Genomic DNA, 54,075 nt, shown 5'->3' with positions numbered 1-54,075 from the left:
AAGAAGGAAGAAAAGGGCGACGATCTGCAGGAATTGAAGGCGCAGATTGCGGCCATGCAGCGCAAGCTGGACACGATGTCCTGACGGGTGGTGGCTGTCGTTGATGGTCGTCGCTGCGCCTGAGATTAGCCGAACCGACCCATCCCTTCGTCATCCTCGGACAGGTTTTGACCGAGACCGATACTTACTTACGGTGGAAATTTGAGGCCGAACAGTTCCGGTGTCGCTTATGGTGCCGATTTGAAGAAGACCGAGGCCGCCGAAAGGCGGCTTTTGGCGTTTCGCGACAGATTAGGCTGTCGAGGCTGCGGACGGGAAGCGCTCCAGCTCCTGCACCGCCTGACCGGCCTTCAACCGCATCGACCGGTTGAAGGCCGGTTCAAGGGCCGCCCCAAAGTCCCACCCTCGAAACTCCCGGCCCGGCCGAGCAACAAAGCTCCGAGAGGCGCGTCCTCACCGATTGTGGGCCGTCTACCCTCCTGAATTCGATTCGGATAGGTGACCTCTTCACCCGTCACCGGATCACGTCCGGGCTAATATTTGGCCGACAAATCGACGCGCCTCGTCTTCAATGGCCATAACGGTGCCCGACCGGCGCGTGGATGCAAAATCGAGCCCGGCAAAATAGATTCCGGGAATCGGGGCAACGCCGTCTTCGTGAACCGGCTGGCCTCGCTTGTCGAGAACACCGGGTACATCGATCCAACTGAAATCGCCCTGGAAGCCGGTGCACCAGACAATCGCTGAAATGTTCCGCTCTACGAGATCGAGCGACAGAATGGGGCGCTGGGGTAGGCGCGGAGCGACTGCCTCCGCCTCCTCCTCAACGGGTGCGGGGGCATCGAGACCGCTGCGTTCGATAAACTCATCGATACGTTTTTTGAATTGCGCGGAAATCTCGTCGCCGAACCGAATATTCCCAACAAGGTCGTCGGCGAAGACAGGCTGGCCGTTCTCCACGCCGAGAAATCGTCCGAGCAGCATGACGCCTTGGGCGCTGAGAGATTGCAGACTTATCGTGTGCAAAGCGCCAATCAGGGGCCTGCTGGCAACGCGACCGGAGGGATCGACGAAATCCTTGCGCGGCGCATCGACCAATCCGGTCTTCACCATCCATACGACAATGTCGCGCCCGCGATAGCATCGCGGCAGGCGGCCAATATGGCCCGTCGCAAGATAGGTCTCCCTGCCTGCCAGAATCAAATCTTCGGCGATTTGACTGCCAGACTGCGCACTGCCGATGACAAGGATAGCTCCGGCGGGAAGGTCGTCGGCACTACGGTAGTCAGAGGCATCGAGCTGTACTGGGCCATCCGTCAACGCGGAGGCGGAAACTGGTCGACGCGGACGGTTCAAGCTGCCGCTGGCGACAACCACGTTTTTCGCCCGCCACGTCTGCTCCGGCGTCACAATGTGAAAGAGCCCGTCACTTGATTTCAGTTTTGTGACCGAGATGCCGTTACGAACCGGGAGTTGGTAGCGCCGCGCATAGTCTTCAAGGAGAGTCGCAAACTCTATATGCGTCATAAATCCTTCTGGGTCCGGGCCATCGTAACGATCGCCCGGCATCACGCTGTACATGTTGGGAAGATTGAAGTGGAACGAGTCCCAACGCTGGGTCCGCCAGGTTTCGCCGATTCGCCCGCGTTCAAGGACGCAATGCCGCGTATCGGATTGGGCAAGCATATAACTGACGCCGAGGCCGGCCCATCCAGCGCCCACAACCACGGCATCCAGAACGCCCATTTCGTTCATGGCCGCCCCCAATGGCCATCGTTCATCTCGTCACCATCCTTCCGACAGCCCCTCGCACGCGCTGGGCGCGCGGTAACCGACCGCGGGCCAGCCCGCGATGCGCGGCGACCTGTCTCCTGCTTGGACGAGCTTGCCCCGACGCCTCGCATGCGAATACTCCACAAAATGTAGTATCTTGCGTTGATACGCTGACAGAAGGAGCGGGCCGTTGAGAAGTTACGGGCAGTTCTGTCCCATTTCCAAAGCCGCCGAGATATTCTGCGAGCGCTGGACGCCATTGATCCTGCGCGACCTCGGTAAGGGCGTTTCGCGCTTCTCTGAACTTCAACGCGGTGTTGCGCGGGCGTCTCCGACCCTCCTTTCCAAGCGCCTCAAACAACTGGAGGCGGAGGGACTTGTTGAGCGGCGCCTACCGGAATCAGGGCGCGGTTGGACTTACCACCTCACGGCGCCGGGCCAAGATCTGATGCCGCTGGTGCACGCGCTCGGCGTCTGGGGTCAACGGTGGTCTCGCCGAGAGCTAATGGATCATGAACTCGATGCTGGTCTGCTTCTCTGGGCAATTGAAAGGGGCGCGCATCCGGATGCCTTCGGAGCACGGCGTTCGGTCGTGAAGCTTACGTTCCGCGAGCGACCGGCTCGCTGGCGCCACTACTGGTTTGTCGGCGAGAATGGCGCGACGCAGCTCTGCATCACTGATCCTGCGTTTGATGTCGATCTCTACCTAACCACGACCTTGCGCGACATGATCTACGTCTGGCGCGGTGATCTTCCACTTCACGCCGCGCTCAGCCAAAGCAGGATCGAAGCGATCGGCAGCGCCCGAGCAAGATCGGCCCTGCCACGTTGGCTTGCCAGGTCCAAGTTTGCCGACGTGAAGTCCGAGCGAGTAGAGAGGCGTGTCGCAAAGAGTCCCAAGGCGGCCTAAGCAGCATTGCGTTGGCGGGCCAAGGCGTCTGCACTTTGCCGATGCGATGATCTCGGGCAAAGCCTCCAATATGGCGATGCCGCCCTGCCATTGCCTGTTCCGTTTCTATGTCTCGGAGGGCCGGCTCTCCTGCCAGCTTTACCAACGCTCGGCCGATATCTTCCTCGGCGTGCCATTCAACATCGCTTCCTATGCCTTGCTCACCATGATGGTGGCGCAGGTGACCGGGCTGAAGCCCGGCGATTTCGTCCACACACTGGGCGACGCGCATCTTTATTCGAACCATTTCGAGCAGGCGCGCGAGCAGATGCTGCGCACGCCCAAAAACCTTGCCGACGATGTGGATCAATCCGGAGGTGAAAGACCTCTTCGCCTTCCGCTTCGAGGATTTCCGGCTTGAGAACTATTTCGCGGATGCGAGCATCAAGGCGCCGATCGCCGTCTAGAGTCCCCGATAGCGCGGCAGCCACACGCTCCGCCCCAGGATGACGACCTCAAACGCGTTCCGGCTGATCTCCAAGGTCATCATCCCGCGCCAATTGGTCCGTCATAGCGGGCGCGGGGCCTGATCAGCCTGTTGCTTGTCACCTGCTCGACGGCATGCGCGGTCCAGCCGACACTGCGGCCGAGCGCGAACAGGCGGAACGGGGCGTCGGCGGGCAGGCGCAGGCCGCGCGTCATCGCGGCCAGCGCGAAATCGATGTTCGGATGCAGCCCGGTCGCGGCAAGAACCGCCTTGCGCAGTTGCAACAGGCCGTCATCGATCCTGAAATCGGAAAACAGCCCCTCGGCGCGCGGATCGCCTTCGGGGTAGAGCGGGTGGCCGAAGCCCGGCAGCGGCCGGTCGTGGGCGAGCCAACGGGCGATCGCCTCGTCAGCACCCAGCCGCTCGGCGTCCTCGACCAGCGCGATCGCCGCCGCGCCCGCGCCGCCATGGCGCGGGCCGCTCAGCGTCGCGAGACCGGCGAGCAGGCAGGCGGCGACCGGCGCGCCGGTGGAAGCCGCGACGCGGGCGGCGAAGGTCGAAGCGTTGAGCTCGTGATCGGCGAGCAGCACCAGCGCCTTGCGGATGAGTTTTGCCCCCGTGGCGTCCACCGACCAGCCCTGCGCCAACCTGTCATGCACCGGCTCCGATCCCGGCGTGGCGCCGAGCGCTGTGGCCAGCGCGCTGGTGGCGGCGGCGCCGTCCTGCTGCAGCATGGCCGGCCTGCGGCCGAGCGAAGGCCAGCCTTCGGCAGCCAGCGCCGATAGCCTGGCAAATGCCGTTGGCGTGCCGCTTTGCCGGGCAGCCGAGGGGGTCAGCGAAGCGAACGACACCGGACGGTCGGAAGCCCACAGCAGTTCGGCGGTCTCCTCGAGCGTCGCCGTCGCCGAAAGCTCCACCGCGTCCCTGCCGCGATAGACGAGGCGGCCATGCAGCACCGTCGAGATGGAGGTGGCGATCGCCGGCTCGCCCCAGGCGATGGCGCTTTCGGCGATCGCCTGCGGGCTCCTTCCGCGGTTGCGGCGCGTGGCGAGCGCTGCGATGTCGTCGGCGCGGTACTGGCTGCGGCGCGGGTCGGCGTCGTCCGGCTTCATGCCGATGCGGCCGCGGCTGACATAGGCATAAAGCGTCTGCGGCCGGACGTTCAGCCGCTCCAACGCTTGCTCCCGCGACAGCCATTCCGTCATTTGCCGCCTTACATTGATTATCTTGATCAAGATTGATGCATTGATTGCGCAGCATTAATTGCAATGCACAAAAGGTCAAGGAGACGATCATGGCGAATGGGCTCGATGATGTTGTGGCGGCCGACACGGTGCTTTCCGACGTCGACGGTGTAGGCGGGCACCTGACCATCCGCGGCCATTCGCTGATGGAGCTCGCCGGCCATTGGCGCTACGCGCAGGTGGTCCGGCTGTTGTTCGACGGCTTCTTCGACGACCTTCCCAGCGATGCCGAGCTGGCGAAGGCGATCGGCAAGGCGCGGGTGGAAGTATTTGATCGTGTGAAACCGATGCTTGCGCAGCTGGCGCCGCTCGATGTCTATAGCGGCATGCGGGCCGGCATGGCCGTCCTGTCGGACGGTGACGGGCTTGCCGACGCGCTGCGGCTGATCGCGGCACCGGCGGTGCTCACGCCGGCGCTGCTGCGCCTCGGCCGGGGCGAGACGCCGATCGCTCCCGACGAAAATGCCGATCATGCCGGCGACATGCTGCGGATGCTTGCCGCCACCGCCTCGCCGGCGCTTGCCAAGGCGCTGGACAGCTATCTGGTGACGGTCTGCGACCACGGCCTCAATGCATCGACCTTCGCGACCCGCGTGGTGGCTTCTACCCAGGCCGGCCTGACCTCGGCGGTCCTGGCCGGGCTCGGCGCGCTGAAAGGGCCGCTGCATGGCGGCGCGCCCGGGCCGGTGATTGAGATGCTGGATGCCATCGAGGCGAGCGGCGACGCCACCGCATGGCTGCGCAACGAGATCGCGCATGGCCGGCGCATCATGGGTTTCGGCCACCGCATTTATCGTGTGCGCGATCCGCGCGCCGACGCGCTGAAGGCCGTCGTGCGGCAGCTCGGTTCCCGCAACGAGGCCGGCAGCCGGCTGGCCTTCGCCGAGACGGTGGAGCAGGCGGCGCTCGAAGTGCTTCGCATCGCCAAGCCGCAACGCTCGATCCAGACCAATGTCGAGTTCTACACCGCGCTTCTCCTGGAAGCGGTCGGCTTCCCGGAAGAGGCATTCTCCAACGTCTTTGCCGCCGGCCGCGTCGCCGGCTGGATCGCCCACGCCCGCGAACAGCAGGCGACCGGACGGCTGATTAGGCCGCAGTCGCACTATGTCGGGCCGGTGCCGGATCTCGTCGCCTGAGGGTAGTTCCTCGCCCCACTTCGTCTACGGCATGCACACATTTCCAAGCGGCTGGCCTTTGGCGATAGCGTGTATGGCAGCTTGGCGCATGCATTGGCTAATGTAGCGCTGATCGACCCCCACTCCGTCTCGGCTTCGCCGAGCCACCTCTCCCCCGATCGACGGGGTAGAGGAAAGGCGCCAAGCTTTTTGCCGTCAATGCTCGTCCAGCAACGCTCCCTTCCTTTCCCTCCGGAGGGGGGAAAGGTGGCGCTGCGAAGCAGCGACGGATTGGGGGAACCACGTGGCAATCAAGCCTCAGGTCTGATCAGTCACGCCAGTCACAGCATGCTGTAGCCCACTTCGTGGGGCGAGGAAAATCCATGATCACGCTTGTGTGTTCGTGTTCTTGCCTTGGTCCGCCCTTATATGCTGCACTGCAACATAGGCTGACTGCGCCGGCTCCGACCAAATGACGCGGCGGTAGGCCGGCGCATCGAGACAAGGAACGCCATGGCGAAGAACGGCAAGGCGGAGGAAAAGAAGAAGATCAACATTGCCCTCCAGGGCGGCGGCTCACACGGCGCCTTTTCCTGGGGCGTGCTCGACCGGCTGCTGGAGGATGGGCGGCTGGAGATCGCGGCGGTGTCCGGCACCAGCGCCGGCGCCATGAACGCGGTGGCGCTGGCCGACGGGTTTGTCCGGGGCGGCGTGGAAGGCGCGCGAAAAAAGCTCGATGATTTCTGGCGGGCGGTGGCCTCGAAGGGCCGTTTCAGCCCGGTGCAGCGCATGCCCTGGGACGTGGTCTGGGGCAACTGGTCGATCGAGAACACACCCGGCTATGTCTTCTTCGACACGATGTCGCGGGTGTTCTCGCCCTATGTCGCCAATCCGCTCGGCCTCAACCCGCTACGCGATGTGGTCGAGAAGGAGATCGATTTCGACAACGTGCGCGCCTGCAAGTCGATGGAACTGTTCATCTCGGCGACCAATGTCGAAACCGGGCAACTGCGCGTCTTCTCCGACGGCGAGATCGACCTCGACACGGTGATGGCCTCGGCCTGCCTGCCGCAGCTGTTCCAGGCGGTCGAGATCAAGGGCGTGCCCTATTGGGATGGCGGCTATGGCGGCAATCCGGCGCTCTATCCGTTCTTCAAGACGGCGGCGACGGAGGACGTGCTCCTGGTGCAGATCAATCCTGTGGTGCGCGAAGGCACGCCGAAGAGCGCCAACGAGATCCAGAACCGCATCGACGAGATCACCTTCAACGCCGGGCTACTGCGCGAATTCCGCTCGATCGCCTTCGTCAAGGAACTGATCGCGGCCGGGCGCCTGCCGCATGGCGAATATCGCGACATCCGCATGCACCGCATCGATGCCGACGAGGCCTTCAAGGACCTGTCCGCCTCGTCCAAGGTCAATGCCGAATGGGCTTTCATCGCCTATCTGCGCGACCTCGGCCGCAGCGCCGCAAGCGACTGGCTGGAAGAAAATTACGACGCCGTCGGCCAGCGGGCCACGCTCGATCTCTCGGGCGAGCTCGACGATGGCTTCAAACCGCTGCGCGGCCCGGCGCCGGGCCGTCGCGTCAAGGAATTCCTCGCCGCGCGCATCAAGCCGGAATCCGCGCGGCGCCGCGCCTGATTGCCCAGGCCGTGAGCTCGTAAAGCCGAGATTGGTTGGATGGCGGCCCGTTCCTTCGAACGGAAGAGAAAGGCCGCTTTCCCGTCGCGCTATTTTAGAGGCAAAAAGAGTTCAGTGACGATCTCGGGCACCGACATCTCCGGAAGAAAGGACAGCCGCCGCTGGCAATAGATCGGGAAGTCGCGTGCTTCCTCGCCGCTGGCCGGAAGCCAGTCGCGATAAAGATAAAGCGCGGCCGGCTCCAGATTGTTGGTGTTGCCGGGGTAGCGCAGCACGGCGCAGCGTCCGCCGGGGATCACGCCAGCCTTCATCTGCTCGTCGCCCGCGTCGATCGGCCGGTCGGTGCCGACACAAATGTCCATGCTGTAATCGGCCGCGACAGCGGGACATCTTTCGGACCGGAAGACGTTGAAGGTCGGGCTCGTTTCGGGCGACAGGCCGGCTGCCTTGCGCCAGGCGATGAACCGCTGGATTGTGTCGCCGAGCGTCGCCCGGTCCCCGCGATGTTCCATGATCGCCACCGGGGTGGGCGGCACGTCGCGGATCATCACGTCTTCCGGTGTAAAGATTATCTGCATGAGCTTTCTCCTCGCGTTGTCGAGCGGCCCGAAGGCCATCAGCCACGAACCCCAGTCGGGAGATCTCCGGAACGACGACGGCGATTGCCCGCACCGTTGCCGGAAGGCGCGGGCGAAGGCATCCGGTGCGTCGTAACCGGCATCCATCGCTATATCGGTGACGCTTTCGGCATCCGCGCAGCCCAGCCGGCATGAAGCGCGCTTCATGCGGGCGAGCTGGACATAGCGATGCACGGACAGCCCGAAGGTCGCCGTGAACTGCCGGTGGAAATGATATTTCGAGTAGGCCGCGACGCCGCTCAGCACGTCCAAGTCCAGATCGTCGTCCAGATGCCGGTCTATGTGATCCAGCACCCTCCGCATCCGGGCATGGTGGTTTTGAACTGCCGCCTTCATCGTTCCATTCTCCGTGGCAGCGTCAGCTAAACCGCGCGGACATGAGGCGCTCGACCGATCTTGCGGTTCTGTCGCGAGCCGCCCACCGCCGCCAAGGACCGTTGCACGCCAATTCATGCATGAATGGCGAAAAGGGCTGTTTGCGGACCGGTGGCTTTCCTATGTCGATGACGGGTGCCAAACGGGATATCCGGATCGCTTGGATCGAGGCAAATGCTGGATTCGGGTGCTTGGCCGATGTAGCTTACCTGTACGTAAAGGGGAGGTAAGCGATGCTGCAGACCGGACGGAACGCTCTCGGGGTCAGGTTTGAAGCGCAGTGCAGGGCCTCCGAGAAGGAGCCGTTCCCGACGCTGGCGGCGCGCAAGGACCGGCTGAACCGCCTTCTGGCGCTCACCGAAAAGCATGAAGCCGAGATATGTGCTGCGATCGACAGCGATTTTTCGGCACGCTCGGCTGAGGAAACGCGGCTTGCAGAGCTGTTCGTCGTGCGCGCCGGCATCAGGCATGCGCTGTCGCATCTCGGCACCTGGATGCGCGAGCGGCGCGTCGCCACCAGCCTGCCGTTCCTGCCGGGACGCAACCGCCTCTTGCCGCAACCGCTCGGCGTCGTCGGCATCGTCTCGCCCTGGAACTATCCGTTCCAGCTCGCCGTTGCGCCGGCGACCGCGGCACTCGCTGCCGGCAACCGCGTTATGATCAAGCCGTCGGAACTGACGCCGCAGTTTTCGGACCTGCTTGCCAGCCTGGTCGAAAAATATTTCGCCGCCGACGAGGTCAGCGTGATGGTCGGCGACGCGGAGGTCGGCAAGGCATTCGTGTCCCTGCCGTTCGATCACCTGCTGTTCACGGGCTCGACGGCCGTCGGCCGCCAGGTTGCGCTCGCCGCCGCCGCCAATCTGACGCCGGTGACGCTCGAGCTCGGCGGCAAGTCGCCGGCGATCTTCGATCCCTCCTGCGATCTCGACGCGGCGGTCGCCAGCGTCGCCTATGGCAAGCTGCTCAACGCCGGCCAGACCTGCATCGCGCCGGACTATCTGATGGTCCCGCAAGGCCAGGGCACGGCGATCGCGGCCAAGTTCGCGGCGGCAATCGCAAAGCTCTATCCGCGCCTTGGCGACAATCGCGACTATACGGCGATCGTCAGCGAGCGGCATCACCGGCGGCTCGGCGACATGGTCGCGGAGGCGCGCGACAGTGGCGCCGACATCACCGAGATCAATCCTGCGAACGAGAAGCTCGGCGTCACTGACCGCAAGATGGCGCCCGTGCTGGTGCGCAATGCCGGCGAGACTCTGCGGCTGATGCGCGAGGAGATCTTCGGGCCGGTGCTGCCGATCGTCGAATATGGCACGGTGGACGAGGCCATCGAACATGTGAACCGGGGCGAGCGTCCGCTGGCGCTCTACTGGTTCGGCAGCGACAGCGCCAATCGCCAGAGGGTCATGCGGGAAACCGTGGCCGGCGGCGTCACGGTCAATGATTGCATGCTGCATCTGGTGCAGGAGCGGCAGCCCTTCGGCGGCGTCGGCGAGAGCGGCACCGGCGCCTATCACGGCGAATGGGGGTTTCGCACCTTCAGCAAGGAAAAACCGATCTTCATCCAGTCGAAGCTCAGCGCCGGTGGCCTGCTGCGCCCGCCCTATGGCAAGACCTTCGAGCGTCTCTTCCGGCTGCTGAATCTCATCACTTGACAGCTTCAGCCGGGAAATGGCGGGCGTGACTGCGCTCCAGCCGGGCGACTGTCGCTGCATGTGTAAGATTTTTCGCATCATGCTGACGGCTGCTGCCAGTAACCCTGGGGAAACCTGTCACCGCGCCTGCAAAAGCGGCAGCCGGCTGGCAGAAAAGCTTGCATTTGTCGAGGCACAGCGTTCCACGCCGCAACGTTCCGGCAACTTTTCCGGCTATATTGCGCCGCAACTTTCAGGTAGAAGCGGCGCTTCGCCGTTCACGGCAAATTGAACTGGGCCCCGCGCGCACCCATATCGGCCGCGCGCCCGAAGTCGGAAGCGCCGACCTCGCCAGGTCCTGCAACGGAAAAGTGACGATGCCGAAAATCAGGTTTCACAAGCTTGCAGCCATTGTCGTGCTCATCGGATTCGCGGCCTGGATGGGGACGGGCGAGTTTTCCTCCGTCGGCAGCGCCGCCGACAAGTCCGTTGCCGCCAACAAGCAGGCTGACGCCGGCAAGCCGGCGCAGCCTGAAGCCGGGAAGCCGGACATCACCAAGCCGAACGAGGCGCAAGCCGAGCCCAAGGCTGCGCCGCGCACCGTCGCGGTGGTGACGCCGCCGCGCAAGACCTTTGCGCGCGCCATCCGCATTTCCGGGCTGACTGAGGCCGACAAGCGCGCGGTTCTTGCAACCCGCGTCAATGGCGTCATCGAAAAGCTGCCGGTCAAGCAGGGCGATCACGTCAAGACCGGCGACCTCGTGCTGATGCTCGCAGCCGAGGAGAAGATCTCCAATGTCGACAACGCCAAGCAGTTGCTGGTGCAGCGCAAGGCCGAGCTCGATGCCGCCGAGCGGCTGGCCAAGACCGGCAACCTGCCCAAGCTGCAGCTCGACACCGCCCGCTCCAACCTGACGCTTGCGCAATCGCAGCTCGACACCGCGCAGGCGGAGCTCGACCGCAACGAGGTCAAGGCGCCGTTCGACGGCGTCATCGACCGCATCCCGGTGGAGCTAGGCAGCTCGGTGATGCAGGGCGGCGAGGTGGCGACGATCCTGAAGCTCGATCCGGTGATCGCGCGCGGCGAGATCAGCGAGCGCGACCTGCGCTACGTCAAGATCGGCGACGAGGCCGACGTGCGCCTGGTCAACGACCAGAAGGTCACCGGCACCGTGCGCTACATCAGCCGCGATGCCTCGGCGCAGACCCGTACCTTCCGCGTCGAGGTGGCGATCCCCAATGGCGACGGTTCGATCCCCGCCGGCATGACGGCCGAGATCACGCTCAGCGCCGAGCCGACCAATGCGGTCATGCTGCCACGCTCGGTGGTGACGCTGGGCGACAAGGGCGACCTCGGCATCCGCGCCGTCGGCAAGGACGACAAGGTGGCGTTCTTCCCGATCGATCTCGTCGACGACACGCCGCACGGCCTGGTGCTGGGCGGCATCCCGCAGGATGCGCGCATCATCGTCGCCGGCCAGGAATTGGTGAAGGAAGGCGACCTGGTGAAGCCCGTCGAGGCGGACCAGGCGACCATCAGCAAGCTGATCGGCGAAGCCACCGCCGGCACGCAGTAAAGCACGACGCGGCGCGCGCCGGGCCACCCCGGCGATGGCAGTCCGCAGCCCCCGAAGCATAACAGGCCGAAGTCATGGATATCGTCAGACTCGCCATCAACAACGCTCGCCTCACCATATCGGCGCTGCTGTTCCTGCTCGTCGCGGGCTGGGTCGCCTACCAGTCCACGCCGAAGGAAGCAGAGCCCGACGTTCCGATTCCGATGATGTATGTCAGTCTGATCTATCAGGGCATCTCGCCGGAGGATTCCGAGCGGCTGCTGCTGAGGCCGATGGAGAGCAAGCTCAAGAGCCTCAAGGGGCTCAAGGAGATGCGCTCGGCCGCCTTCCAGGGCGGCGGCTACGTGCTGGTCGAGTTCCAGCCGCAGACCGACCTCGCGACGGCGCTGCAGGACACGCGCAGCAAGGTGCAGGACGCCAAGGCCGACCTGCCGCAGGCGGCCGAGGAGCCGACCGTCAACGAGGTCAACGTCTCGGAATTCCCGGTCCTCGTCGTCACGCTTTCCGGCGATGTGCCGGAACGCGTGCTGACGTCCGCCGCGCGCGAGCTGCGCGACCGCATCGAGGAAGTGCCCGGCGTGCTCGAAGGCTCGCTGCAGGGGGCGCGCGACGACCTCGTCGAGGTCGTCGTCGATCCGGTGAAGCTCTCTTCCTACGGTCTGCAGCTCGACCAGGTGATCCAGGGTGTCGCCTCCTCCAACAGCCTGGTTGCCGCCGGCAATCTCGAAGGCTCGGAAGGCAAATACGCGGTCAAGGTGCCGTCGCTGATCGAGACGCCGGAGGATGTCGCCAACCTGCCGGTCGTGGCCACGCCGAACGCGGTCGTCCAGGCCAAAGACATCGCCACGGTTCGCTCGACCTTCAAGGATGCCGAAACGGTCACTCGCCTCGATGGCAGGCCGGCCATCGCCATCGAGGTGAAGAAGCGCATCGGCGCCAATCTGATCGACACGCTGACCCATGTCAGGGAAGTGTCGGACAATTTCATCAAGACGATGCCCGAGGGCATGCACGTCACCTACACGCAGGACAAGTCGGTCTTCGTCAACCAGCTGCTCGGCGATCTGCAGAACCATGTGATGATCGCCGTCATCCTGGTCTTCATCGTCATCCTCTACGCGCTGTCGGGTCGAGCCTCGCTGCTCATCGGCCTAGCCATCCCGTCGTCCTTCCTGATGGGCATCCTGCTGCTCGCCATGATGGGCTACACGATCAACATGATCGTGCTGTTCAGCCTGATCCTGGCGGTCGGCATGCTGGTCGACGACGCCATCATCGTCACCGAATTCGCCGAACGGCGCATGAGCGAGGGCATGCCGAAGGCAGACGCCTTCGCGCTCGCCGCCAAGCGCATGGCCGGCCCGGTCATCGCGGCGACGATGACGCGCATCGCCGCCTTCTCGCCGCTGCTGTTCTGGCCGGGCATCATCGGCGACTTCATGAAGTACATGCCGATCACGCTGATCGTGACGCTGTCGGCCTCGATGCTCTACGCGCTGGTCTTCGCACCGACTTTGGGCGCGATCTTCGCCAAGGCGCCTGAGCATCACGAGGAGGGCAACCGCGACGGCTGGTACATGGCGGTCGTCAAGCAGGCGGTGCGCTTCCCGATCACCGTCATCCTGCTCACTGTCGGACTTCTGGTCGGCGTCGGCTTCGCCTATTCGAAATATGGTGCCGGCGTCGAGTTCTTCCCCAGCGTTGAGCCGGACTACGGCCTGCTCTATGTGCATGCGCGCGGCAATCTTTCGCTGGCCGAAATGGACGCGGCGACGAAGACGGCGGAGAACCGCCTGCTCGGCTGGCCCGGCGTGAAGTCGGTCTACACGCGCGTCGGCAAGACGCAGGGCGGCGGCCAGGACATCCCGGAAGACGTGGTCGGCGTCATCCAGTACGAATTCGTCGACTGGCGCGAGCGCAAGTCCGCCAACCAGATCCTCGACGACCTGCGCGGCGTGATGGCCGGCATTCCCGGCGTCGACGTCGAAGTGCGCGTGCCGGAAGCCGGCCCGCCGACCGGCAAGCCGATCCAGATCCGGCTGTCGGCCGTCGACCCGGCGGGGCTCGACGACAAGGCGCGCGCGGTCGCGGCACGCATCGCCAAGATACCCAACGTCATCGACATTTCGGACGGCCTGCCGCCGCCCGGCGTCGACTGGGCGATCGAGGTCGACCGCGCCAAGGCGGCGCAATACGGCATCAGCCCGACTTCGGTCGGCACGGTGGTGCAACTGGTGACCAACGGCCTCAAGCTGTCGGAATATAGGCCGGCCGGCGCCGACGACGCGGTCGACATCCGGCTCCGCCTGCCCGAGGACCGGCGTACGCTGTCGACGCTCGACGAGCTCCGCGTGCAGACCTCGCAAGGGTCGGTGCCGATCTCCAACTTCGTCGTGCGCAAGCCGGAGCCGACCGTCGGCATCCTGAACCGCATCGACGGCGCACGCACCGTGGTGGTGCAGGCCAATGTCAGCGCTGGCGCGCAGGTCGCGGCGGTGCAGGAGCAGGTGACCAAGGCCGTTACCGACATGAATCTCGGCAGCGGCATCCGCTGGAAGCTCGCCGGCTCCAACGAGGACAGCGCGGAGGCCAGCGCCTTCCTCGGCAAGGCCTTTGGTGCCGCGATCTTCCTGATCTTCCTGGTGCTGCTGGCGCAGTTCAACAAGTTCACCAGCGTGTGGCTGGTGCTGTCCTGCGTGGTCATGGCGACGATCGGCGTTTTCCTCGGATTGCTGTTGACGGGCGAGGCCTTCGGCATCGTCATGTCGGGCATCGGCGTCATCGCGCTCGCCGGCGTGGTGGTGAACAACAATATCGTGCTCATCGACACCTATGACCGGCTGCGCGAGGAAGGCTGGGACAAGATGGACGCGGTGCTGCAGACCTGCCGCGAGCGCGCCCGTCCGGTGGTGCTGACGGCGGTATCGGCAATCCTCGGCGTGCTGCCGATCGCCTTCGGCCTCGGGCTCGAAATCTTTCATCACGAGACGACGATCAACGCGCCATCGACGCAATGGTGGATTTCGCTGTCCTCGGCGATCGTCTTCGGCCTGTCCTTCGCCACGCTGCTGACCTTGGTGGTGACGCCCTCGATGCTGATGGTGTTCACCCGCGCCAAGGTGAAGCCCGGCCAGCGGCGCCACTGGCTCAGCCGCCTGTTCCGGCGCGGCAAGGGCCAGGTCTCGACCGACGAGCCGGCCGGCGAGGCCGGCGCGGGGCCGGCGGAGGCCTTCCCGAAAGCCGCGGAATAGAGCGCTTTCCAAGCCTAAAGCGCGTCGCGCTGAAGCGGATTCAGGCGACGCGCTTTCATGCATGTCGTTGTCGCAAAACCGCTGCACACTTTTGCGCGACATGCATTAGAGACAAAAGCCGCCCGGGAACAACCGAGCGGCTTTTTGCATTGTGCCCTCAAGTTCAACCAGACGGCGAGGGTTTCTCATGACGATCGGCACAATTCTCGTAATAATCCTAATCCTGATCCTGATCGGCGCCGTGCCGGCCTGGCCGCATTCGCGATCCTGGGGCTATGGGCCGTCCGGCATCGTCGGCGTCGTCCTGGTCGTGCTGCTGATCCTTGTGCTCATGGGCAGGATCTGATCAGGCAGCCCGGCGAGCGGGTTCGGCGGCGATGCCGATATCCCGCAGCGCTTCTTTCACCGCTTCGTCGAGCGGGGTGTGTGGGATTTCGCCGATCACCTCTTCCAGCTGCGTCGAGACCAGCCGGTGCGCTTCGAAGCGCAGATAGGACATCGAGACGATCTCGCGCCACATGGCCACGAACGGGCTGCCGGCGCGCAGCACCCACCAAGGCATGAAGGAGAGCTTCAGCTTGCGGCCGAGCGCCTTCTCGGACGCAGCCTTCATATCGAAGTCGGTGATGGCGTGGCCGGGGAAATTGATGGCTTCGTAGAAGCCGAGCTTGTCGAGATTGCGCGCCAGGCCGACGAAGCCGACGGCGAAGTCCGGCAGGTAGGCCCATTCATGCGTAAGGTCGGTTGGGCCGGGCGCGGTATAGACGCCTTTGTTCATCTTGGTGGCGACGACGAGGTCGAACCAGGAGCCTGAGCCGGTGCCGCCGAAGAAATCGCCCGCGCGCAGGACAATGGTGCGCACCCGGCCGGCTTCGGCCTCGTCGCGGAACAGCGCTTCCATGGCGCAGCGGATGCGGCCCTTTTCGGTGGTCGGATGGAACGGCGTCGCTTCCGTGATCACCTGCGGCATCGGCGAGCCGTAATTGTAGACGGTGCCGGGGAAGAGATGCAGCGCGCCGTTTTCGCGGCAGGCGGCCATGACGTTTTCGGCCATCGGCATGCATTTGCCCCAGTCGGTGTAGATCGGATTCAGGCCGTTGAAGATGATGTCGACGCCTTCCGTTGCGCGGATCAGGGATTGGCGGTCGAGCGCATCGCCGGCAACGGCGATAGCGACGCCCTTCAGTTCCGCCGGCACCTTGCCGGTGCGGGTGACGGCGCGGACGTCGAAGCCGGCGTCGATGAAAGCCTTGCCGACCACGCGGCCGAGCCGGCCATTGGCGCCGAGGATTGCGATCTTGGTCATCTGTTCTCTCCGTTGTTTGTGTTTCGCCCAGCTAATCTGATGCCCTCACAGGCGAATTGAAATTGACTGAGATCGGCGATCTGTTATTCAAAAATGAATGAAAGAATTCGACTGGAACCTGATCAAGAGCTTCGTCGCCGTCGCCGAGACCGGCAGTCTGTCGGGCGCCGCGCGCAGGCTTGCGGCCAGCCAGCCGACGCTCGGCCGCCACATAACCGAGCTGGAGGCAGCGCTTGGCGTCATCCTGTTCCGGCGTGGGCGGCGCGGCTATGAGCTGACCGAGGCGGGCAGCACGCTCTACGAGCGCGGCCGGGCGGTCAGCGAGCAGGCCAATGCCTTTTCGCTGTTGGCGCTAGGCTCCGTCGAGGCGATCGAGGGCACCGTGCGCATCGCCGCCTCGGAGGTGGTCGCTGCCTTTGTGCTGCCGCAGATGATGGCCCGTCTTGGCGAGGAGGAACCGGGCATCGAGGTCGAGATCGTCGCCTCGAACCAGGTCGAGAACCTTTTGCGCCGCGATGCCGACATCGCCATCCGCATGGTCCGGCCGGCGCAGAACGAATTGGTGGCGCGCAAGGTCGCCGACATTCCACTGTGCTTATGTGCGGCAAGCGCCTATCTCGACCGGCGTGGCCGGCCCGAAACACCCGCCGGACTTGCCGAGCACGCCTTGGTCGGCTTCGACCGTAGCGACGAGATCATTCGCGGCTTCACCGCGTTCGGCATTCCGGTCGGCCGCAGCCATTTCCGGTTCAGGACCGACAACCAGATCGCGCTGTGGGAAGCGGTGCGGACCGGCAACGGCATCGGCATCGGCCAGGAGCCGCTGGCCGACCGCGATCCGAACCTGGAAAAGCTGTTGCCCGATGTACCGCTGCCGGTTCTGCCTGTGTGGCTCGCCATGCATCGCGACGTGCGCACCAGCATGCGCATCCGCCGCGTGGCAGACTTCCTGCATGAAGAATTAAAACGCTATTCGGCAGGAACAGGCTCGGGCGCGAACTCGGCCCGGTGAGCGAGCCCGGCCATCAAGAGCACGATGACCAGCAGCCCGGACAGTGCGACGAAGATCGGCCCGAAGCTCGAATGTTCGGCGACGAAGCCGATCGCCGACGGTGCCACCAGGATGCCGGAATAGCCCATGGTTGTGACGACGCTCATGCCTGTGCCCGACGACATGCCCTCCTGGTTGCCGCCGGCCGAAAAGAGGATCGGCACCATGTTGGCGATGCCGAAGCCGCAGAAGGCGAAAGCGGCAATGGCGAGGTAAGGCGAGGGCGAGAGACCGGCGACCAGCATGCCGGTGGCGGCGACCAGCGCCGAGCCGCGCAAGGTCGCCACCGCGCCGAAGCGGTTGCGCACGCCATCGCCCAGGAAACGCATCAGCGCCATGACTCCGGAAAAGGCGGCATAGGCGAGGCCGGCGACCGCGAGATCGGCGCCCAGCTCCTGATGCAGGAAGAGCGCCGCCCAGTCGAGCACCGCGCCTTCCGAAATCATGGTGAGCAGCGCCATCAGCCCGACGAGGTAGACGGCCGTGTGCCGCGGCAGCGTGAATTTCTGGTGCTCGACGGCCTGCGGCTTGTCGTCCGCGACCAGATAGCGAATGGCGAAGGCGATGACGGCAAAGGCGATCGCCGTCACCACGACGGCATGGGGAAGATACCCGTAGTTCTGGATCGAATAGCCGCCGAGCGCGCCGCCGGCGAAGCCGCCAAGGCTCCAGAAGCCATGCGAGGACGACATGATCGCCCGGGAGAGCCTTCTTTCCACCACCACGGCGTTGGAGTTCATCGCGACATCCATGCCGCCGATCGAGCCGCCGAAGACGAGCATGGCAATGGCCGCCAGGGGAACGTTGGGCGCGAGCGCCACGATCAGCAGGCCGAAGCTGCCGCAGATGCCGAACCAACGCGTCACGGAGCGCGAGCCATGCCTGGAAATGAGATGGCCGCACCAGGTCATGGCAATCACGGCGCCGACGCCGAACAGGAGGATCAGCAGGCCGAGCGTGAATCTCGTGATGTCGAGTCGGGTGAGGAACACGGGGATCTGCGGCGCCCAGCTGCCGGTCAAGAAACCATTGGCGAGGAAAATGCCGGCGACGGCCCAGCGGCCGCGCGTCGCGGCCTGCATCGTGGTTTGCACGCTCATGGTCTGAAATCCGCAAAGGGGTTCGTGCGGCAAATTAGATCGATTCAATCGGCAGTCAAGAACCGCGTTCGGGAAGTGCTTGGACCAAGCGAGCGACCGATGCCGTTTTCGTTCGTGGCGGGCTGCCGCCGTGGAGATTAGCCGAAACGCCCCTCCGTTCGTCATCCAGGGTCTGCGCGCGTCGCTTCGCTCCTCACTCCGCCCTAGAATGACGAAGCCGCGAAAGCGTTCGGCATCGTTAGTGATCCTTAGGCCGCCGCGTCTCGAATTCAGCCTTCTTGGCTTCCGACGCGTCGGTCTGGTTGAGCGCCTGCCATTCGGCATAGGGCATGCCGTAGATGATCTCGCGCGCAGCGTCCTTGGAGAGCGCCACGCCCTCGGCCTCGGCGGCCTCGCGATACCAGTTGGACAGGCAGTTGCGGCAGAAGCCGGCGAGATTCATCAGGTCGATGTTCTGGACATCGCCGCGTTCGCGCAGATGCGTCACCAGCCGGCGGAAGGCGGCTGCCTCGAAGTCGCGTTTCTGATCGTCGTTGAGTTCGGTCATTGAGGAACTCCTGGACTGTCGGTCTCATCACGTACATGTCTGGCCCGACGGCCTTTCATGCGGGTCCGGTGCGCGAGCCGAACATTTTCACCTCATGTATATCGGGACGCCGGTCGATGGCGTCAACGATCGGTGCCAGGCGCTCGGCCCAGGCGACAGCGCCGGCACGGTCGGCGATCAGGTCCTGGCGGATCTCGATCAGCACGTGGGCGTAGCCGTTGACGATGGCGTGGCGGAACATGGTGTCACCGCGCAGCGCGCCGTCATAGGGTTCGTTGTCGCCGATGACGAGGGACTCGTCCTTAGCCAGCATGTCGATCATCGGCCGCGCCACGCGGTCGTCGCGATCCCACAGGACGCCGACATGCCAGGGGCGGACAAAACCCTGCATCACCGGCGTGAAGGAATGCACGGAGAAGATGAACGGCGCCTTGCCCGAGGCGTGCGCGACGGAGGCGATCATCGCGCCGACGGCGTCGTGGTAGGGCCGGTAGAAGCGGTCGAGCCGCCGCTCGCGTTCCTCCCGGGCAATCGGATAGTTTCCCGGCACCACGGTCCCGTCATAGAGCTGACGGATCATGGTCGGGTCGTCCTCGCCCCGGTTGGGGTCGATCAGCAGCCGCGAGAAGCCGGCAAGCACGGCAGGCACATCGAGCACCGCGGCAAGCTCGCGCGTCACCGTCTCGACGCCGATGTCATAGGCGATGTGACGATCGAATTCGGATGCCGGCAACCCGAGGCTGCCATATTCGTCGGGAAGATCGCGGCGGGCGTGATCGGCCAGAAGCACGACGCCTTTCTTGCGGTCGCCCTCGACAATGTCGAATGGCGTGAAAACTGTGGATCGGGTCATCGGCTGAAAAGGGGATGGCGGCTGCGATGTGCTATCGTCATTCCACGAAGAGGACGCCGGCGCAATGCCGTTGTTTGGCCAAGGTTTCTGCAAAAAATCCCCGACGGGTGGAGAATTCGCGCGACGGGCCCTTCTAAATCGATTGGAATTGAACAAAACGGCGCGTTGACATGCGACCTGAGTTTGCTGAAAAGGGGCTTCGAGAGATGCAAATGTGGTTCGCAAGGGGATCTGCGATGGGTTTTGCCGGCCGGTTGCGCAAGCGCCTGGTCGTGCCGTTGCTGATCATCGGCGCGGGATTTTTCGCGATAGCCGCGACCTCGCCGGCCCGGGCCGACTTCCGCGTTTGCAACGCAACGCAAAATCTGGTGGGCGTCGGCATCGGCTATCGCGCCAAGGCCGGCTGGATCACCGAGGGCTGGTGGCACATCGAAGGATCGACCTGCAAGACGCTGATCGAAGGTCCGCTGTCATCAAGGTTTTACTATCTTTATGCAGAAGACGCCGAACGCGGCGGGCGCTGGGACGGCCCGATCAACATGTGCGTCGCCGAAAAAGAGTTCAAGATCGCCGGCGTGAATGATTGCGTCGCCCGGGGCTTCCAGCGCGCCGGATTTCAGGAATATGACACGGGCGAGCAGGCCAGCTGGATGGTCCAGCTGACCGACGAGCCCGCAACGGGAGGCGCGCCAACAGCGGCCCCCGCTCCGGGAACAAACAGTCAATGAGACGTAACCGCAAGGTCAAGATCCTCGCCACCATCGGTCCAGCTTCCTCATCCGAGGAGATGCTGAAAAAGCTTTTCGAAGCGGGCGCCGATGTCTTCCGCATCAATATGAGCCATACCGACCACGAGCTGATGCGCACGCTGGTCGGCCGCATCCGCGCCGTCGAGGAGGCCGTCGGCCGACCGATCGGCATCCTCGCCGACCTGCAGGGCCCGAAGCTCAGGGTCGGCAAGTTCGCCAACGTCAAGGAAGCGCTGACTCCAGGGCAGACATTCACGCTCGACGACAATCCCGAACCCGGCACGTCGAAGCGGGTGTACCTGCCGCATCCGGAAATCCTGAGCTCGGTCGAGACCGGTCACCGACTTTTGATCGACGACGGCAAGCTGGAGTTGAAGGCGGTCAAGAGTGACGGCAAGTCGATCACCTGCACGGTTGTCGCCGGCTCGGGAATTTCCGACAAGAAGGGCGTCAGCTTGCCCGACACCGACCTGCCGGTCGGCGCGCTGACCGAGAAGGACCGCGCCGATCTCGATGCGGTGCTCGCCACCGGCGTCGACTGGGTGGCGTTGTCCTTCGTGCAGCGGCCGGAGGATTTGGCGGAGGCCCGCAACATCGCGCGCGGCCGCGCGCTGATCATGGCTAAGATCGAGAAGCCGCAGGCCGTCGCGCGGCTCCCCGAAATCATCGAGCTCTCCGACGCGCTGATGGTTGCCCGCGGCGATCTCGGCGTCGAGATGCCGATCGAAGCGGTGCCCGGCATCCAGAAGCAGATCACGCGCGCGGCGCGCCGCGCCGGCAAGCCGGTGGTGATCGCCACGCAGATGCTGGAATCGATGATCACCGCGCCCGTGCCGACCCGTGCCGAGGTCTCCGACGTGTCGATCGCCGTCTTCGAAGGCGCGGACGCGATCATGCTTTCGGCCGAATCCGCGGCCGGCGCCTATCCGGTCGAAGCGGTCGCCATGATGAACCGCATCGCCACCAAGGTCGAAGCCGACCCGACTTACGCCGGCATCATCAACGCGCAGCGCTCGGAGCCCGAGGCCACCGGGGCCGACGCCATTTCGCTGGCCGCGCGCGAGATCGCCGAGACGCTGAAACTGTCGGCGATCATCTCCTACACCGCATCGGGCACCACTGGGCTCCGCGCCGCGCGCGAACGCCCGCAGGTGCCGATCGTGGCGCTGTCGCCGATCCTCAATACGGCGCGTCGCCTGTCGCTGCTGTGGGGCACGCATTGCGTCGTCTCGCCAGATGCCACCGACCTCGACGACATGGTCGACAGGGCCTGCCGGATCGCGCTGGAAGAAGGCTTCGGCAAGCCGGGCGACCGGGTGATCATCACGGCCGGCGTGCCGCTCAGGACGCCCGGTTCGACCAATATGCTGCGGATAGCGTATCTGGGATCGGACGCGCATTAGGTATGCCGATATACAGGTCAGGCCGGCCTGCAAGTAGCGGCTACCTGCGCTTCCGGTGCTCACGTACTTAAAGTACGCTCCGCTCCGGTTCTCGGAAGCCACTACTTTCGACTCGGCCTGACCTGAATCTCGACTCACCTAACCGTCTCCGCCGTGGCATTCAGGAGCTAATTTCCCAAAAATCAGGTCGGCGCGAGCTCGGCGTCGGGCACTTTGATGTCGGGGCATTTGCCGTCGTTATAGGCATCGCCGGCGATCCGGCCTTCCACCGTTCTTGCCATTGCCTGCAAGTCTACTGGCGCACCGGCAACCTTCTCGATCGCGCCGACCACGAGGTCGGACGCGATCCAGTCCGGCTTGTGGCCGAGATTGTGGACCCAGACCAGCTCGGCGCCGGGAATGTCGCGTTCCAGGCCGATGGAGTGGATCGTCGCGTAAACCACCTTGTCGCGATCGCCCGAGATGACGACCGTCGGCGCCTTGATCTCGGTATAATGCGGCGAGGCGGAGCGTGCATAGTCGTAGAGCTGGGCGACATCGCGGGCGTTGGCGCGGAAGGCGGACGGCCGCAGCACCAGCGGGATCGAGGTGTTGTCGATATAGAAGTCCGGCAGTTTGTTGGGCGAGAAGACGCAAGCCGTCGCATTGCCGATCCGCAGCATACCGGCCGGATAAGCGAGCGTTTCGGAAAACAGCCAGCCAATCGCCGGCATGGCGGTGAGCTTGTAGTACCAGGCGGTCGCGCCGCCCGGCCAGGGGTGCGTGGCGGGAGCCAGGAAGACGAGGCCGAGCGTTTTGTCCGGATGCTGGCGGGCGAAGGCCGTGGTGATCGCGCCGCCGAAGGAATGGGCGACGATGACCGCTTTTGCGATGCCGAGGCGGTCCAGCAGCGCGGCAATGGTGTCCGCCTGCGCGACAAGCGTTTCATTATCGCCACGCTCCGACCAGCCGAAGCCCGGTCGGTCGAGAAACAGCATTTCAGCGCGACCCTCGAGCAGGGGCTTCAGCGGCAGCATCTGGTCTTTCAGATTGGCGCTGGCGCCATGGATGAAGACGACCGGCGGCAGATCGGCGCCGGCCGGCGCCGGGAAATGGACGTAGTGGATGCGCGCGCCATTGATCTCGGCGAACCCGCCAACGGGTGGATTGCGGCGCTCGATCGACCAGACGCCGGCGCGGGTGATTCCGGCGAGGGCAAGGAAGAGCGCGACGAGGAAGAGGAGGGCGGCGCAGATGAGGTTCATGCGGGGAGATACGGAAGGAGGGCAGTAGGCAGTAGGCAGTAGGCAGTAGGGCAGTAGGGCAGTAGGCAGTAGGCAGTAGGCAGTAGGCAGTAGGCTGCTGTCTTTCCCTACTGCCTACTGCCCAATTCCTATTGCCTAGATACCCTCGCCGGCCAGCTCTTCCGAGAGCGTCGAGACCTGGTTCTGGGCGCTGCGCATCATGGGGTAGATGGTGAGCACCCTCTGCCAGGCCTCGAGCGCCGACTGCTTGTGGCCGGTCTCGGCCATGATCTGCGCCAGCCCTGAGAGCGCGCCGAAATGGCGCGGCTCGAGCTGCAAGGTGCGGTCGATGTCGGCCATCGACTTCCCGTAATTCTTCATCATGAAATGAACGGTGGCGCGCCGGTTCCAGCCTTCGGCATAATCGGGCTGCAGGGTCACCACCTGGTCGAGGAGGTCGAGCGCGACGTCGAACTTCTGGTCTTCCGTCGCCTTTTGCGCCCACTGCATCATCAGGTCTATCGAGGCGCTGCCGGACTGGTTCCACTCGTTCCAGATACGGCCGGCGATGCGCTCGGCCGCCTTTTCGTTGCGCTCTCGCTTCAGCTCGGTGAAGAGCTGGTCGAGGCGACCCTGCTTGGTCGGAGCGGCCGGCGGTGGCGTGGCGGCGGGTGGCGCGGCATCTGGAGGCAGCGCGCCTGGCACCGTTTCTGCCCCTGCAGGCAAAGCTGTGCCGGACAGCAAAAGGGCGGCGAGAAATGCAAAACGAATCCGCATCGCCGGAATCTAATCCCGGGCGGCGGATCGTCAAAGTGATTTTAGCGTGAGGGGGCCGGCGAACCAGCACTCGACATCAGCGGCGCGGCGTGGTCGCGCCGCGCGCAGCAAGTCTCAGCCCTGGCGCGCCTTGTAGCGCGGAGCGGTCTTGTTGATGATGTAGATGCGTCCCTTGCGGCGAACCAGCTGGTTGTCGCGGTGACGCGCCTTGAGCGCCTTGAGCGAATTCTTGATCTTCATGGTCTTGCCTGTTCGGTCAGGGCCCGTCCCGGGCCGAATTTTAAAGGCGCGCCCGGAAAAAGCGCGCCTTTGAACTTGCGTGGCTCATAAACGAGGAGCCTTGCCCGTGTCAACCACGTGACGATGTCCGAATGCCACAAGTGGCGCGGCATATCAAATATTCGCCATCCGGCGACGCGCCATTGCGCGACTCAAGGCCGACTGGAATGGTGATCCAGGCCCAAGCGACTGGAGATTCCCCATGCGCCGTCTCTTTCTGCCCGCCTGTCTGGTCCTGCTTGCGACCGCCCCGGCCGCCTTTGCCGAGGATTGCGACCGCAACGACGACAGCCAGTCGATGCTGAACATTTGCGCCGATGCCGACTACCAGGCCGCCGATGCCAAGCTCAACGCCGCGTATAAGGGTCTTGTCGGCGACAATGACCAGAAGGCCAACAAATTGCTGCAGACGGCGCAACGCGCCTGGATCGCCTTTCGCGACGCCGAATGCGCCTATTCGACCGCCGACAGCGAGGGCGGCTCCATCCAGCCGATGGAAGTTTCGGAGTGCCTGACGGAGCTGACCAACCAGCGCATAAAGCAGCTCACGTCCGACGCCAACTGCAAGCTGAGCGATCCGAGCTGCGCCGGCTCGGATGGGAGCGACGGCAACCAGGACATGCAATAGGGCGCGAGCTTAGCCCGGGCGTCGAATCCGCGTGAAATGGCCCATCTTGCGGCCGGGGCGTGACTCGGCCTTGCCATAGAGATGCAGCATCAGGTCGGGCTCGGCGAGCAGCGCCGGCACCTTCAGCATATCGTCGCCGATCAGGTTTTCCATCACGCAGTCGAAATGCCGGGCGGGCGAGGCAAGCGGCAGGCCGGCGACGGCGCGAATATGCTGCTCGAACTGCGAGACGACGCAGGCGGCCTCCGTCCAGTGGCCGGAATTGTGCACTCGCGGCGCCAGCTCGTTGGCCAGAAGCGAGCCGTCGGCAAGCACGAAGAACTCGACGCCGATGACGCCGACATAGTCGAGCGCGGACAGGATTTTCGCGGCTGCGTCCTTGGCGGCGGCGGCCGTTTGCGGGCGGATGGCGGCCGGCAAGGTCGAGCTGCGCAATATGCCTTCGCGGTGGACGTTTTCGGCCGGATCGAAGGCGGCGATGGTTCCGTCGAGGCCTCGCGCGGCGATCACCGAAATCTCGCGCTCGAAAGCCACGAGTGATTCCAGGATCAGCGGCACATTGCCCATTGCCTCGCAGACCCCGGCAAAGCCCGCCGTTTCCATGTTGCGGAAGACGCGCTGGCCCTTGCCGTCATAGCCCATGCGGCGGGTCTTGAGCACGCCGCTGCCGTCGAACGCCTTCAGGGCCTCGGTCCGTTGGTCGTCATTGTCGACCAGGCGGAATGCCGCCGTCGGAATGCCGATGCCGTTGAGGAAGCTCTTCTCGGTGGCGCGATCCTGCGCGACTTCGAGCGCGCGTGCCGGTGGATAGACCGGGACCTTTGCCGCCAGCGTTTCGGCGGCGGCGACCGGGACGTTCTCGAATTCATAGGTGACGACGGCGCTGGCGGCGGCCAGTTCGGCGAGCCCTGCCGGATCGTCATAGGCGGCGACGATCTGCCGGTTGGCGACCTGCGCGGCCGGGCAGTCGGGCTGGGGCTCCAACACGACGATATGGTAGCCGAGGCGCGCTGCGGCCATCGCCAGCATGCGGCCGAGCTGGCCGCCGCCGATGATGCCGATGGCCGATCCAGGAGCCAGGCTCACGGCGCGTCCGTCGGCTCAGTGGCGACCTTGGCGGTTTGCGCCGAGCGCCAAGCATCGAGCCGGGCGGCGAGCTTGTCGTCGCTGAGCGCCAGCACGGCGGCCGCGAGAAGTGCCGCATTGGCGGCGCCCGCCTTGCCGATCGCCAGCGTGCCGACCGGGATGCCGGCCGGCATCTGCACGATGGAAAGCAGCGAGTCCTGGCCCGAAAGCGCCTTGGACTCAACCGGAACGCCGAAGACCGGCAGCGGCGTCATCGCCGCCGTCATGCCCGGCAGATGCGCCGCTCCGCCGGCGCCGGCGATGATCACCTTGTAGCCGGCGGCCTTGGCGCCCTTGGCGAACTCATAGAGACGGTCCGGGGTGCGGTGCGCCGAGACGATCAGCCGCTTGTGCGGGATGCCCAGCGCCTCTAGCGTCTCCGCCGCCTGGCGCATCGTCGCCCAGTCGGACTGGCTGCCCATGATGATGGCGACGTCGGCACGCTGATCGGTCAAGGTGTGGCTCCGCGGCGGCAAAGGCGCGCCTTAGCGGAATTCGCCGACAGCCGCAAGGATGTGGTGAATACGCTCTCTCGCTGCCCGCACGTTCCGCGGCCTCCTGGGCGCGCGCCCAGCATTCGTCCCTAAGCGATGATGTCGGGAATGATGCGGTCTTCCAGCGCCGACAGCCGGTCTTTCAACATCAGCTTCTTCTTCTTCATGCGCTGGATCTGAAGCGGGTCGCAGCCCGTGGCGATCATCGCGTTGATGGCGGCGTCGAAATCGGCGTGTTCTTGTTTGAGCCGGGAATATTCGAGGCGTATTTCAGCCTGTTCCTGTTCGGACATTATCTACCGTCTGCGTGTGCATCGCCCAATCGGGCTGTTTGGGCGGGGCCGTGACTTGCGGGTTTGTGACCGGCGCGCAGCCCTTATCACATTTCACTTTGTCGTGGAATGCTACCACGTGGCATTCGACATCGAGATCGGTTGGTGGCAAACTGTCATGGTGCCGTCACAGTCGCAACCTGCGGTGGAGGCGCCCGCGACGGCTGCAATCGAGGAAACCATGAAAGGGAGAACCAATCATGTCTCTTGCATCCCATCTTGATGAGTTGCAGCGGAAACACGGTGACATCGAGCGTGAGCTCACCGATGCGATGAACCATCCTTCGGTGGACGACCTCGAAATCGTGAATCTCAAGCGACGCAAGCTGGCAATCAAGGACGAGATTGAAAAGCTGAAGGGGGGCCCGACGACACACTGAACATGCCCTAGGCAACATCACCGCACCCGTTGCGGTGCCAACCTACCGGTGGCAAGATATGCCGCCGGCTTGTTGGTTTTTACTCAATCACCAGACCGTTTTAGTGTAGATCTTGCAGCCCGAGGGTTTTTATATGAGCCCTGCGGCCGTTGATCGCGGTCACCGATTTGCAGGCCTTGGCTGCCGCTTGCCATTGACAAGCCATCTTTGCTCCGCCACCTCATGCCCGGAACTCCCAGATGAAGGCGGCCGGCATGACCGGATATTTTTCTTCTCCCTTCCCGCGGCGCCAGTCGGTCGGCGTATCGGTCGGCGGCGTGATGGTCGGCGGCGGCGCGCCGGTTGTCGTGCAGTCGATGACCAACACCGACACCGCCGATATCGACCAGACCGTCGCCCAGGTTGCGGCGCTGCACCGTGCCGGCTCGGAAATCGTGCGCATCACGGTCGACCGCGACGAGAGCGCGGCGGCGGTTCCGCGCATCCATGAGCGGCTGCTGAGGCTCGGCATCGACGTGCCGCTGGTCGGCGACTTCCATTATATCGGCCACAAGCTGCTCGCCGATCATCCGGCTTGCGCCGAGGCGCTGGCCAAATACCGCATCAATCCCGGCAATGTCGGCTTCAAGGACAAGAGGGACCGCCAGTTCGCCGCGATCGTCGAGATGGCGATCAAACACGACAAGCCGGTGCGCATCGGCGTCAACTGGGGCTCGCTCGACCAGGAGCTTTTGACCCGGCTGATGGACGACAACCAGGCGAAGGGCTCGCCGCTCACCGCGCAGGAAGTCACGCGCGAGGCGATCGTGCAGTCGGCGATCCTGTCGGCCGAGATGGCCGAAGAGATCGGGCTCGGTCGCGACAAGATCATCCTGTCGGCCAAGGTCAGCGGCGTGCAGGATTTGATCGCCGTCTACACCGAACTCGCCACCCGCTCCGACCATGCGCTGCATCTGGGTCTCACCGAAGCCGGCATGGGCACCAAGGGAATCGTCGCCTCTTCGGCCGCCATGGGCATCCTGCTGCAGCAGGGCATCGGCGACACGATCCGCATCTCGCTGACGCCGGAGCCGAATGGCGACCGCACCCGCGAGGTACAGGTCTCGCAGGAATTGCTGCAGACCATGGGCTTCCGGCAATTCGTGCCGATCGTCGCAGCCTGCCCCGGCTGCGGGCGCACGACGTCAACCGTGTTCCAGGAACTTGCCCAGAGCATCCAGGCCGATATCCGCAAGAACATGCCGGTGTGGCGCGAAAAATATCCCGGCGTCGAGAATCTCAAAGTCGCGGTGATGGGCTGCATCGTCAACGGTCCCGGCGAATCCAAGCATGCCGATATCGGCATCTCGCTGCCCGGCACCGGGGAGACGCCGACGGCGCCCGTCTTCATCGACGGCAAGAAGGCGGCGACGCTGCGCGGCCCGTCCATCGCGCAGGATTTCGAGAAGATGGTCGGCGACTATATCGAGCGGCGCTACGGACACGGCAAAGCAGCGGCCGAGTAGGCCGATGCCGCTTTTGCCGCGCGCGACGCTGATCTTGATCTGCGCGCTGATCCTTTCCGGTCAGGCATTCGCCGACCCACCGCAGTCGCGGTCCGCCGCCAAACGACTGATCAACCGTGTCTGCGATCTGATCGAAGCCCAGGCCCAGCAGAACGGCCTGCCCAAGGATTTCTTCGCCCGGCTGATCTGGAAGGAAAGCCGCTTCGATCCGAACGCGGTGAGCCCGGTCGGCGCCGAAGGCATAGCGCAATTCATGCCGGGCACCGCCAAGATGCGCGGGCTCGCCGATCCCTTCGACATCGGGCAGGCCATCCCGGCCTCGGCGAAATATCTCGCCGAGATGAAGGTCAGCTACGGCAATCTCGGGCTCGCGGCGGCGGCTTACAATGCCGGCGAGAACCGTGTGTCACGCTGGCTGAGTTCGGGCGGCTTCCTGCCGATGGAGACGGAAAGCTATGTCTTCGATGTCATGGGCGAGCCCGTCGACAAGTTCTCGGACAAATCCTATGCCGGCACCGTCCAGCCGCTCGACCCGAAGATGAGCTTCGCGGTTGCCTGCCGCAGGCTGCCGGTGATCATGTCGCGGACCGTCGCCATGGCCTCGATCAACGTGAAGCCGTGGGGCGTGCAGGTGGCGGGCAATTTCCGCCGCTCGGCGGCGATAGGCCAGTGGCTGAGGGTCAGGGGCCGCTTCCCCGCTTTGCTCGCCAGCCATGACCCGGTGGTGAGCCGGGTGCGCACGCCGATCGGCCGGCGCGGCATCTATGCGGTCAGGATCGGCGCCGACTCGCGCGGCGAGGCCAACGGTATCTGCAACAAGCTGCAAAGCGTCGGCGGCGCCTGCGTGGTGTTGCGTAACCGGTGACTGGTACCACGAAGTTGGACGTGCTGGCGCGAAGGAACTCGGCGGTAGCCGATGGCTGCCTGTACCCACCTGCTGCTCAAGCCGTCTTCGCCGCCACAGTCTCGCTGAGCCATGTGCCGATCTTGGCGCCGAGGCGGTCGGGCGAGACCGGCTTCGGCAGATAGTCGTTCATGCCGGCCTCGATGCATTTTTCACGGTCGCCCTTGAGCGCATGCGCGGTGACGCCGATGATCGGCGTGTGATCGCCGTTCTGCTGTTCGATCGCACGGATGGCGCGGGTCGCCTCATAGCCGTTCATCTCCGGCATGGAGACGTCCATCAGCACCAGGCGCGGGCGCAGCGAGCGGTACATCTCGACCGCGGTGCGGCCATTGCCGGCGATGCGGTAGCTGAGACCGAAACCGTTGAGGATCTGGCCGAAGACCAGCTGGTTCACGTCATTGTCTTCGGCGATCAGGATGTCGATCGGGCCGCTCGGCGCTGCCGTCGATTCCGGCGCGGCCGGGACCGGAACGGCCGGGCCGCGGATGACGGTGAAGGCCGGCGGAGCCGCCTGGGCCGCAGCCGGCTCGCGCACGAAATGCGCCTTGGCGCCTTGCGTGCGCGCCTTCTGGATAGCGGAGATCACGGTGCCCAGCAGCACCGCCGAACGCGCCGGCTTGGTGAGATGCGCGACGATGCCGAAATCGATCACCATCCTGCCGAAATCGACCTGGTCGACCGAGGTCAGCAGCACGACCGGGATGGAGGAGAGGCGGGTGTCGGCGGCGATGGCTCTGGCGACATCGGCGCCGTTCATGCCGGGCATCTGGTAATCGAGGATAATGCAGTCGACCGAGGCGCCGAGCTGGCAGGCACGGTCGAGGAAAGCGAGGCCGACGGCGCCGCTTTCGGCGGCCGCGCAGTCGAAGCTCCAGCTTCTGAGCTGTTCCAGCAGGATCTCGCGGTTGACCGGATTGTCGTCGATGACCAGCACCCTTGCGCCGGTGACGTCGACGGGTACCAAATCGTCGCGCGACTGCTGGTCGTGCGCCGGCAGCGGCACGGCGAACCAGAACACGGAACCGCGGCCGATCTCGCTTTCGACGCCGATCTTGCCGCCCATCAGGTCGACAAGCCGCGCGCCGATCGCCAGGCCCAGGCCGGTGCCTTCATGGCGGCGGGTCGACGAGCCGTCGACCTGGGCGAATTTCTCGAACACGCTTTGCAGCTTTTCGGCCGGAATGCCGATGCCGGTGTCCTCGACGCGGACCTTGAGCTGGACCACGCCGTCAACGACATCGCCGCCGACATCGACCAGGACATGGCCCTTCTCGGTGAACTTCACGGCGTTGCCAAGCAGGTTGGTGACGATCTGGCGGAAGCGCCCGGCATCGCCGACGACGAAGGCCGGCAGGCGCGGGTCGACGCGCACGATGAGCTCGAGGTTCTTTTCGGCGACGCGCGCCGACACCAGCGTCGCCACATCCTCGACCGCTTCCGCCAGGCGGAAGGGGGCGGGGTCGAGCGTCAGCTGGCCGGCATTGATCTTCGAGAAATCGAGGATGTCGTTGATGATGGTCAGCAGCGCGTTGCCGGATTTGACGATGACGTCGGTGAAGGTCTTCTGGCGCGGCGTCAGCTCCGTCTTGGCGAGCAGTTCGGCCATGCCGAGCACGCCGTTCATCGGCGTACGGATCTCATGGCTCATATTGGCGAGGAATTCGGACTTGGCGCGATCGGCGGCCTCGGCCTTGAACAAAGATGCGGCGGTCTCGGCGAAAGCGCGGCGGATCGCATTCTCCATCGGCCGGAAGATCAGAGCCGCGGCGACGGCAAGGACGGCGAACAAAAGGCCGCTCGCCCATAACAGCAGCCGGTCGCTGGAAGCGTCGGCCAGATGCCGCTCGTCGTCGAGCGCGGTGCGTACGCGCACCAGCATCGGCTGGGCGAAGAGATCGTTCTGGTTGCGGATCTCGCGGTAGCTCCATTCGTCGACCTTCTGGGCCACCGACATCAGGTTGAAGTTGCGCACCATGTCGCGCGCCGACCAGAACAGGTCTCCGTTCACCGCTGCGGATTCGAGCGCGTCGGCGGTGTCCTTCGACAGGCGCGGCCGGATCGTCGCCAACTGGCCGTTCAGCGTCTCGATCTCGCCCATCAGGCGTTCGGAATGGCCGCGCGCGGCGGCGGTCAGCGCATCGCGTGTCTCGCTGCGCCAGGCGGTGCCGGTCGTCTCGGCGAAATTGGTGGCGTTGCGCAGGTCGCGGGCGAAGATGACGAAATTGCCGCTGAGGGCATCGACCTCGTGACGGTACGAATTCACACGGTTGAGCGCGAACATGACGGCGGCCGAGGCCAGCGCGAAGATCAGCAGTCCCGAAATGTAGCGGATCCGGATCGACCGGAGGAAGGAAGAATATTCCGGCATGCGCAACCCCAACACATACGCACAATTTTAATGGTCGGGATTACGCTTGATTTACATTAAGATTTCGTTGGTGGGGCAAGATCGCCTGCGTTGACGGATCAAGTCGGGCGGGTCGCTCTGCAAGCGGCCCGCCTTGCTCAAATCAGACCCTATCCTTGGCGCGGTAGGTGTCGGGAAGAACGAAGACTTCGTCGGCGCGGCCGTAGCCGCCGTCGCGGACTTCCTCGATCAGCACCATGGTATAAGGGCGCACGCCTTCGCCGAAATAGTCGACGAACATCTGCGTGGTCTTGTGAATGAGCTCTTCCTTCTGCGCCTTTGTCAGGGCGGCTTCGGGCGTCTTGAAGTTGGCAAAGGGCATTTTTAGGGTCCTTTCGGGTTGGTTGGTCTAAAGCGATGGGTGGAGAAGATCGGCAAGACCGATGCGCTCAAGAAGCTGCGCCCGGACGCGGTCGGCGACGCCGTTGACGATGGTCGCCCCGTCATCCGAAGGATCGACATGGACGCGGAACGGCCGGCGGCCATGCGGCATCGCGAGGAGATCGACGATGGCCTCAGCGACTTTCGAGGGATCGGCATCGACCGGCTCCAGCCCGGCAAGGCCCTTCAACGCCTGGTCGTCGACGCCAGCATAAGGTCCCGACCAATAGGCGTCCGCGCGCCCGGTGTCGGCCGGCTTGCCGGAATGGGCGAAATGCTCCGTGCCTTTGGTGAACGCGCCCGGCACGACGACGGTCGTCTCGATGCCGAAACGGGCAAGCTCCAGCGCGTAGCTCTGCGCCAGCGCGTCCATGCCCGCCTTGGCGGCGAAGTAGGGCGCCAGGAATGGCGGCGTGCCGCCGCGCGTGCTGCTCGACCCGACCCAGATCATCAGAGCCCGGCCGAGCCCGCGCATGTGTGGAAGCACAGCCCGGTTGACGCGCTGGGTGCCCAGCACATTGACGTCATAGAGCGCCGCCAACTGCTCCGGCGTGAAGGCTTCAGTCGGTCCGAACACCATATGGCCGGCATTGTGGATGACGACGTCGATGCGGCCGGCTTCCGCGAGGATGGTTTCGACCGCCGCCTCGATCGACGCTTCGGACAGCACGTCGAGCGCGATGGCGCGGATCGCCAGTTTCTCCTCGCGCGCCAGCCTTTCGACTTCGGCCACGGCTGTGCCGCCGCGCGCCCGCGGATCGCGCATCGAGGCATAGACCCGGTGACCCGCCCTGGCGAGCGCCTCGGCCGTCATGGCGCCGAAGCCGCTCGATGCGCCGGTGATGAGTATCGTCTGCTGCATGATCGTGTATCTCCCTGGCGCAATTGCGGACACAAACCGCTGAGCGCTTATGCTGGAATTGCTTCAGATGGCGCCGCCATTGGCGCGGATGACCTGGCCGTTGACCCATTGGCTGTCGGGACCGGCGAGGAAGGCGACGAGCCCGGCGATGTCGTCGGGCTGGCCGAGGCGGCCGAGCGGGATGAGTTTCGTTATCGCTTCGATCTGCGCGGCGCTCTTGCCGTCGGTGAAGAGTTCCGTGTCGACCGGACCGGGCGCGACTGCGTTGACCGTGATGCGGCGCGGGCCGAGTTCCTTGGCCAGGATATGCGTCATGGCTTCGACGCCAGCCTTGGTCGCGGCATAGACGCCGTAAGCGGGCTGGTAGAAGCCGACGACGCTTGAAGAAAAGTTGATGATGCGTCCGCCATCCTTCAGGCGCCTTGCAGCTTCGCGCATGCCGCGGAACGGGCCGCCGAGATTGATGGCGACCTGGCGCTCGAACGCCGCGTCGTCGGTGTCCGCGACCGGCGAGAGCCTCATCATGCCGGCGTTGTTGACGAGGATGTCGATCCCACCGAAGGCCTTTTCCGCCGCATCGAACAAAGCGACCATGCCGGCCGGGTCGCCGATATCGGCCTGGACGGCCAGGGCAGTGCCGCCGGCGGCCTCGATGGCGGAAACCACCTCATCGGCGGCATCCTTGCCGCGCGCATAATTGACGATGACGGCGATGCCGTCCCGGGCGAGTCGCTTGGCGATTGCCGCGCCGATGCCTCTCGAGGCGCCGGTCACGATCGCTGTTCTTGTTTTCTGCATGATCGATCTCCGTTCGTTGTTGTGGGGCGGATATAGACCGCCGCGCCAACCGGATAATCAGCCCTCCATTGACAGCAGTATTCGGATTAGGCGAACAATCGAGGCATGGATCGACTCGACGGGATGCGGCTCTTCGTTCGCGTGGTGGAGCGGCGCAGTTTCACAGCCGCGGCGGCCGATCTCGGCCTGCCGCGCTCGACCGCAACCGAAGCGGTGAAGCAGTTGGAAGACCATCTTGGCGCGAGGCTGCTGGACCGGACCACCCGCCACGTCGCCACGACACTCGATGGCCAGGCCTATTACGAGCGCTGCCTGTCGATCCTGGGCGAGGTGGAGGACGCCGAGGCCGGCTTCCGCAGCGCCGAACCGCGCGGCCTGCTGCGCATCGATGCGCATCCGCTGCTCACGCAGAGGTTCCTGCTGCCACAATTGCCCGCGTTCCTCGACCGCTATCCCGAAATCGATCTGCAAATCGGCCAGGGCGACCGGCTGGTCGACCTGGTGCGCGAAGGCGTCGATTGCGTCATTCGCGCCGGCGAGCTGCAGGACAGCGGCATGATCATGCGGCGGCTGGCGATGATCGGTGAAATCACCTGCGCCAGCCCGAGCTATCTGAAGCGGCACGGCGTGCCGGCATCACCGGAAGCGCTGGAGGGCCATCAGGCCGTCGGTTTCGTCTCCTCACGCACAGGCGAGGTGCTGCCGCTGGAATTCACGATCGGCGCAAACGTGCGTCAGGTCACGCTGCCGGGCCGGGTTCGGGTCAACAATTCCGACACCGCGGCCGACCTGGCGCGGCTGGGTTTTGGGCTTCTGCAGGCGCCACGCTATCGGCTGGAAAAAGATATCGCGGACGGCACGCTGGTCGAGGTTTTGGGGGATTTTCCGCCGACGCCGACGCCGCTGTCGGCGCTCTACCCGCAGAACCGGCAGCTCGCGCCGCGGCTGCGGGTCTTCCTGGAATGGGCATCGCGCATTTTCGCCGAGGCAAGGCTGTGAGGATCATCGGCCGGGGCCGGCAGCCGACGGCGCGACTGTCCTGTCGATGCAACTCCCCTTGCGGATGGGAAGACAAGGCAATCCTTCAGGCCGCCAGCGAATAGCCCAGATCGCGCAGCGGCAGCCGGCGCACACGCTCGCCGGTAGCGGCGAAGATCGCGTTGCCGAGCGCCGGCGCCAGCGCCGGGAAAGCGGGCTCGCCCATGCCGGTCGGCGGATTGTCCGACTGGATGAAATAGGCATCGATCGTCATCGGTGCGAATGGCATGCGCAGGATCGGATAGGCGTTGTAGTTCTGTTCCCGGATACGGCCATTCTCGATGTTGATCTTGAGCCCCATCGCGGTCGAGAGAGCGTCGGTGGACGCGCCTTGCGCCTGGGCTTCGGAGCCCGCCATGTCGATGATCGGGCCGACGTCGAGCACAACCACGATACGGTTTATTCTGATCCGCTTGTCGGTATCGACGCCAAGCTCGACGGCCTGCGCGACATGGCCGGCATGCGAATAGCACCAGGCAAGTCCGAGCCCGCTGCGCTTGGCGAACGTCTTTCCCCAGCCAGCTTTCTGCGCGCACATCCTGATGACGTCGGTCGCCCGCCTGGGGCTGAAATTGACGCTCTGGTCCTTGGGCGCCAGTTCGGGCACGTCGCGGTTGACCGCGTCGAGCAGGAACTCGACATGGTCGCGCCCCGAGGCGAGCGACAATTCGTGCATGAAGCTCTGCGCGGCGAAGACCTGCGCATTGTCGCCCGGCGCGCGCCAGGCGCCGGTCGGGATTTTTAGGGGAAACATCGTCTTTGCGCGGCTCAGGTTGGGCGCCTTGATGGAATATCTGAGATTGTCGGTCAGGTTGGCGCCCGAGGCCTCTTTCTTGCCGTCGGCGGTGAAGGTGATGAAGTGTTCGCGCCAGGCGTCGAGCCTGCCGCCGCTGTCGATCGCGCCCTTGAACTGGTGGTAGCCGGCGGGCCGGTAGAAGTCGTGGGCGAAATCGTCCTCGCGGGTCCATTGCAGCTTGACCGGCGCGTTGACCTTCAGCGCGATCGCCGCCGCCTCGCAAGCATAGTCGTTGACCAGCCGCCGTCCGAAACCGCCGCCGACGCGGGTCTGGTGCATGACGACCTTTTCAGGCGGAATGCCGGCAACCTTGCCGATCAGCGGCAGGCCACGATCCGGCTGCTGGGTCGGCACCCACAGTTCCATGATGCCGTCATGCCAGTGCGCCGTGGTGTTCATCGGCTCCAGTGGCACATGGGCGGCGAAGGGATATTCGTAATAGGCCTCGACGGTCTTGGCGGCATTGGCGAAGGACTTGTCCACGTCGCCGACATTGTCGTCGGTCTTCGGCGGGAAATTGTTCGCGAGCCTTTGCGCATCGGCCGAGAAGCGCGAGGAGGAGTCGTTCGACGCTTCGCTGAGGTCCCAGTCGACCTCGAGCTTGTCCTTGGCCTGGAAGGCGCTCCAGGTGTCCCTGGCGACGATGGCGACGCCTGGCATCACCTCGACCGCCAGGCCCGTGCCCTCGACCGCGAAGGCGTCGAGCACGCCGGGTTGACGCTTGATCTCGTCGACGTTGAAGGATTTCACCTTGCCGCCTGCCGCCGGGCATTTGGCATAGGTGGCATAGACCATCCCGGGACGCTGGACATCGATGCCGAACAGCGGCTTGCCGGTGACCACCTTGGGGTCATCGACGCCGCGAAAGCGCTTGCCTATCAGCCGGTACTCGGCGCGGGTCTTCAGCTTCAGGCCCTTCGGATCGGGCACCGGCATTTTCGCCGCCGCTGCCGCCAACGAGCCATAGGTTGCGGACCGGCCGCTGGCGGCGTGCGTCAGCATCGAGGCCTGCGCCGTGATCTGCGAGGCGTCCACGCTCCATGCCTGAGCCGCGGCGGCAACCAGCATCGCCTTGGCACCCGCACCGGCCTGGCGCAACTGGTTCCAGGCGCGCGGGATCGAGGTCGAACCGCCCGCGCCCTGGCTGCCATAAACCTTGGGATTGATGTCCGCCTGCTCCATGACGACATGGTTCCAATCGGCGTCGAGTTCGTCGGCGATGATCACGCCGAACGACGTCTTGATGCCCTGGCCGATTTCCGGGCATTTCGAATAGATGGTGACCGTGTTGTCCGGCGCGATGCGGATGAAAGCATTCATCGCCTGGTCCTTGGCGGCCGCTGCGTCGCCGTCGACCGCTCCGGCCGCGAATGCCACGTCGCCGATATGGAAGCCCAGCACCAGTCCCGCGACACTTGCCCCGGTCAGCTTGAAGAAGGTGCGCCGCCCCATCGTCATTGCCGCCTTGGCGGCGCTGACCGAATGGATCTCGTCGAGCAGGGCAGAGAGATAGGCGTCGGACTGGGCGAAATGCGTTTCAGCCATTGGGAGCCTCTTTCGATTGCTGCGCCGCCTGCTCTTTGAGCACGGCCACGTCCTTGGCCGTCAGATGCGCGCCCTTGGCGCCGAAGCGGGCGGTGACGTAATTGGCGACGGCAGCGATGTCGTCGTCGGAATAGCCCTCGCCGAAGGCCGGCATGAAGATCCTGCCGTCGGCGGTCTTGCGGCTGACGCCGTTGATCACGGTCTGCGCGACATTGGTGGCGCTGGGATCGTTCACCGCGCGCACGCCGGTCAGCGTGGCAAAGCCGGTCACCGGGCTGACGCCGGTCCAGTCGTGGCATGAGGCGCAGGCGCCGGCGAAGATCTTTTCGCCGCGCGCATTGGCGTCGGCCACCACGCCTTCCTTATAGGAGGCCGGTGCTGCCGTGGTGACGGTGCGGGGCAGGTCGCTGGCATGGGCCGGAATGCTGCGCAGATAGGCGACTAACGCATGCGTATCGTCCGGCACCAGATAGCTCAGGCTGTCGTCGGCGGCCTCGCCCATCGGGCCTGCGGCGCCGCCATGACCATTGGCATGGCCGGTGGAGAGATAGGCATAGAGGTCGTCGTCGCTCCAGTCGCCGATGCCGGAATTCTTGTCGCCGGTGATGTTGTAAGCGCGCCAGCCGGCGGTCAGCGCGCCCGAGAACTTGCCGTGATTGTCGAGCCCGTAGGCGAGGTTGCGCGGCGTGTGGCATTCGCCGCAATGGCCCATCGCCTCGGCGAGATAGGCGCCCCGGTTCCATTGCGGGCTCTGGCCGGTGTTGGGGCGGAAGCGCCGGTCGGGATTGAACGCCACGTTCCAGAGCGCGATCAGGCCGCGCTGGTTGAAGGGCCACGACAGCTGGTTCGGCTTCGCCGGTGCGTTCACCGGCGCCAGCGTGAACAGATACGCCTTGATGGCGAGAGCGTCGGCATCCGTCATCAGGGCGTAGGGGGCATAGGGCATGGCAGGGTAGAGTTTTTCGCCGTCGGCGCGAACGCCCCGATGCACCGCCGCCAAAAACTGGGAGTCGCTGTAATTGCCGATGCCGGTTTGCTTGTCCGGCGTGATGTTGGTGGAATAGATGGTGCCGAACGGCATGTTGAAGGCGAAGCCGCCGGTGAAGGGCGCGCCGCCCGGTGCGGTGTGACAGGCCTGGCAGTCGGCGGCATGGGTGAGATACGCGCCGCGCTTTACCAGATCGGCGCTGGCAAGTTCGGCCGGAACGCCGGTGACGGTGGCGTCATGATAATCCGCCAGGGCCACGGTCGAGCCGCCGGCAAACGCAAGCGGGTTGCGGCCAAGGACAAGCCAGCCGGCGAAGCCAAGCCCGGCGACGACAATGATCGCGATGAGGATGCCAGCGGCTCGCTTCATGGGTCAGGCCGATTTGGCGGCGGCGTTCTTGATGGCGCCGCGGATGCGGATATAGGTCCCGCAGCGGCACAGATTGCCGGCCATCGCCGCATCGATGTCGGCGTCGTCGGGTTGCGGGTTTGCGTCGAGCAGCGCCGTCGCCGACATGATCTGGCCGGCCTGACAATAGCCGCATTGCGGCACCGCGGCTTCCATCCAGGCCTGCTGAACCTTGGCGCCGTTGGGCGTGCTGCCGATCCCCTCGATGGTAACGACGGCGCGGGTGCCGACGTCGCCTACGGAGAGCTGGCACGACCGCACCGGCTTGCCGCCGACATGCACGGTGCAGACGCCGCACTGCGCGACACCGCAGCCATATTTGGTGCCGACCAGGTTGAGATGGTCGCGCAGCACCCATAGAAGCGGCATGTCTTCCGGCACATCGACGTCGCGCGATTGTCCGTTGATTGTAAGAGTGAGCACCGCACCCTCCCTGATCGGAATGAAGTCCACGCAGCGGCGGAACGTCTTCGCCAAAGGGTAGGGGACCGGAGCCCGGCAGGTAGGGATCCGCCGGATCACATTTAAGGCATCGCCGGCCCAACTGATCCGGGCAAAAGAGTGTCTATCGGGAAGTTAGAGGCGGCGGCTTCGACGGCCGCACGGCTGACGTTGAAACCTGCCGGAGCCGTTCGATGCGCGATCCTGAGCCAGCAAACCGGCCGCTCTCAGCTGCTCCGCGTCGCGACGAATGTCGCGGCGGCTTTCAGCAATTCCGCCTGCTCGCCATAGGGCTCGAGCAACGCATGCGCTTGGTCGATAAGGCCGTGGAGCTGGCCGCGCGCCCAGTCGGCTCCGTGCAGCGCGGCAAGCGTTGCCTTGCCGGCGGCGGTGTCCTTGTTCGTCGCCTTGCCCATCTGCTTTGCGTCGGCAGTCAGGTCGAGCAGGTCGTCGGCGAGCTGGAAGGCAAGGCCGATCGCCGAGCCGAACTCCGCCAGCCTCTCGCGGTCGGCTGGCGGCGCGCCGGCGACGATCGCGCCGGCCTCGCAGGCGAAGCGGATCAGCGCGCCGGTCTTCATCGCCTGCAGCGTGATGATGCCCGACTCGTCCGGCCGTTCGCGCTCGGCTTCGAGATCCAGCATCTGGCCGCCGACCATGCCGCCGGCGCCGGCCGCGCGGGCAAGTGCTAGAACGAGGGTGGCGCGGCGCTCGGCCGACAGCGCGGTCGCTTCGTCGGCGATGATATCGAAGGCCAAAGTCAGCAGCGCGTCGCCGGCAAGGATCGCGGTCGCCTCGTCGAAGGCCTTGTGCACCGTCGGCTGGCCGCGCCGCAGATCATCGTCGTCCATGGCCGGCAGGTCGTCATGGATCAGCGAATAGCAATGCACGCATTCCAGCGCCGCCGCGACACGGAGTGCGGCCTCGCTCTCGGTCGAAAACAGCGCGGCGCTTTCCAGGACCAGAAAAGGCCGCAGCCGCTTGCCGCCGTTGAGCACGCCGTGGCGCATCGCCGCCATCAGGCGCTCAGGCCGCGCGATCTCACTGGTGAGCGGACGCGCGTCGAGGATCCGCCGCAGCTCGGTCTCGACCGCGGCGGCACGCATGAAAAGCGTGGATTCGAAGGCGATCTGGTCGTCTTTGCTCATGGCCGGAGCGGTAGCCGACACTCAGACATTGCGCAAGCAGGCTCGCGCCTTTATGCCGGAGGAGGCGAGGCACGGGTGGGGCGGCTTGACGGAACCGATCGTCGAATATGAAAGCGAAGGGCTGGACATGGCGCGACGTCGGCGCCTGAACCGCGCCGGTCTCAAGCGGCTTGGCCGGCGTTGCCTGATCGTCGCCATCGTTTTGGCGGCCATCCCGGTCGTGCTCACCTTCCTCTACCTGCCGCCCTTCGTGCATCCGGTCTCGACGCTGATGCTGAAGGACCTCGTGACTTTTTCCGGCTACGACCGGCGCTGGGTGTCGATCGACGACGTGGCGCCGGTGCTGGCGCATTCGGTGATCATGTCGGAGGACGGGCAGTTCTGCTTCCACCGCGGCGTCGACCTCGGCGAATTGCGCGGCGTGGTCGACGACGCGCTGGCCGGCGAGGCGACGCGCGGAGCCTCCACCATCACCATGCAGACGGTGAAGAACCTTTTCCTGTGGTCGCGGCCATTGGGCAGCGTGCGCAAGGTCGTCGAGCTGCCGCTGGCCGTCTATTTCGACGCGGTAATGTCGAAGCGGCGGATCATGGAAATCTATCTCAACATCGCCGAATGGGGGCCGGGCATCTACGGCATCGAGGCAGCCGCCCAACACCATTTCGGCGTCTCGGCCAAGCAGTTGTCGCGAAGGCAGGCGGCGCTGCTGGCCGTCAGCCTGCCCAACCCGATCGCGCGCAATCCCGCCAAGCCGGGGCCGGGCCTGCGGCGGCTGGCCTCGCTGATCGAGCGGCGCGCGAGCAGGTCGGGTGCGTATGTGGGCTGCCTGGATTAGAGCGTGATCCCGAAAGGTGGGAACCGGTTTCGGGAAGATCACGCTCCCAACGAAGACTTGGATCATGACGGCGTTTCAACGAAACGGCGTCCCGATCCAAGCGAAGCGCCGCCGGCTCAAAAAAATTCGCGGCCAGCGCTGGCCAAAACGGCGCAAGGCGTGTATAGGCACCCGACTTTCTCAGATTATGGCCTCGATGCGGCCCTTTCGCGAGGGTTGCCGGGGCATTTTGACCATGTAGTGGAGCATATCCATGGCCGTTCCAAAAAGAAAAACCTCTCCGTCGAAGCGCGGCATGCGCCGCTCGGCCGACGCGCTCAAGGCCCCGACCTATGTCGAGGACAAGAATTCCGGCGAAATGCGCCGCCCGCACCATATCGACCTGAAGACCGGCATGTATCGCGGCCGCCAGGTTCTGGAGCCGAAGGAAAGCTGAGAAGCTTCCAAGGTTCATGACGTTTCAAAAGACCGGCCCGTGGCCGGTCTTTTTGTTTTGGCGACCTCATGGGCGCGGCGGCCGACCCGAAATCGGCACGACCTGACTTCGCGCCCGCGCCGCCCTGAGCCGTCTCCTGTCTATTTCAAGCGCTAAGGGTCGTTCGCGCGTGAGATGATGACGCGATGTCAGCCAACCGGCTGACATCGTTATTTCATTAGGTCTTAGAGCGTGTTCGCCACCGCCGGTGAAAACCCTTGACGGCGCGCCTGCGGCGGATTTTACAAAAGGGTGCCCCCATTGGAGTCGCCCAGATGTTCGGTGCCATCCCGCTGCTGATCGTGCCCTTCGTCCTCTACAATCTCGGCCTGCTCGGATTGTTCGGCGGCGGCGACGATCCGTGGATGATCGAGATGTTCTCCTTCCGCATGATGTCGGGCGGCGTGTTCTCGATGACGCTCGGCGACCTGATGGTGCTGATCGGGCTGATCTTCCTGTTCATCGAGATCTCGAAATCGGTGCGCACGACCAATGCCTCGATCCTGGACCATCTTTTGTCGACGCTGGTCTTCATCGCCTTCCTGGTCGAATTCCTGCTGGTGAAGGGCGCGGCGCACTCCGTCTTCTTCACGCTGATGATCATCGCGCTGTTCGACGTGCTGGCCGGCTTCTCGGTGTCGATGCGGTCGGCGAGCCGGGATATCAATTTGAACTAGGGATACAGCGCGGAAGCATGACTTCGTGATTGGCGGAACACGTTGATCGGATCGTCATTCTATGGTCTGCGCCGCGTCGCTTCGCTCCTGCTTCGCCCTGGAATGACGAACCTCTTCGCCGCGTCTCAACCTGCCGCAGCCTCAGCCTTTCGCGCGACAACCGCCTCGTAGGCAGCGCGCAGTTGCTGGCGCACGGTGGGCGTGCCCGGCGGCGCCTTCGAAGGCATGCCCAGATGCTCGTGGCGCAGTTCGTCCATGAATCGCTCCCATAGCGGCGGGCCGCCTTTTTCGAGCAGCTCGGCGCGGATCGACAATTCTTCCGTAACCGGCAGCCAGACGCGTCCCCAGGCGCCGAGCTGCGCCATGATCGGCACCAGCGTGATCGCCATCTCGGTCAGGCTGTAGATCGCCTTCTGCTTGTGACTGGGGTCGTCGGCCTTGGTCAGAAGCCCGAGCTGCATCAGCCGCTTCAGCCGGTCGGCCAGGATGTTGGAGGCGATCCGTTCGATCGAGCCGTTGAGCAACTCGCGGAAATGGCGTTTTCCGCCGAAGATCATGTCGCGCAGGATGATCAGGCTCCACCTGTCGCCGAACACTTCGAGCGACAGATTGATCGGGCAGCCGGACCGACGGTCGATGCTCATGGCAGTCTCCAGAAAAACCAGTTGCATTATGATATCGGTTTCATTATCGTGCAACTGATTGCAAAATGCAATCGGATTGGAGGAGCAGATGACCACCGCAGCGCAGCGCCCCGACATCATTTCGGAGACCTTCGGCAGTTCGAAGGATCCGACGATCCTTTTGATCATGGGCGCCATGGCCTCGATGTCGTGGTGGCCCGAAGCCTTCTGCCGGCAACTTGCCGGGCGCGGCCGCTTTGTCATCCGCTACGACAACCGCGATACCGGCCTGTCGACCAAATATCCGCCGGGCGCGCCGCCTTATACGTTCGAGGACATGGTGGACGATGCCATGCGCGTGCTCGACGACCATGGCATCGCCAGGGCGCATGTCGCCGGCATGTCGATGGGCGGCATGCTCGCGCAGAGCGTCGCGCTGAAATATCCCGAACGCGTCGGCGCGCTCACTGTGATCTCTTCTTCGCCGCTCGGCGTCGACACATCCGGCCTGCCCGGGACGACCGAGGCCTATAAGGAACATTCGGCCCAAGGCGCCGATATCGACTGGTCGAACAGGGATCAGGTGCTCGACTTCATGGTCAAGGACGCCCGCGCGATTGCCAGCACGCGCCATCCGTTCGACGAGGAACGGACGCGCGCGATGATCGAGGCGGACTACGATCGCTCCGGCGGTCTCGCCAGCGCGACCAACCATTTCCTGCTCAAGGGCGGCGGCCCGCAACGGACGGTGCGGGATCTTCGCGCGCCGCTGCTCGTCATCCACGGCAGCGCCGACCCGCTCTTCCCGATCGAGCATGGCGAAGCGCTGGCCAAGGCCGTTCGCGGCGCAAGGCTGGTCAAAATCAAAGGCGGCGGCCATGAATTGCACCGCAACGACTGGCCTCAAATCGTCGAAGCTATCGCCGCTCACGGGTAGGGCTGACAAGAAGCCGCCTTGACTCAAGCCGCCCGGGACAATAGTGAAGTAATCACTTCAGTATTGTCCAATGGCCGAACGCGAAAAGAGAGCCGGAATGTCCCTGACGCTGCATTTCCATCCGCTGGCTTCGTTCTGCTGGAAGCCGCTGATCGCGTTCTACGAGAACGGCACGCCTTTCGAACCGGTGATTGTCGACCTCGGCGACGAGGCCTCCCGCGCCGCCTTCCTCAAGGTGTCGCCGACCGGCAAGATGCCGGCGCTGCGTGACGATGCGCGGGACCGCACGGTGCTGGAATCGACCATCGTCGTCGAATATCTCGCCGCGCATTATCCGGGGCCGGTCGAGCTCGTTCCCGCCGCTATCGATCTCGCCCTGCAGGTCCGCCAGGCCGACCGCTTCTACGATTTCTACGTGCAGCATCCGATGCAGAAGATCGTCGGCGACAGGCTGCGGCCAAAGGACAAGACCGATCCGTTCGGCGTCGAGGAGTGCCGGGCGCAGTTGCGCAATTCCTATGCCATCGTCGAAGAGGACATGCAGGGCAAGACCTGGGCGGTGGGCGAGACCTTCACGATGGCCGACTGCGCCGCGTCGCCGGCGCTGTTCTATGCCAACAAGGTCGAGCCGTTCGGCGACAAGTTTCCGGCGGTGAAGCGCTACCACGACCGGCTGCTCGCGCGTCCGTCCTTCGCCCGCGTCATCGAGGAAGCGCAGCCCTATTTCAAGTTCTTCCCCTACAACAACGGCTAGAGCCGGATGATTTCAGGTCTGTTCGACCTGAAATCTGAATCCGTCTCTAAATCAAAGAGATAGAGCATGATGTCGTCCGAAAACCGCTTCACACTTTTCGGCATCATGCTCTAGAGCGCGATGCTGCACGATCCCGCCCAGCTCGATCTGATGTTCCAGGCGCTCGCCGATCCGGCGCGGCGGCAGATGGTGGATCGGCTGTCGCGCGGGCCGGCGTCGGTCAGCCAGCTGGCGGAACCGCTGGCGATGTCATTGTCGGCCGTCGTCCAGCATCTCAACGTGCTCGAGGCGAGCGGCCTGGTGAGAACCGAAAAGCTTGGCCGGGTCCGCACCTGCCGGATCGAACCGCAGGCGCTTCGGGCCGCCGAGCGCTGGATCAACGAGCGGCGGCTCGCCTGGGAGCGCCGGCTCGACCGCCTCGGCGATTTCCTCGCCGAAACCAGGGATGAAACCTGAAGGGTCCCGTCATGAGCGAACGATCCGTCGTCCATTCCACCTTCGTCATCGAACGCGTCTACCCGGCGGCGCCCGAGAAGGTCTATTTCGCGCTGAGCGATCCGGCCGCCAAGAAACGCTGGTTCGTCGATCCCGACAACCCCATGCCCAGCCGGCATGAGATGGATTTTCGCGTCGGCGGCAAGGAGGTGAATGCCGGCTGTCCAAGCGATGGGCAGATGCATTTCTACAACGCGGTCTATCAGGATATCGTGCCCAACCGGCGCATCGTCTACAGCTATGAGCTCTTGTTCGGCGAAACCCGGGTCTCGGTTTCGCTCGCGACGATCGAGCTTATCCCCGAAGGCAAGGGTACGCGGCTTATCCTGACAGAGCAGGGCGCCTTCTTCGACGGCATCGATACGCCGGCCACCCGCGAGCATGGCACCGGCGAACTGCTCGATGCGCTCGGCGCTGCCCTGCAGGTGGCGGCTTGAGGCCTCCAGCCAAAGCGCATTGCGCTTTGGATCTTTGTCTGATGCATGCCGTTGCCTCAGAACCGCTGCACACTTCCGAGCGACATGCATTGATGGTCAGGACTATTCCCCCGGCGCCGTTTCCCAGAACTGGTCGAGCCAGATGTTGAGCCTGAGGAAGCCGGCGCTGCTGACGGCATAGACGCGCCTCGTGCCTTCGGCCTTGGCGTTGACCAGGCCGGCGTCGAGCAGGACCTTCAGATGTTGGGAGACCGCAGGGCGTGAGACGGGCAACCCGGCCGCCAATTCGTTCACCGTCTTCGGGCCGCGCCGGAGTTCTTCCAAAAGATAGCGCCGGTTGGGATCGGCTATCGCCACGAAGGCGTCAGAAAACATCATGCCTTTATTTGTGAGGCAAAGTCTTGCGAATCTCAACTATTGGTTTCAACCTTTCTGCGCGGATCGAGCCGCGTGGCCTCGGGCGTGACCGCGCGGTCCGCGGGCTGCGTCTTGAAGGCATCGCGGTTTTCGATCGGCACCGGCGCGCGGGCGCGGATACGCAGCAGCGTGTAGCCGGCAAGGCTGAGATGCGCGAGCGCGGTTGCCAGGAAAAGTCCCTCCGGACGCACCGAGCCCATCAAGGCCGCGGCCAAAAGCGGGCCGATCATCGTGCCGAAGCCGTAGAGGAGGAGCAGGCCGCCGGAAACCTTGACGAAGTCCTCGGAGCGGGCGTGGTCGTTGGCATGCGCGACAGCGATCGAATAGAGCGTATAGGCGAACGCGCCATAGGCTGCGGTCATCACGATGATGAAGACGCCCGAACGCGGCGCGATCAGGAAAATCAGCACCGCGACCAAGGCCGCGCCGAAGGCCGCGCCGGCCAGCACGAAGCGGCGATCGGTCGTATCCGACAGGCGCCCGGCCGGTAGCTGCATGGCGGCGCCGGAAATGACCACCAGGCTCATCATCAGCGCGATCTCGGCGGTCGATATGCCGACACGCGCGCCATAGACGGCGCCCAGCGTGCCCCAGGCGCCGTTGGCGATGCCGATCAGGAGGCAGGCCACCGCCGACACCGGCGAGTTGGCGTAGAGGCCTTTGACGTCGAGCTTGACGTCCTGCAGGGGCTTGGGATGCGACTGCGTCGACACGGCCGTCGGAATGAGCGACAGGCAAAACAGGATGCCGGTGATCATGAACAGCGAGGCCGACCGCACATCGCCGCCGGCGACGATCATCTGGCCGCCCATGATCGAAGCATAGGTGACCATCATATAGAGGCCGAAGACGGTGCCGCGGTTCTCGTTGGTGGCCTTCTCGTTCAGCCAGCTCTCGATCACCATGAAGGCGCCGGCCATGGTGAAGCCGGTGAAGGCACGCAAAAGGATCCAGACATATTCGTCGATGATGAGGCCGGTGAGCAGCGCGATGATCGCGCCCGACGCGGCGAAGGCGCCGAAAGCCCTGACATGGCCGGCGCGGCGCACGAGACGCGGCGCGAAGAAGCAGCCGGCGACGAAGCCGCCCGCCCAGGCCGTGCCCATCAGGCCGAGCGATGCGGTCGAAAAACCCTCCACCTGGCCGCGCAGCGGCAAGAGCAGGCCGTGCAGGCCGGACGCGGCGAGCAGGAACGCCGTGCCGCGCAGCAGCGAGAGGATCGGTCTGTAAGTTGCAAACATCGCTTGATCCGGGTTCGAGACGCAGGGTCTGAAGACAGATGTATTCGGGCTTTTCGGCGGCGAGCGAGCACGCCGGACAATTTATCCGCGGCGGAACAGCGACTCGGCGGCGGATTTGGTGGCGCCCTTGGCGGTGCGCTCGGCTTCCAGCCTGGCGATCTCGTCGCGCAGCAATGCGATGCGCTCAGACAATTCGTCCACGGACAGCAGCGACAGGTCCTGGCCGATCTCGTGCGGGCGCGGCTTCTTCCTGGGTTCGTCGTCGAAGATCGCCATCCGTCGCTCCTCCCTTACTTGGCCATTTGCCTGATTTGACAATCAGCATACATAGAGCAATTCCAGGAAAAGTGCGTAGCGGTTTTCCGTCCGGAATTGCGTAAGAACAAAGAGTTGGAGCGGTTCGGCGTCTCTTTCGGACGTCAAAACGTTCCAAGCAGGGGCGCCGATGCAAACGGCCGACGACAGATCGACATAAGGAGACGGCAAGCCATGGCAAACGGGCAGAAGATTCCGGCAAATATGACGGCCATCGCGATCTCGCAACCGGGCGGGCCAAAGGTGCTCAAGCCGGAAACGCGCGACGTGCCGGTGCCCGGCCCCGGCGAAGTGCTGATCCGCGTGCACGCCGCCGGGGTCAACCGGCCGGACGTGCAACAGCGCAAGGGCGCCTATCCACCGCCGCCCGGCGCCTCGGACCTGCCCGGCCTCGAAGTGGCCGGCGAAATCGCGGCACTCGGCGACGAAATATCGCGCTGGCGCATCGGCGACCGGGTCTGCGCGCTGACGCCTGGCGGCGGCTATGCCGAATATGTCAAGGTCCATGCCGGCAGCGTGCTGCCGATCCCGGCCGGCTTCACCTATTCGGAGGCCGCCGCCGTGCCGGAGAACTATTTCACCGTCTGGCACAATGTGTTCGAGCGCGGCGGCCTGAAGAAGGGCGAGACGCTGCTCGTCCATGGCGGCTCGTCCGGCATCGGCACCACCGCCATCCAGCTCGCCTCGGCATTCGGCGCCACTGTGATCACCACCGCCGGCAGCAAGGAGAAATGCGACGCCTGCCTCAAGCTCGGCGCCGCCCGGGCCATCAACTATCGCGAGGAGGATTTCGTCGCCGCGGTGAAGGACGCGACCGATAGGAAGGGCGCCGACGTCATCCTCGACATGGTCGGCGGCGACTATGTCGCGCGTAACTACGAGGCGGCGGCCGTCGAGGGGCGCATCGTCCAGATCGCGGTGCAGGCCGGCGCCGTCGCAAGCACCAATTTCGCAACGCTTATGGTCAAGCGCCTGACCCACACCGGCTCGACGCTTCGCCCGCGCACCGTCGAATTCAAGGCGGCGCTTGCCGCCGCGCTGGAGGCCCAGGTGTGGCCGCTGCTCGGCACGCGCAAGGTTGCCCCCGTGATGGACATGATCTTTCCGCTGACCGAAGCCTGGCGGGCGCATGAACGGATGGAAGAGGGCGAGCATATTGGCAAGATCGTCCTCGACGTCGGCTAGGATGGGCCGATATTCAGGTGAGGCCGGCCTGCGAACAAGCTTCCTGTGCTTCCGGTGCTCACGTACTAAAGTACGCTCCGCTCCGGTTCTCGGAAGCCATTGTTCTCGGCTCGGCCTGACCTGAATATCGGCCCATCCTGGTTCCGCGCCCTCCCTTAGCGACAAGCTGAACGAAGCCTTAATGCTGCAATGCACAAAACGCATTGCGGCCATGCAAAAGCGTCCGTTCAATTTGTGGGCAGGAGTGCCTATTTACGCGTCATCAAACGATTTGACCAAACGACTGGAGAAACCAAAATGAACCCGATCAGTGCTTTCCGTAAGTGGCGCATGTACAACGAGACCGTGCGTGAATTGAACAAGCTCAATGCCCGTCAGCTGAGCGACCTCGGCATCAACCGTGCCGACATCGAGCGTATCGCCCGTCAGGCGGTGTAATCAGACGCAGCCCGACCGCAAGCCCGGGCTGCGACATGCAAGCCAGAGCCGTCGAGACGCTTGCTTTGTTTCCGGTTCCAAGCCCGCTGGACCTCGTCCAGCGGGTTTTGTCTTTCCAGGGCTGTGAATCGGGCCCTTCCCAAAAACATTGCGAAAATTGGAGGGAGCGTTTATACAGGCCGCGAATTTCCCATTTTGGTGGCTCTAAAACCACCGCCCGCGCGGGAACGCGGGCGAACGAGAAGGATTTTTGATATGGCCAATTCGCTGCTAATGCCCAAGGCGACCGCCGTCTGGCTGGTCGACAACACCGCGCTCTCCTTCGAGCAGATCGCGCAGTTCTGCGGATTGCATCCGCTCGAGGTCAAGGCGATCGCCGACGGCGAGTCGGCGCAAGGCATCAAGGGCATGGACCCGATCATCACCGGCCAGCTGACGCGCGACGAGATCGCGCGCGGCGAGAAGGACGTCAACTACCGGCTGAAGCTGTCGGAGCCTAAGGTGCGGGTGCCTGAATCGAAACGCAAGGGCCCGCGCTACACGCCGCTGTCGAAGCGCCAGGACCGGCCGAACGCCATCCTGTGGCTGGTGCGCAACCACCCGGAACTCAAGGACGCGCAGATCTCGCGTCTTGTCGGCACCACCAAGTCGACGATCGAGCAGATCCGCGAGCGCAAGCACTGGAATTCGGCCAACCTGCAGCCGATGGATCCGGTGACGCTCGGCCTTACCTCGCAGATCGACCTCGACCTCGAAGTCAACCGCGCCTCGCGCGGCCGCGAGCCGGCGCAGCCCGTCGGCGACACGCTGCTGCCCGCGGCGCTCACCGAACGGCTGGTGCCCGCGCCCGAGAAGCCGAAGGACGAAGACCAGGAGCTGGACGCCAACGCCGTCTTCGCCAAGCTTTCGGCGCTCAAGTCGAAGAACGAGGATGCGGACGACGAGTAGTCGTCGCGCCGCGGTTGCTGCACGCTTTTTGAGCGGCGGTATCCACGAACCCAACAAAAAAGCCCGCTTCGAGCGGGCTTTTCTGTTGGACAATGGCTTGGGAGGAAGTCACGTCCGCGCGGCGCGGTCGGGCGCCATGCCGTAATCCTCTGAGCGCTCGACGGCGCGGTAGAAATCGGCGAGCTGCTTGCCGCGCTCCGGCTTGAAGATACGGCCGGCGATGACGACCGAGGCGATGCGGTCGATGCGGAAAGCGCGGAAATCGTCGCGCATCTCGCACCATGCGACCAGGGTCCAGACCTTGCCCCAGAACCACAGGCCAAGCGGCCTGATGTCGCGCGCGGTGCCGCGGCCGGCCTCGTCGGAATAGTCGATGGTCAGCACCTGGCGTTTCTCGACGGCGCGCTCGATCAAGTCGATGGCCTCGCGCGCGGCGTCGCTCACCACCCACATCGGCGTGTGGATCTCGGTACGGGCGATGCGATCCTTCTCGGCATCGGGCAGCACGGCGCCGATCTTGACCAGCGCCTCGTCGGCGGCCCTCGCCATTGCCGCGCCGCCGAAAGCGCGCACCATGCGGGCGCCGGCAACCAGCGCCACGATCTCGTCACGCGTGAACATCAGCGGCGGAAGGTCGAAACCCTCCCTCATCATGTAGCCGACGCCCGCTTCGCCGTCGATCGGCACGCCGGTCGACTGCAGGTCGGCTATGTCGCGGTAAATGGTGCGCTCGGAAACCTCGAGCCACGTGCCGAGCTTCTGCGCGGTGACCAGCCGGCCACCCCGCAAATGCTGCACGATCTGGAAAAGCCTGTCGGCGCGGCGCATCGATTTCTCCCCCGGGGTTTATGGCTTCAGCCCTTCGCGCTTGCGCTGCGCGGCAACGAATTTCGCTCCGAAGGACAATCTGCCCGTGGTCGGCGTCCCAACATCCAGCACACGCCAGAAGGGCGCGACGTCGCCCGGCGCCATGCCGCGCTCGAGGTCCTCGTGAGCGGCTTCGGCAACGGTGCGCAGATGATAGCCGATCGTCACCGGGCATGTCACTTCGGCGCCGTGCTCGATCGCCAGAGCGGTACGCAACGCACGAACATCCATTTCGACCCCTTCGGGGATCGAGCGGATGAAGTCGTCGACCTGGCGCGCGGTCGGCACCAGCATCGACTGGCCCTCGACGACATCGCCGACCGTGCGCGGCGACGGCTTGATGCCGTTGATGCCTGGCGTGTTCAGCCTGTCGTTCCAGCTTTTCACCATACGCGGATTGGTCCTGATCGTCGGTTCGTGTTCGTTGGTGTCAGGATCGAAGCCGCTCCAACTACCGCATGCCTCCTGACAACATCCTGTCAGGAGGCTGCGGCGAAGCTACCGGCAAACAAAGGCTTCTTCCCTGAACTCAACATCACTGGCTGCCATTACATCTGGGCGTGGTGCCGCCACAATCCAAGTCGCGGCGGCAAAATTTCAGTTTTCGCGCACGCGGCCCGTGTAAAGGTCCGGCCAGCCAATGTCCTTGCGGATGTCCGCCGGCAAGGTGTTCAGGAAACGCTGGGTACGGATCTCGTTGCGCACGGTGCGGATCCTGCCGACATAGTGCTGCACGCTGCGCAGAATGGTAAAACCGTTCATGACCTCACTCCTCTCTTTTCGATGAGGAGAGTATCTCACACCCCTCCTGACAGCAGTCTGTCAGGAGGTTGACAGGGCGCCGAAGAAGGCGGTACGGCGCCCCTCGCAGGGTTCAAATGAAGCCGGTTCTGTCAGGAATGGTCCGCACGAAGCGTGCCTTAAGAACGGCTTTGACAGGCATCGGCATTGCTGGTCAAAGGCGTCATGACGAAACTGCTCGCCCTTGTCATCATCGGCATCATGCTGATCCAGGTCATCAAGCCGCTGGGATGGCCGGGGCTGAAGCGGCGCGGCGATTTCTGGAAGCTGGCGCTGCTGGCCATGGCCGCGATCTCGCTTGCGGCGGTGCTTGGGCACTGGGCGTAGGTCTGTTCATATTCAGGTGAGGACGGCCTGCGAGTGGCGTCTCCTGACCTGAAGCTCAACTTACCTTGCTCGCTTCACCACCCAGCACGAAATCCAGCAGATGCTCCGCCCAGGCGCGATAGCCTGCTTCGGAAGCGTGGAATCCGTCGGAGGCGAAACCGGCCTCGGGATCGGTGATCGGCAGGCGCGCAGCGGCAATGGCGCCGCGCTCGTTGCAGAGCCGCGCGCCCATCCGGTTCATTTCCGTGGCGCGGATCTCGAGAATCCTGCCGAGCAATGGCGGCATTGCCGGCGAGCGGGTGAATTCCAGCACCGGCGACCACACGACACGCGCTTCCGGCCATTTGGCGCGCAGCGCGTAGAGCAGGCCGCCGAACTCCTTCTTGAAGCGCGGCACGGAGTGGAAGTTCTTGGTGTCGTTGGTGCCGATGGCAAGCACGATATGGGTCCAATGATCGGCCGACAGGTTGGGCAGGACATAATCGCGGATCTGGCCGGATGTCGCCGAATTGAAGCCGGCGGCGCGCCAGCGCACGGCGCTGCCGGTGCGTTCGGCGATCAGGCCGGCAAGCTGCGCGGCAAGCCCGTATTCCGATTGCTCGATGCCGACCGACGCTGCCGAGGAGTCGCCCAGGACCAGCAAGGCGACGGGCGGCGCCTTGCCCGGTATCTCGTGCAGGACCGGGCCTCGCGCGGGCAGCATGCGCGTGGTGCGCCGGCGCACCCCGAGTCCCTGCCAGACATAGACCGGGAAAGCGAGCCAGGTGAGAAGGGCAAGCAGGCGCTGCATGGCGGTTCCGTGGCGTGACCCGCAAGCCATTAGCGCATGTTTGGGCTGACGTGAACGATGCCGTTCACGCGCAGCAGTCCGGCCGGTCCTTGTCCTGGTATTCGTCGTGCAGGCGTACCCAGTCCATCAGGTTGTGATACGGACCGGCCTCGTCGCGGCCCTTGGGCGTCATGTCGAGATAATGATAGGCCCCGATCAGCGCGTCGCCGCCGCGGGCCCGCGACAGGAAGGTTAGGAAGATGTCGCCATTGCCGTCGCGATAAAAGACGCTGGTGCCCGGCAGGTCTTTCGACCGCAACGGACGCTTCTCGAAATTGTAGGTGGTTTCGCCCGCCGCGATCTGCCTGTCGGTGAAGGAGACCTGCAGGTCGAAGTTGAAATCGGACGCGTAGGACGACACCCAGTCGAACCTCCAGCCCATGCGTCGCTTGTAAGGCAGGATTTCCGCGAGCGGCGCGCGCGAGACGACGACCAGCGAGACGTCATGATGCTTCAGATGCTGGTTGGCGCCGTCGATATGGTCGGCGAGGAACGAGCAGCCCTGGCAACGGTGATCGCAACCCGGCGTCATCATGAAATGGTAGACGATCAGCTGGCTGTTGCCGGCGAACAGGTCGCCTAGGCGCCTCGGTCCCGCTTCGCTTTCAAAGACATAATCCTTGCGCAGCTTGAACCAGGGCAGCTGCCGCCGCTCCGCGGCGACAGCGGCGCGGAACCGCGTCAGTTCCTTCTCGCGTTCCAGATGCTTGCGATGCGCCTCGAACCAGTCCTCGCGCGAAACCACGGCATTGCGATGCATGACCATCTCCTGTCCTCTCCTGCCAGGACGTTCGACATGGGCGCGATCCGACATCGCCGCCGCCGTTTCGCTGCATCAGGTAGGAACGGTGCCTGTAAAAAGCAAAAGCCCGGGCTATACCCGGGCCCTTGCTGTTTATTGGAAGGGATGGCGTCACGCGGCCTTTTCCAGCGCCGGCTGCCATTTCCCGAGCGCCGCCAGATGGTTCATGTGCGCGCGGTGGGTGAAGGCGGCCTGGCCGGCGGCAACGTTCGAGGCCTTGCCGCTCCACGCCTTCTGCGGCGCGGCCTGCAGGGCGCGGCCATAGGAAAAGGTCAACTTCCACGGATGCGGCCCGATGGCGTTGATGGCGTTGAGGTTGGCGGTCGCCTCCTCGTCCTCCTGGCCGCCGGAGAGGAAGGCAATGCCCGGCACCGCCGCCGGCACCACTTCGCGGAACAGCTTGATCGTCTTCTCGGCGATTTCCTCCGGGCTGTCGGTCTTGCCCGATTTCTTGCCCGAGATGACCATATTGGGCTTCAGGATCGAGCCTTCCAGCACGACGCGAGCCGCATAGAGCTCGTCATAGAGCTTGACCAGCGTCGCCTTGGAGACGTCGTAGCAGGTGTCGATCGAGTGG

The 54,075-nt window shown here is 64.5% G+C and carries 59 protein-coding genes and 1 pseudogene (1 of these 60 only partly in view); 29 read left to right on the top strand and 31 right to left on the bottom strand.

From position 1 onward, the window contains the following. Positions 1 to 84, top strand: the end of a protein-coding gene (phaR, locus tag FJ418_RS28085; RefSeq protein WP_140645823.1) for a polyhydroxyalkanoate synthesis repressor PhaR. It extends 510 nt beyond the left edge of the window; 84 of the gene's 594 nt are visible here — the last part of the coding sequence; the start codon falls outside the window, past its left edge; its stop codon occupies positions 82 to 84. A 438-nt stretch (positions 85 to 522) separates the two neighbouring features. Here the strand turns inward: phaR and FJ418_RS28080 are convergent, their stop codons facing one another. Next, positions 523 to 1,755: an NAD(P)/FAD-dependent oxidoreductase gene (locus tag FJ418_RS28080; RefSeq protein ID WP_140871245.1), complete on the bottom strand. Its 1,233-nt coding sequence runs from the start codon at positions 1,753 to 1,755 to the stop codon at positions 523 to 525. Between the two features lie 208 nt (positions 1,756 to 1,963). Between FJ418_RS28080 and FJ418_RS28075 the strand changes: the two genes are divergently transcribed. Continuing rightward, positions 1,964 to 2,683 carry a helix-turn-helix domain-containing protein gene (locus FJ418_RS28075; protein ID WP_140654991.1) on the top strand — a complete coding sequence of 240 codons (720 nt, stop codon included), beginning with the start codon at positions 1,964 to 1,966 and terminating at the stop codon, positions 2,681 to 2,683. Positions 2,684 to 2,753: 70 nt separating this feature from the next. Further along, positions 2,754 to 3,129: pseudogene (gene thyA / locus FJ418_RS28070) on the top strand (thymidylate synthase); the annotation flags it as partial. Positions 3,130 to 3,208: 79 nt separating this feature from the next. On the opposite strand, the gene FJ418_RS28065 reads toward thyA, so the two are convergent. Then, a complete protein-coding gene (locus tag FJ418_RS28065) occupies positions 3,209 to 4,354 on the bottom strand; it encodes a citrate synthase (RefSeq protein WP_140871242.1) in 1,146 nt (381 codons plus the stop codon). A gap of 89 nt (positions 4,355 to 4,443) precedes the next feature. Between FJ418_RS28065 and FJ418_RS28060 the strand changes: the two genes are divergently transcribed. Together FJ418_RS28060 and FJ418_RS28055 are read left to right on the top strand one after the other, a co-directional pair. Continuing rightward, positions 4,444 to 5,529: a citrate synthase/methylcitrate synthase gene (locus FJ418_RS28060; RefSeq protein WP_140871239.1), complete on the top strand. Its 1,086-nt coding sequence runs from the start codon at positions 4,444 to 4,446 to the stop codon at positions 5,527 to 5,529. A gap of 492 nt (positions 5,530 to 6,021) precedes the next feature. Further along, complete coding sequence (locus FJ418_RS28055; protein ID WP_140645818.1) at positions 6,022 to 7,152, top strand: patatin-like phospholipase family protein; 1,131 nt, start codon at positions 6,022 to 6,024, stop codon at positions 7,150 to 7,152. 89 nt (positions 7,153 to 7,241) lie between these two features. On the opposite strand, the gene FJ418_RS28050 is transcribed toward FJ418_RS28055, so the two are convergent. Then, positions 7,242 to 8,126: an AraC family transcriptional regulator gene (locus FJ418_RS28050; protein WP_140871236.1), complete on the bottom strand. Its 885-nt coding sequence runs from the start codon at positions 8,124 to 8,126 to the stop codon at positions 7,242 to 7,244. A gap of 272 nt (positions 8,127 to 8,398) precedes the next feature. On the opposite strand from FJ418_RS28050, the gene FJ418_RS28045 reads away from it, so the two are divergent. The 5 genes from FJ418_RS28045 (at position 8,399) to FJ418_RS28025 (ending at position 14,973) form a co-directional block, all read left to right on the top strand. Continuing rightward, positions 8,399 to 9,820 (top strand): coniferyl aldehyde dehydrogenase, encoded by a 1,422-nt coding sequence (locus FJ418_RS28045; RefSeq protein WP_140871233.1) that lies wholly within the window; start codon positions 8,399 to 8,401, stop codon positions 9,818 to 9,820. A 25-nt stretch (positions 9,821 to 9,845) separates the two neighbouring features. After that, positions 9,846 to 10,091 carry a hypothetical protein gene (locus FJ418_RS28040; protein WP_140871230.1) on the top strand — a complete coding sequence of 82 codons (246 nt, stop codon included), beginning with the start codon at positions 9,846 to 9,848 and terminating at the stop codon, positions 10,089 to 10,091. A gap of 85 nt (positions 10,092 to 10,176) precedes the next feature. After that, positions 10,177 to 11,376 carry an efflux RND transporter periplasmic adaptor subunit gene (locus FJ418_RS28035; RefSeq protein WP_140871227.1) on the top strand — a complete coding sequence of 400 codons (1,200 nt, stop codon included), beginning with the start codon at positions 10,177 to 10,179 and terminating at the stop codon, positions 11,374 to 11,376. A 74-nt stretch (positions 11,377 to 11,450) separates the two neighbouring features. After that, positions 11,451 to 14,627: an efflux RND transporter permease subunit gene (locus FJ418_RS28030; RefSeq protein WP_140871224.1), complete on the top strand. Its 3,177-nt coding sequence runs from the start codon at positions 11,451 to 11,453 to the stop codon at positions 14,625 to 14,627. Positions 14,628 to 14,814: 187 nt separating this feature from the next. After that, complete coding sequence (locus FJ418_RS28025) at positions 14,815 to 14,973, top strand: DUF3309 family protein (RefSeq protein ID WP_140645812.1); 159 nt, start codon at positions 14,815 to 14,817, stop codon at positions 14,971 to 14,973. On the opposite strand, the gene FJ418_RS28020 is transcribed toward FJ418_RS28025, so the two are convergent. Further along, a complete protein-coding gene (locus tag FJ418_RS28020) occupies positions 14,974 to 15,933 on the bottom strand; it encodes an SDR family oxidoreductase (protein WP_140871221.1) in 960 nt (319 codons plus the stop codon). Between the two features lie 97 nt (positions 15,934 to 16,030). Between FJ418_RS28020 and FJ418_RS28015 the strand changes: the two genes are divergently transcribed. Continuing rightward, positions 16,031 to 16,945: a LysR family transcriptional regulator gene (locus tag FJ418_RS28015; RefSeq protein WP_140871218.1), complete on the top strand. Its 915-nt coding sequence runs from the start codon at positions 16,031 to 16,033 to the stop codon at positions 16,943 to 16,945. Here FJ418_RS28015 and FJ418_RS28010 read toward each other — a convergent pair. From FJ418_RS28010 to FJ418_RS28000, 3 genes are all read right to left on the bottom strand, one after another. After that, positions 16,903 to 18,084 carry an MFS transporter gene (locus tag FJ418_RS28010; RefSeq protein WP_140871215.1) on the bottom strand — a complete coding sequence of 394 codons (1,182 nt, stop codon included), beginning with the start codon at positions 18,082 to 18,084 and terminating at the stop codon, positions 16,903 to 16,905. The genes FJ418_RS28015 and FJ418_RS28010 overlap by 43 nt on opposite strands. A gap of 238 nt (positions 18,085 to 18,322) precedes the next feature. Further along, the gene (locus FJ418_RS28005) at positions 18,323 to 18,631 is read right to left on the bottom strand and encodes a DUF1244 domain-containing protein (RefSeq protein ID WP_140871212.1); all 309 of its coding nucleotides are present in this window, start codon (positions 18,629 to 18,631) and stop codon (positions 18,323 to 18,325) included. A 55-nt stretch (positions 18,632 to 18,686) separates the two neighbouring features. Further along, positions 18,687 to 19,484, bottom strand: a complete 798-nt coding sequence (locus FJ418_RS28000) for an N-formylglutamate amidohydrolase (protein ID WP_140871209.1) — start codon at positions 19,482 to 19,484, stop codon at positions 18,687 to 18,689. Positions 19,485 to 19,690: 206 nt separating this feature from the next. Between FJ418_RS28000 and FJ418_RS27995 the strand changes: the two genes are divergently transcribed. Beyond that, positions 19,691 to 20,212, top strand: a complete 522-nt coding sequence (locus FJ418_RS27995) for a DUF1036 domain-containing protein (RefSeq protein ID WP_348639958.1) — start codon at positions 19,691 to 19,693, stop codon at positions 20,210 to 20,212. Then, positions 20,209 to 21,636, top strand: a complete 1,428-nt coding sequence (pyk, locus tag FJ418_RS27990) for a pyruvate kinase (protein WP_140871206.1) — start codon at positions 20,209 to 20,211, stop codon at positions 21,634 to 21,636. The genes FJ418_RS27995 and pyk overlap by 4 nt, the downstream gene beginning before the upstream one ends. A gap of 182 nt (positions 21,637 to 21,818) precedes the next feature. On the opposite strand, the gene FJ418_RS27985 is transcribed toward pyk, so the two are convergent. The 3 genes from FJ418_RS27985 to ykgO form a co-directional block, all read right to left on the bottom strand. Next, entirely contained in the window at positions 21,819 to 22,880 is a 1,062-nt protein-coding gene (locus tag FJ418_RS27985) for an alpha/beta hydrolase (RefSeq protein ID WP_140871204.1), read from the bottom strand. Between the two features lie 135 nt (positions 22,881 to 23,015). After that, positions 23,016 to 23,636: a hypothetical protein gene (locus FJ418_RS27980; protein WP_140871201.1), complete on the bottom strand. Its 621-nt coding sequence runs from the start codon at positions 23,634 to 23,636 to the stop codon at positions 23,016 to 23,018. A gap of 114 nt (positions 23,637 to 23,750) precedes the next feature. Beyond that, on the bottom strand, positions 23,751 to 23,876 hold the full coding sequence (ykgO, locus tag FJ418_RS27975; RefSeq protein WP_006203764.1) for a type B 50S ribosomal protein L36: 126 nt from the start codon (positions 23,874 to 23,876) through the stop codon (positions 23,751 to 23,753). A 241-nt stretch (positions 23,877 to 24,117) separates the two neighbouring features. Here ykgO and FJ418_RS27970 point away from each other — a divergent pair, with 241 nt between their 5' ends. Continuing rightward, on the top strand, positions 24,118 to 24,543 hold the full coding sequence (locus FJ418_RS27970; RefSeq protein WP_140871198.1) for a lysozyme inhibitor LprI family protein: 426 nt from the start codon (positions 24,118 to 24,120) through the stop codon (positions 24,541 to 24,543). A gap of 9 nt (positions 24,544 to 24,552) precedes the next feature. Here FJ418_RS27970 and FJ418_RS27965 read toward each other — a convergent pair whose 3' ends face one another. The 3 genes from FJ418_RS27965 to FJ418_RS27955 all read right to left on the bottom strand — a co-directional run bounded on the left by FJ418_RS27965 (position 24,553) and on the right by FJ418_RS27955 (position 26,455). Next, the gene (locus tag FJ418_RS27965) at positions 24,553 to 25,629 is read right to left on the bottom strand and encodes a 5-(carboxyamino)imidazole ribonucleotide synthase (RefSeq protein ID WP_140871195.1); all 1,077 of its coding nucleotides are present in this window, start codon (positions 25,627 to 25,629) and stop codon (positions 24,553 to 24,555) included. Next, positions 25,626 to 26,123, bottom strand: a complete 498-nt coding sequence (gene purE / locus FJ418_RS27960; RefSeq protein ID WP_140645800.1) for a 5-(carboxyamino)imidazole ribonucleotide mutase — start codon at positions 26,121 to 26,123, stop codon at positions 25,626 to 25,628. The genes FJ418_RS27965 and purE overlap by 4 nt, the downstream gene beginning before the upstream one ends. 128 nt (positions 26,124 to 26,251) lie before the next feature. After that, a complete protein-coding gene (locus FJ418_RS27955) occupies positions 26,252 to 26,455 on the bottom strand; it encodes a DUF465 domain-containing protein (protein WP_040985243.1) in 204 nt (67 codons plus the stop codon). Between the two features lie 239 nt (positions 26,456 to 26,694). On the opposite strand from FJ418_RS27955, the gene FJ418_RS27950 reads away from it, so the two are divergent. From FJ418_RS27950 to FJ418_RS27940, 3 genes are all read left to right on the top strand, one after another. Next, entirely contained in the window at positions 26,695 to 26,874 is a 180-nt protein-coding gene (locus tag FJ418_RS27950) for a YdcH family protein (RefSeq protein ID WP_140645799.1), read from the top strand. Positions 26,875 to 27,128: 254 nt separating this feature from the next. Next, complete coding sequence (ispG, locus tag FJ418_RS27945; protein WP_140871192.1) at positions 27,129 to 28,379, top strand: flavodoxin-dependent (E)-4-hydroxy-3-methylbut-2-enyl-diphosphate synthase; 1,251 nt, start codon at positions 27,129 to 27,131, stop codon at positions 28,377 to 28,379. 4 nt (positions 28,380 to 28,383) lie between these two features. Then, on the top strand, positions 28,384 to 29,244 hold the full coding sequence (locus FJ418_RS27940) for a lytic transglycosylase domain-containing protein (RefSeq protein WP_140645797.1): 861 nt from the start codon (positions 28,384 to 28,386) through the stop codon (positions 29,242 to 29,244). A 76-nt stretch (positions 29,245 to 29,320) separates the two neighbouring features. On the opposite strand, the gene FJ418_RS27935 is transcribed toward FJ418_RS27940, so the two are convergent. The 4 genes from FJ418_RS27935 to FJ418_RS27920 all read right to left on the bottom strand — a co-directional run bounded on the left by FJ418_RS27935 (position 29,321) and on the right by FJ418_RS27920 (position 33,734). Beyond that, positions 29,321 to 31,654, bottom strand: coding sequence for a response regulator (locus tag FJ418_RS27935; protein ID WP_140871189.1), 2,334 nt, complete (start codon positions 31,652 to 31,654; stop codon positions 29,321 to 29,323). A 142-nt stretch (positions 31,655 to 31,796) separates the two neighbouring features. Beyond that, positions 31,797 to 32,015, bottom strand: a complete 219-nt coding sequence (locus FJ418_RS27930) for a 4-oxalocrotonate tautomerase family protein (protein ID WP_140645795.1) — start codon at positions 32,013 to 32,015, stop codon at positions 31,797 to 31,799. 27 nt (positions 32,016 to 32,042) lie between these two features. Beyond that, on the bottom strand, positions 32,043 to 32,939 hold the full coding sequence (locus FJ418_RS27925) for an SDR family oxidoreductase (RefSeq protein WP_140871263.1): 897 nt from the start codon (positions 32,937 to 32,939) through the stop codon (positions 32,043 to 32,045). 60 nt (positions 32,940 to 32,999) lie between these two features. Next, entirely contained in the window at positions 33,000 to 33,734 is a 735-nt protein-coding gene (locus FJ418_RS27920) for an SDR family oxidoreductase (RefSeq protein WP_181167114.1), read from the bottom strand. Between the two features lie 105 nt (positions 33,735 to 33,839). Here FJ418_RS27920 and FJ418_RS27915 point away from each other — a divergent pair, with 105 nt between their 5' ends. After that, the gene (locus tag FJ418_RS27915) at positions 33,840 to 34,733 is read left to right on the top strand and encodes a LysR family transcriptional regulator (protein ID WP_140645793.1); all 894 of its coding nucleotides are present in this window, start codon (positions 33,840 to 33,842) and stop codon (positions 34,731 to 34,733) included. Positions 34,734 to 34,818: 85 nt separating this feature from the next. Here FJ418_RS27915 and FJ418_RS27910 read toward each other — a convergent pair whose 3' ends face one another. The 4 genes from FJ418_RS27910 to FJ418_RS27895 form a co-directional block, all read right to left on the bottom strand. Then, on the bottom strand, positions 34,819 to 37,113 hold the full coding sequence (locus tag FJ418_RS27910; protein ID WP_140871183.1) for a molybdopterin cofactor-binding domain-containing protein: 2,295 nt from the start codon (positions 37,111 to 37,113) through the stop codon (positions 34,819 to 34,821). Continuing rightward, positions 37,106 to 38,470, bottom strand: a complete 1,365-nt coding sequence (locus tag FJ418_RS27905) for a cytochrome c (protein ID WP_140871180.1) — start codon at positions 38,468 to 38,470, stop codon at positions 37,106 to 37,108. The genes FJ418_RS27910 and FJ418_RS27905 overlap by 8 nt, the downstream gene beginning before the upstream one ends. 3 nt (positions 38,471 to 38,473) lie before the next feature. Next, the gene (locus FJ418_RS27900; RefSeq protein WP_140645790.1) at positions 38,474 to 38,932 is read right to left on the bottom strand and encodes a (2Fe-2S)-binding protein; all 459 of its coding nucleotides are present in this window, start codon (positions 38,930 to 38,932) and stop codon (positions 38,474 to 38,476) included. Positions 38,933 to 39,177: 245 nt separating this feature from the next. Continuing rightward, the gene (locus FJ418_RS27895; protein ID WP_246683241.1) at positions 39,178 to 40,053 is read right to left on the bottom strand and encodes a polyprenyl synthetase family protein; all 876 of its coding nucleotides are present in this window, start codon (positions 40,051 to 40,053) and stop codon (positions 39,178 to 39,180) included. A 169-nt stretch (positions 40,054 to 40,222) separates the two neighbouring features. Between FJ418_RS27895 and FJ418_RS27890 the strand changes: the two genes are divergently transcribed. From FJ418_RS27890 to FJ418_RS27880, 3 genes are all read left to right on the top strand, one after another. Continuing rightward, positions 40,223 to 40,930 (top strand): transglycosylase domain-containing protein, encoded by a 708-nt coding sequence (locus tag FJ418_RS27890; RefSeq protein ID WP_181167116.1) that lies wholly within the window; start codon positions 40,223 to 40,225, stop codon positions 40,928 to 40,930. Positions 40,931 to 41,183: 253 nt separating this feature from the next. Continuing rightward, positions 41,184 to 41,366, top strand: coding sequence for a 50S ribosomal protein L32 (rpmF, locus tag FJ418_RS27885; RefSeq protein WP_006203806.1), 183 nt, complete (start codon positions 41,184 to 41,186; stop codon positions 41,364 to 41,366). Positions 41,367 to 41,680: 314 nt separating this feature from the next. After that, positions 41,681 to 42,082, top strand: a complete 402-nt coding sequence (locus FJ418_RS27880) for a hypothetical protein (RefSeq protein ID WP_140871174.1) — start codon at positions 41,681 to 41,683, stop codon at positions 42,080 to 42,082. A 125-nt stretch (positions 42,083 to 42,207) separates the two neighbouring features. Here the strand turns inward: FJ418_RS27880 and FJ418_RS27875 are convergent, their stop codons facing one another. Further along, positions 42,208 to 42,726 (bottom strand): helix-turn-helix domain-containing protein, encoded by a 519-nt coding sequence (locus tag FJ418_RS27875; RefSeq protein WP_140871171.1) that lies wholly within the window; start codon positions 42,724 to 42,726, stop codon positions 42,208 to 42,210. A gap of 88 nt (positions 42,727 to 42,814) precedes the next feature. Between FJ418_RS27875 and FJ418_RS27870 the strand changes: the two genes are divergently transcribed. The 4 genes from FJ418_RS27870 to FJ418_RS27855 all read left to right on the top strand — a co-directional run bounded on the left by FJ418_RS27870 (position 42,815) and on the right by FJ418_RS27855 (position 45,328). Beyond that, positions 42,815 to 43,642: an alpha/beta hydrolase gene (locus tag FJ418_RS27870; RefSeq protein WP_140871168.1), complete on the top strand. Its 828-nt coding sequence runs from the start codon at positions 42,815 to 42,817 to the stop codon at positions 43,640 to 43,642. A 97-nt stretch (positions 43,643 to 43,739) separates the two neighbouring features. Next, complete coding sequence (locus FJ418_RS27865) at positions 43,740 to 44,396, top strand: glutathione S-transferase family protein (protein WP_140871165.1); 657 nt, start codon at positions 43,740 to 43,742, stop codon at positions 44,394 to 44,396. 120 nt (positions 44,397 to 44,516) lie between these two features. Further along, a complete protein-coding gene (locus FJ418_RS27860) occupies positions 44,517 to 44,852 on the top strand; it encodes a metalloregulator ArsR/SmtB family transcription factor (protein ID WP_140871162.1) in 336 nt (111 codons plus the stop codon). 11 nt (positions 44,853 to 44,863) lie between these two features. After that, positions 44,864 to 45,328: an SRPBCC family protein gene (locus FJ418_RS27855; RefSeq protein WP_140859018.1), complete on the top strand. Its 465-nt coding sequence runs from the start codon at positions 44,864 to 44,866 to the stop codon at positions 45,326 to 45,328. A gap of 102 nt (positions 45,329 to 45,430) precedes the next feature. Here the strand turns inward: FJ418_RS27855 and FJ418_RS27850 are convergent, their stop codons facing one another. The 3 genes from FJ418_RS27850 to FJ418_RS27840 all read right to left on the bottom strand — a co-directional run bounded on the left by FJ418_RS27850 (position 45,431) and on the right by FJ418_RS27840 (position 47,262). Then, the gene (locus FJ418_RS27850; protein WP_040985209.1) at positions 45,431 to 45,706 is read right to left on the bottom strand and encodes a metalloregulator ArsR/SmtB family transcription factor; all 276 of its coding nucleotides are present in this window, start codon (positions 45,704 to 45,706) and stop codon (positions 45,431 to 45,433) included. Positions 45,707 to 45,738: 32 nt separating this feature from the next. Beyond that, a complete protein-coding gene (locus tag FJ418_RS27845) occupies positions 45,739 to 46,986 on the bottom strand; it encodes an MFS transporter (protein WP_140645783.1) in 1,248 nt (415 codons plus the stop codon). An 81-nt stretch (positions 46,987 to 47,067) separates the two neighbouring features. Next, positions 47,068 to 47,262 carry a DUF1192 domain-containing protein gene (locus FJ418_RS27840; RefSeq protein ID WP_140645782.1) on the bottom strand — a complete coding sequence of 65 codons (195 nt, stop codon included), beginning with the start codon at positions 47,260 to 47,262 and terminating at the stop codon, positions 47,068 to 47,070. A gap of 213 nt (positions 47,263 to 47,475) precedes the next feature. Between FJ418_RS27840 and FJ418_RS27835 the strand changes: the two genes are divergently transcribed. From FJ418_RS27835 to FJ418_RS27825, 3 genes are all read left to right on the top strand, one after another. Continuing rightward, positions 47,476 to 48,486: an NAD(P)H-quinone oxidoreductase gene (locus FJ418_RS27835; protein WP_140704671.1), complete on the top strand. Its 1,011-nt coding sequence runs from the start codon at positions 47,476 to 47,478 to the stop codon at positions 48,484 to 48,486. Positions 48,487 to 48,783: 297 nt separating this feature from the next. Beyond that, positions 48,784 to 48,924: a DUF1127 domain-containing protein gene (locus tag FJ418_RS27830; protein ID WP_095767350.1), complete on the top strand. Its 141-nt coding sequence runs from the start codon at positions 48,784 to 48,786 to the stop codon at positions 48,922 to 48,924. Between the two features lie 255 nt (positions 48,925 to 49,179). Further along, positions 49,180 to 49,872: a DUF1013 domain-containing protein gene (locus FJ418_RS27825; protein ID WP_140645780.1), complete on the top strand. Its 693-nt coding sequence runs from the start codon at positions 49,180 to 49,182 to the stop codon at positions 49,870 to 49,872. 108 nt (positions 49,873 to 49,980) lie between these two features. On the opposite strand, the gene FJ418_RS27820 is transcribed toward FJ418_RS27825, so the two are convergent. The 3 genes from FJ418_RS27820 to FJ418_RS27810 form a co-directional block, all read right to left on the bottom strand. Next, the gene (locus FJ418_RS27820) at positions 49,981 to 50,700 is read right to left on the bottom strand and encodes a YafY family protein (RefSeq protein WP_091578656.1); all 720 of its coding nucleotides are present in this window, start codon (positions 50,698 to 50,700) and stop codon (positions 49,981 to 49,983) included. Between the two features lie 18 nt (positions 50,701 to 50,718). Further along, entirely contained in the window at positions 50,719 to 51,129 is a 411-nt protein-coding gene (locus FJ418_RS27815; protein ID WP_181167113.1) for a hypothetical protein, read from the bottom strand. 207 nt (positions 51,130 to 51,336) lie between these two features. Beyond that, on the bottom strand, positions 51,337 to 51,501 hold the full coding sequence (locus FJ418_RS27810; protein WP_116397974.1) for a hypothetical protein: 165 nt from the start codon (positions 51,499 to 51,501) through the stop codon (positions 51,337 to 51,339). 186 nt (positions 51,502 to 51,687) lie between these two features. Here FJ418_RS27810 and FJ418_RS27805 point away from each other — a divergent pair, with 186 nt between their 5' ends. Continuing rightward, complete coding sequence (locus tag FJ418_RS27805; RefSeq protein WP_181167117.1) at positions 51,688 to 51,867, top strand: hypothetical protein; 180 nt, start codon at positions 51,688 to 51,690, stop codon at positions 51,865 to 51,867. A 55-nt stretch (positions 51,868 to 51,922) separates the two neighbouring features. Here the strand turns inward: FJ418_RS27805 and FJ418_RS27800 are convergent, their stop codons facing one another. The 3 genes from FJ418_RS27800 to FJ418_RS27790 form a co-directional block, all read right to left on the bottom strand. Further along, positions 51,923 to 52,657 carry an SGNH/GDSL hydrolase family protein gene (locus FJ418_RS27800; RefSeq protein ID WP_140704677.1) on the bottom strand — a complete coding sequence of 245 codons (735 nt, stop codon included), beginning with the start codon at positions 52,655 to 52,657 and terminating at the stop codon, positions 51,923 to 51,925. 64 nt (positions 52,658 to 52,721) lie between these two features. Beyond that, positions 52,722 to 53,456, bottom strand: coding sequence for a thioredoxin family protein (locus FJ418_RS27795; RefSeq protein ID WP_140871159.1), 735 nt, complete (start codon positions 53,454 to 53,456; stop codon positions 52,722 to 52,724). A gap of 153 nt (positions 53,457 to 53,609) precedes the next feature. Next, positions 53,610 to 54,075: class I fructose-bisphosphate aldolase (locus FJ418_RS27790; protein ID WP_140871156.1), on the bottom strand; the 466-nt coding region annotated here is incomplete at its 5' end.

Origin of the sequence: Mesorhizobium sp. B2-8-3 (genome assembly GCF_006440815.1) — a bacterium.
GTDB lineage: Bacteria > Pseudomonadota > Alphaproteobacteria > Rhizobiales > Rhizobiaceae > Mesorhizobium.
Note: the sequence above shows the minus strand (reverse complement) of the source record. Positions and strands in the feature narration are given on the sequence as shown.

Bases quoted from the DNA above. Each gene is read 5' to 3' on its own strand.
- ispG (WP_140871192.1), top strand. From the start codon at position 27,129: ATGACCGGATATTTTTCTTCTCCCTTCCCGCGGCGCCAGTCGGTCGGC.
- FJ418_RS28010 (WP_140871215.1), bottom strand. From the start codon at position 18,084: ATGAGCGTGCAAACCACGATGCAGGCCGCGACGCGCGGCCGCTGGGCC.
- FJ418_RS28005 (WP_140871212.1), bottom strand. From the start codon at position 18,631: ATGACCGAACTCAACGACGATCAGAAACGCGACTTCGAGGCAGCCGCC.
- FJ418_RS27970 (WP_140871198.1), top strand. From the start codon at position 24,118: ATGCGCCGTCTCTTTCTGCCCGCCTGTCTGGTCCTGCTTGCGACCGCC.
- FJ418_RS28060 (WP_140871239.1), top strand. From the start codon at position 4,444: ATGGCGAATGGGCTCGATGATGTTGTGGCGGCCGACACGGTGCTTTCC.
- FJ418_RS27795 (WP_140871159.1), bottom strand. From the start codon at position 53,456: ATGCATCGCAATGCCGTGGTTTCGCGCGAGGACTGGTTCGAGGCGCAT.
- FJ418_RS27910 (WP_140871183.1), bottom strand. From the start codon at position 37,113: ATGGCTGAAACGCATTTCGCCCAGTCCGACGCCTATCTCTCTGCCCTG.
- FJ418_RS28055 (WP_140645818.1), top strand. From the start codon at position 6,022: ATGGCGAAGAACGGCAAGGCGGAGGAAAAGAAGAAGATCAACATTGCC.
- FJ418_RS28015 (WP_140871218.1), top strand. From the start codon at position 16,031: ATGAAAGAATTCGACTGGAACCTGATCAAGAGCTTCGTCGCCGTCGCC.
- FJ418_RS27810 (WP_116397974.1), bottom strand. From the start codon at position 51,501: ATGAACGGTTTTACCATTCTGCGCAGCGTGCAGCACTATGTCGGCAGG.
- FJ418_RS27880 (WP_140871174.1), top strand. From the start codon at position 41,681: ATGTTCGGTGCCATCCCGCTGCTGATCGTGCCCTTCGTCCTCTACAAT.
- FJ418_RS27855 (WP_140859018.1), top strand. From the start codon at position 44,864: ATGAGCGAACGATCCGTCGTCCATTCCACCTTCGTCATCGAACGCGTC.
- FJ418_RS27920 (WP_181167114.1), bottom strand. From the start codon at position 33,734: ATGCAGAAAACAAGAACAGCGATCGTGACCGGCGCCTCGAGAGGCATC.
- FJ418_RS27980 (WP_140871201.1), bottom strand. From the start codon at position 23,636: ATGCGGATTCGTTTTGCATTTCTCGCCGCCCTTTTGCTGTCCGGCACA.
- FJ418_RS27800 (WP_140704677.1), bottom strand. From the start codon at position 52,657: ATGCAGCGCCTGCTTGCCCTTCTCACCTGGCTCGCTTTCCCGGTCTAT.
- FJ418_RS28050 (WP_140871236.1), bottom strand. From the start codon at position 8,126: ATGAAGGCGGCAGTTCAAAACCACCATGCCCGGATGCGGAGGGTGCTG.
- FJ418_RS27890 (WP_181167116.1), top strand. From the start codon at position 40,223: ATGGCGCGACGTCGGCGCCTGAACCGCGCCGGTCTCAAGCGGCTTGGC.
- FJ418_RS28020 (WP_140871221.1), bottom strand. From the start codon at position 15,933: ATGACCAAGATCGCAATCCTCGGCGCCAATGGCCGGCTCGGCCGCGTG.
- FJ418_RS27995 (WP_348639958.1), top strand. From the start codon at position 19,691: ATGCAAATGTGGTTCGCAAGGGGATCTGCGATGGGTTTTGCCGGCCGG.
- FJ418_RS27915 (WP_140645793.1), top strand. From the start codon at position 33,840: ATGGATCGACTCGACGGGATGCGGCTCTTCGTTCGCGTGGTGGAGCGG.
- FJ418_RS27845 (WP_140645783.1), bottom strand. From the start codon at position 46,986: ATGTTTGCAACTTACAGACCGATCCTCTCGCTGCTGCGCGGCACGGCG.
- FJ418_RS27820 (WP_091578656.1), bottom strand. From the start codon at position 50,700: ATGCGCCGCGCCGACAGGCTTTTCCAGATCGTGCAGCATTTGCGGGGT.
- FJ418_RS28045 (WP_140871233.1), top strand. From the start codon at position 8,399: ATGCTGCAGACCGGACGGAACGCTCTCGGGGTCAGGTTTGAAGCGCAG.
- FJ418_RS27950 (WP_140645799.1), top strand. From the start codon at position 26,695: ATGTCTCTTGCATCCCATCTTGATGAGTTGCAGCGGAAACACGGTGAC.
- FJ418_RS28080 (WP_140871245.1), bottom strand. From the start codon at position 1,755: ATGAACGAAATGGGCGTTCTGGATGCCGTGGTTGTGGGCGCTGGATGG.
- FJ418_RS27895 (WP_246683241.1), bottom strand. From the start codon at position 40,053: ATGCGTGCCGCCGCGGTCGAGACCGAGCTGCGGCGGATCCTCGACGCG.
- FJ418_RS27835 (WP_140704671.1), top strand. From the start codon at position 47,476: ATGGCAAACGGGCAGAAGATTCCGGCAAATATGACGGCCATCGCGATC.
- FJ418_RS28025 (WP_140645812.1), top strand. From the start codon at position 14,815: ATGACGATCGGCACAATTCTCGTAATAATCCTAATCCTGATCCTGATC.
- FJ418_RS27830 (WP_095767350.1), top strand. From the start codon at position 48,784: ATGAACCCGATCAGTGCTTTCCGTAAGTGGCGCATGTACAACGAGACC.
- FJ418_RS27940 (WP_140645797.1), top strand. From the start codon at position 28,384: ATGCCGCTTTTGCCGCGCGCGACGCTGATCTTGATCTGCGCGCTGATC.
- rpmF (WP_006203806.1), top strand. From the start codon at position 41,184: ATGGCCGTTCCAAAAAGAAAAACCTCTCCGTCGAAGCGCGGCATGCGC.
- FJ418_RS27985 (WP_140871204.1), bottom strand. From the start codon at position 22,880: ATGAACCTCATCTGCGCCGCCCTCCTCTTCCTCGTCGCGCTCTTCCTT.
- FJ418_RS27935 (WP_140871189.1), bottom strand. From the start codon at position 31,654: ATGCCGGAATATTCTTCCTTCCTCCGGTCGATCCGGATCCGCTACATT.
- FJ418_RS28000 (WP_140871209.1), bottom strand. From the start codon at position 19,484: ATGACCCGATCCACAGTTTTCACGCCATTCGACATTGTCGAGGGCGAC.
- FJ418_RS27815 (WP_181167113.1), bottom strand. From the start codon at position 51,129: ATGGTGAAAAGCTGGAACGACAGGCTGAACACGCCAGGCATCAACGGC.
- FJ418_RS27875 (WP_140871171.1), bottom strand. From the start codon at position 42,726: ATGAGCATCGACCGTCGGTCCGGCTGCCCGATCAATCTGTCGCTCGAA.
- FJ418_RS27850 (WP_040985209.1), bottom strand. From the start codon at position 45,706: ATGATGTTTTCTGACGCCTTCGTGGCGATAGCCGATCCCAACCGGCGC.
- ykgO (WP_006203764.1), bottom strand. From the start codon at position 23,876: ATGAAGATCAAGAATTCGCTCAAGGCGCTCAAGGCGCGTCACCGCGAC.
- FJ418_RS27870 (WP_140871168.1), top strand. From the start codon at position 42,815: ATGACCACCGCAGCGCAGCGCCCCGACATCATTTCGGAGACCTTCGGC.
- FJ418_RS27905 (WP_140871180.1), bottom strand. From the start codon at position 38,470: ATGAAGCGAGCCGCTGGCATCCTCATCGCGATCATTGTCGTCGCCGGG.
- FJ418_RS27930 (WP_140645795.1), bottom strand. From the start codon at position 32,015: ATGCCCTTTGCCAACTTCAAGACGCCCGAAGCCGCCCTGACAAAGGCG.
- pyk (WP_140871206.1), top strand. From the start codon at position 20,209: ATGAGACGTAACCGCAAGGTCAAGATCCTCGCCACCATCGGTCCAGCT.
- FJ418_RS28035 (WP_140871227.1), top strand. From the start codon at position 10,177: ATGCCGAAAATCAGGTTTCACAAGCTTGCAGCCATTGTCGTGCTCATC.
- FJ418_RS28030 (WP_140871224.1), top strand. From the start codon at position 11,451: ATGGATATCGTCAGACTCGCCATCAACAACGCTCGCCTCACCATATCG.
- FJ418_RS28065 (WP_140871242.1), bottom strand. From the start codon at position 4,354: ATGACGGAATGGCTGTCGCGGGAGCAAGCGTTGGAGCGGCTGAACGTC.
- FJ418_RS27955 (WP_040985243.1), bottom strand. From the start codon at position 26,455: ATGTCCGAACAGGAACAGGCTGAAATACGCCTCGAATATTCCCGGCTC.
- FJ418_RS27860 (WP_140871162.1), top strand. From the start codon at position 44,517: ATGCTGCACGATCCCGCCCAGCTCGATCTGATGTTCCAGGCGCTCGCC.
- FJ418_RS27840 (WP_140645782.1), bottom strand. From the start codon at position 47,262: ATGGCGATCTTCGACGACGAACCCAGGAAGAAGCCGCGCCCGCACGAG.
- FJ418_RS27865 (WP_140871165.1), top strand. From the start codon at position 43,740: ATGTCCCTGACGCTGCATTTCCATCCGCTGGCTTCGTTCTGCTGGAAG.
- FJ418_RS27825 (WP_140645780.1), top strand. From the start codon at position 49,180: ATGGCCAATTCGCTGCTAATGCCCAAGGCGACCGCCGTCTGGCTGGTC.